Origin of the sequence: Methylobacterium sp. J-088 (genome assembly GCF_022829295.1) — a bacterium.
Taxonomy (GTDB): domain Bacteria; phylum Pseudomonadota; class Alphaproteobacteria; order Rhizobiales; family Beijerinckiaceae; genus Methylobacterium.
The window spans coordinates 1-43,275 of record NZ_JAKSYH010000207.1 but is presented as its reverse complement, the minus strand read 5'-3'; the positions used below and the strand labels follow the sequence as shown (position 1 = coordinate 43,275).

General features: G+C 66.1%; 42 protein-coding genes and 1 tRNA gene. 19 read left to right on the top strand and 24 right to left on the bottom strand.

All coding sequences use genetic code 11. The features are described from left to right. Nucleotides 1–1,551: 1,551 nt before the first annotated feature. Nucleotides 1,552–1,782, top strand: coding sequence for a hypothetical protein (locus MKK63_RS23015; protein ID WP_244005953.1), 231 nt, complete (start codon nucleotides 1,552–1,554; stop codon nucleotides 1,780–1,782). 280 nt (nucleotides 1,783–2,062) lie between these two features. Here MKK63_RS23015 and MKK63_RS23010 read toward each other — a convergent pair whose 3' ends face one another. From MKK63_RS23010 to MKK63_RS23000, 3 genes are all read right to left on the bottom strand, one after another. Next, nucleotides 2,063–3,247, bottom strand: a complete 1,185-nt coding sequence (locus tag MKK63_RS23010; protein WP_244005952.1) for a flagellin — start codon at nucleotides 3,245–3,247, stop codon at nucleotides 2,063–2,065. A gap of 303 nt (nucleotides 3,248–3,550) precedes the next feature. Further along, the gene (locus MKK63_RS23005; RefSeq protein ID WP_244005951.1) at nucleotides 3,551–4,756 is read right to left on the bottom strand and encodes a hypothetical protein; all 1,206 of its coding nucleotides are present in this window, start codon (nucleotides 4,754–4,756) and stop codon (nucleotides 3,551–3,553) included. A gap of 101 nt (nucleotides 4,757–4,857) precedes the next feature. Beyond that, nucleotides 4,858–7,176, bottom strand: a complete 2,319-nt coding sequence (locus MKK63_RS23000; protein WP_244005950.1) for a Tex family protein — start codon at nucleotides 7,174–7,176, stop codon at nucleotides 4,858–4,860. A 392-nt stretch (nucleotides 7,177–7,568) separates the two neighbouring features. On the opposite strand from MKK63_RS23000, the gene MKK63_RS22995 reads away from it, so the two are divergent. Next, nucleotides 7,569–7,769, top strand: coding sequence for a hypothetical protein (locus MKK63_RS22995; RefSeq protein ID WP_244005949.1), 201 nt, complete (start codon nucleotides 7,569–7,571; stop codon nucleotides 7,767–7,769). A gap of 14 nt (nucleotides 7,770–7,783) precedes the next feature. Here MKK63_RS22995 and MKK63_RS22990 read toward each other — a convergent pair whose 3' ends face one another. The 3 genes from MKK63_RS22990 to MKK63_RS22980 all read right to left on the bottom strand — a co-directional run bounded on the left by MKK63_RS22990 (nucleotide 7,784) and on the right by MKK63_RS22980 (nucleotide 11,867). Beyond that, nucleotides 7,784–7,942, bottom strand: coding sequence for a hypothetical protein (locus MKK63_RS22990; RefSeq protein ID WP_244005948.1), 159 nt, complete (start codon nucleotides 7,940–7,942; stop codon nucleotides 7,784–7,786). A 148-nt stretch (nucleotides 7,943–8,090) separates the two neighbouring features. Next, a complete protein-coding gene (mdoH, locus tag MKK63_RS22985) occupies nucleotides 8,091–10,247 on the bottom strand; it encodes a glucans biosynthesis glucosyltransferase MdoH (protein WP_244005947.1) in 2,157 nt (718 codons plus the stop codon). Between the two features lie 51 nt (nucleotides 10,248–10,298). Then, on the bottom strand, nucleotides 10,299–11,867 hold the full coding sequence (locus MKK63_RS22980; RefSeq protein WP_244005946.1) for a glucan biosynthesis protein D: 1,569 nt from the start codon (nucleotides 11,865–11,867) through the stop codon (nucleotides 10,299–10,301). A 255-nt stretch (nucleotides 11,868–12,122) separates the two neighbouring features. Between MKK63_RS22980 and MKK63_RS22975 the strand changes: the two genes are divergently transcribed. The 3 genes from MKK63_RS22975 to MKK63_RS22965 all read left to right on the top strand — a co-directional run bounded on the left by MKK63_RS22975 (nucleotide 12,123) and on the right by MKK63_RS22965 (nucleotide 13,657). Next, nucleotides 12,123–12,716 carry an HPF/RaiA family ribosome-associated protein gene (locus MKK63_RS22975; protein ID WP_244005945.1) on the top strand — a complete coding sequence of 198 codons (594 nt, stop codon included), beginning with the start codon at nucleotides 12,123–12,125 and terminating at the stop codon, nucleotides 12,714–12,716. A gap of 141 nt (nucleotides 12,717–12,857) precedes the next feature. Next, a complete protein-coding gene (gene ptsN, locus MKK63_RS22970) occupies nucleotides 12,858–13,325 on the top strand; it encodes a PTS IIA-like nitrogen regulatory protein PtsN (RefSeq protein WP_244005944.1) in 468 nt (155 codons plus the stop codon). Continuing rightward, nucleotides 13,325–13,657, top strand: a complete 333-nt coding sequence (locus MKK63_RS22965) for a hypothetical protein (protein ID WP_244005943.1) — start codon at nucleotides 13,325–13,327, stop codon at nucleotides 13,655–13,657. Before ptsN ends, MKK63_RS22965 begins: the two co-directional genes overlap by 1 nt. A 30-nt stretch (nucleotides 13,658–13,687) precedes the next feature. Here MKK63_RS22965 and MKK63_RS22960 read toward each other — a convergent pair whose 3' ends face one another. The 3 genes from MKK63_RS22960 to ftsE form a co-directional block, all read right to left on the bottom strand. Then, entirely contained in the window at nucleotides 13,688–14,470 is a 783-nt protein-coding gene (locus tag MKK63_RS22960; RefSeq protein ID WP_244005942.1) for a YdcF family protein, read from the bottom strand. Nucleotides 14,471–14,610: 140 nt separating this feature from the next. Beyond that, nucleotides 14,611–15,579 carry a cell division protein FtsX gene (locus MKK63_RS22955; RefSeq protein ID WP_244005941.1) on the bottom strand — a complete coding sequence of 323 codons (969 nt, stop codon included), beginning with the start codon at nucleotides 15,577–15,579 and terminating at the stop codon, nucleotides 14,611–14,613. Then, nucleotides 15,576–16,268, bottom strand: a complete 693-nt coding sequence (gene ftsE, locus MKK63_RS22950) for a cell division ATP-binding protein FtsE (protein ID WP_244005940.1) — start codon at nucleotides 16,266–16,268, stop codon at nucleotides 15,576–15,578. Before ftsE ends, MKK63_RS22955 begins: the two co-directional genes overlap by 4 nt. A 172-nt stretch (nucleotides 16,269–16,440) precedes the next feature. On the opposite strand from ftsE, the gene MKK63_RS22945 reads away from it, so the two are divergent. The 3 genes from MKK63_RS22945 to MKK63_RS22935 all read left to right on the top strand — a co-directional run bounded on the left by MKK63_RS22945 (nucleotide 16,441) and on the right by MKK63_RS22935 (nucleotide 18,823). Beyond that, nucleotides 16,441–17,202 (top strand): zinc-ribbon domain-containing protein, encoded by a 762-nt coding sequence (locus MKK63_RS22945; protein WP_409564546.1) that lies wholly within the window; start codon nucleotides 16,441–16,443, stop codon nucleotides 17,200–17,202. Nucleotides 17,203–17,722: 520 nt separating this feature from the next. After that, nucleotides 17,723–18,499, top strand: a complete 777-nt coding sequence (locus MKK63_RS22940) for an AraC family transcriptional regulator (RefSeq protein WP_244005939.1) — start codon at nucleotides 17,723–17,725, stop codon at nucleotides 18,497–18,499. After that, nucleotides 18,500–18,823, top strand: coding sequence for a helix-turn-helix domain-containing protein (locus MKK63_RS22935; RefSeq protein ID WP_279574815.1), 324 nt, complete (start codon nucleotides 18,500–18,502; stop codon nucleotides 18,821–18,823). It abuts the gene before it with no gap. On the opposite strand, the gene MKK63_RS22930 is transcribed toward MKK63_RS22935, so the two are convergent. The 3 genes from MKK63_RS22930 to MKK63_RS22920 form a co-directional block, all read right to left on the bottom strand. Continuing rightward, nucleotides 18,790–19,959 carry a glycosyltransferase gene (locus MKK63_RS22930; RefSeq protein WP_244005937.1) on the bottom strand — a complete coding sequence of 390 codons (1,170 nt, stop codon included), beginning with the start codon at nucleotides 19,957–19,959 and terminating at the stop codon, nucleotides 18,790–18,792. The genes MKK63_RS22935 and MKK63_RS22930 overlap by 34 nt on opposite strands. 120 nt (nucleotides 19,960–20,079) lie before the next feature. Further along, nucleotides 20,080–20,487 carry a thioredoxin family protein gene (locus MKK63_RS22925; RefSeq protein ID WP_244005935.1) on the bottom strand — a complete coding sequence of 136 codons (408 nt, stop codon included), beginning with the start codon at nucleotides 20,485–20,487 and terminating at the stop codon, nucleotides 20,080–20,082. 127 nt (nucleotides 20,488–20,614) lie between these two features. Next, a complete protein-coding gene (locus tag MKK63_RS22920) occupies nucleotides 20,615–20,908 on the bottom strand; it encodes a hypothetical protein (protein WP_244005933.1) in 294 nt (97 codons plus the stop codon). A 264-nt stretch (nucleotides 20,909–21,172) separates the two neighbouring features. Between MKK63_RS22920 and MKK63_RS22915 the strand changes: the two genes are divergently transcribed. Continuing rightward, nucleotides 21,173–21,832 (top strand): TetR/AcrR family transcriptional regulator, encoded by a 660-nt coding sequence (locus MKK63_RS22915; RefSeq protein ID WP_244005930.1) that lies wholly within the window; start codon nucleotides 21,173–21,175, stop codon nucleotides 21,830–21,832. A gap of 57 nt (nucleotides 21,833–21,889) precedes the next feature. Next, the gene (locus MKK63_RS22910) at nucleotides 21,890–22,354 is read left to right on the top strand and encodes a DUF2852 domain-containing protein (protein WP_244005928.1); all 465 of its coding nucleotides are present in this window, start codon (nucleotides 21,890–21,892) and stop codon (nucleotides 22,352–22,354) included. Nucleotides 22,355–22,444: 90 nt separating this feature from the next. On the opposite strand, the gene MKK63_RS22905 is transcribed toward MKK63_RS22910, so the two are convergent. Then, on the bottom strand, nucleotides 22,445–24,136 hold the full coding sequence (locus MKK63_RS22905) for a methyl-accepting chemotaxis protein (RefSeq protein WP_244005926.1): 1,692 nt from the start codon (nucleotides 24,134–24,136) through the stop codon (nucleotides 22,445–22,447). 602 nt (nucleotides 24,137–24,738) lie between these two features. On the opposite strand from MKK63_RS22905, the gene upp reads away from it, so the two are divergent. The 5 genes from upp to MKK63_RS22880 all read left to right on the top strand — a co-directional run bounded on the left by upp (nucleotide 24,739) and on the right by MKK63_RS22880 (nucleotide 29,072). Beyond that, on the top strand, nucleotides 24,739–25,368 hold the full coding sequence (upp, locus tag MKK63_RS22900; RefSeq protein ID WP_244005924.1) for a uracil phosphoribosyltransferase: 630 nt from the start codon (nucleotides 24,739–24,741) through the stop codon (nucleotides 25,366–25,368). Between the two features lie 182 nt (nucleotides 25,369–25,550). Then, nucleotides 25,551–26,174, top strand: coding sequence for a DUF938 domain-containing protein (locus MKK63_RS22895; protein ID WP_244005922.1), 624 nt, complete (start codon nucleotides 25,551–25,553; stop codon nucleotides 26,172–26,174). Between the two features lie 119 nt (nucleotides 26,175–26,293). Continuing rightward, nucleotides 26,294–27,535, top strand: a complete 1,242-nt coding sequence (locus MKK63_RS22890; RefSeq protein WP_244005920.1) for an ABC transporter substrate-binding protein — start codon at nucleotides 26,294–26,296, stop codon at nucleotides 27,533–27,535. Nucleotides 27,536–27,642: 107 nt separating this feature from the next. Further along, nucleotides 27,643–28,656 (top strand): NAD(P)H-quinone oxidoreductase, encoded by a 1,014-nt coding sequence (locus tag MKK63_RS22885; RefSeq protein WP_244005918.1) that lies wholly within the window; start codon nucleotides 27,643–27,645, stop codon nucleotides 28,654–28,656. A 113-nt stretch (nucleotides 28,657–28,769) separates the two neighbouring features. Further along, nucleotides 28,770–29,072: a hypothetical protein gene (locus MKK63_RS22880; protein ID WP_244005916.1), complete on the top strand. Its 303-nt coding sequence runs from the start codon at nucleotides 28,770–28,772 to the stop codon at nucleotides 29,070–29,072. Between the two features lie 40 nt (nucleotides 29,073–29,112). On the opposite strand, the gene MKK63_RS22875 is transcribed toward MKK63_RS22880, so the two are convergent. The 10 genes from MKK63_RS22875 to MKK63_RS22830 all read right to left on the bottom strand — a co-directional run bounded on the left by MKK63_RS22875 (nucleotide 29,113) and on the right by MKK63_RS22830 (nucleotide 38,658). Further along, nucleotides 29,113–29,994, bottom strand: coding sequence for a 3-hydroxybutyryl-CoA dehydrogenase (locus MKK63_RS22875; protein ID WP_244005914.1), 882 nt, complete (start codon nucleotides 29,992–29,994; stop codon nucleotides 29,113–29,115). A 186-nt stretch (nucleotides 29,995–30,180) separates the two neighbouring features. Beyond that, nucleotides 30,181–31,134, bottom strand: coding sequence for an electron transfer flavoprotein subunit alpha/FixB family protein (locus MKK63_RS22870; RefSeq protein WP_244005913.1), 954 nt, complete (start codon nucleotides 31,132–31,134; stop codon nucleotides 30,181–30,183). A 67-nt stretch (nucleotides 31,135–31,201) separates the two neighbouring features. Beyond that, the gene (locus MKK63_RS22865; protein WP_244005911.1) at nucleotides 31,202–31,951 is read right to left on the bottom strand and encodes an electron transfer flavoprotein subunit beta/FixA family protein; all 750 of its coding nucleotides are present in this window, start codon (nucleotides 31,949–31,951) and stop codon (nucleotides 31,202–31,204) included. A 168-nt stretch (nucleotides 31,952–32,119) separates the two neighbouring features. Further along, nucleotides 32,120–32,692, bottom strand: a complete 573-nt coding sequence (locus MKK63_RS22860; protein WP_244005909.1) for a cob(I)yrinic acid a,c-diamide adenosyltransferase — start codon at nucleotides 32,690–32,692, stop codon at nucleotides 32,120–32,122. Between the two features lie 13 nt (nucleotides 32,693–32,705). Further along, nucleotides 32,706–33,335 carry an acyloxyacyl hydrolase gene (locus MKK63_RS22855; protein ID WP_244005907.1) on the bottom strand — a complete coding sequence of 210 codons (630 nt, stop codon included), beginning with the start codon at nucleotides 33,333–33,335 and terminating at the stop codon, nucleotides 32,706–32,708. A 139-nt stretch (nucleotides 33,336–33,474) separates the two neighbouring features. Further along, nucleotides 33,475–33,660: a twin transmembrane helix small protein gene (locus tag MKK63_RS22850; RefSeq protein ID WP_244005905.1), complete on the bottom strand. Its 186-nt coding sequence runs from the start codon at nucleotides 33,658–33,660 to the stop codon at nucleotides 33,475–33,477. Nucleotides 33,661–33,831: 171 nt separating this feature from the next. Then, nucleotides 33,832–36,459, bottom strand: coding sequence for a TIGR02302 family protein (locus tag MKK63_RS22845; protein WP_244005903.1), 2,628 nt, complete (start codon nucleotides 36,457–36,459; stop codon nucleotides 33,832–33,834). 114 nt (nucleotides 36,460–36,573) lie between these two features. After that, nucleotides 36,574–37,782: a polyhydroxyalkanoate depolymerase gene (locus MKK63_RS22840; protein ID WP_244005900.1), complete on the bottom strand. Its 1,209-nt coding sequence runs from the start codon at nucleotides 37,780–37,782 to the stop codon at nucleotides 36,574–36,576. A gap of 274 nt (nucleotides 37,783–38,056) precedes the next feature. Next, on the bottom strand, nucleotides 38,057–38,296 hold the full coding sequence (locus MKK63_RS22835; protein ID WP_243920112.1) for a hypothetical protein: 240 nt from the start codon (nucleotides 38,294–38,296) through the stop codon (nucleotides 38,057–38,059). 152 nt (nucleotides 38,297–38,448) lie between these two features. Continuing rightward, entirely contained in the window at nucleotides 38,449–38,658 is a 210-nt protein-coding gene (locus tag MKK63_RS22830; protein WP_244005898.1) for a hypothetical protein, read from the bottom strand. A gap of 300 nt (nucleotides 38,659–38,958) precedes the next feature. On the opposite strand from MKK63_RS22830, the gene MKK63_RS22825 reads away from it, so the two are divergent. From MKK63_RS22825 to MKK63_RS22815, 3 genes are all read left to right on the top strand, one after another. Further along, nucleotides 38,959–39,612 carry a Maf-like protein gene (locus MKK63_RS22825; RefSeq protein WP_244005896.1) on the top strand — a complete coding sequence of 218 codons (654 nt, stop codon included), beginning with the start codon at nucleotides 38,959–38,961 and terminating at the stop codon, nucleotides 39,610–39,612. Next, nucleotides 39,609–39,791 carry a DNA gyrase inhibitor YacG gene (locus tag MKK63_RS22820; protein ID WP_244005894.1) on the top strand — a complete coding sequence of 61 codons (183 nt, stop codon included), beginning with the start codon at nucleotides 39,609–39,611 and terminating at the stop codon, nucleotides 39,789–39,791. The genes MKK63_RS22825 and MKK63_RS22820 overlap by 4 nt, the downstream gene beginning before the upstream one ends. Nucleotides 39,792–39,898: 107 nt before the next feature. Continuing rightward, nucleotides 39,899–39,974 (top strand) — tRNA-Phe (locus MKK63_RS22815). A gap of 395 nt (nucleotides 39,975–40,369) precedes the next feature. Here MKK63_RS22815 and MKK63_RS22810 read toward each other — a convergent pair. Continuing rightward, nucleotides 40,370–41,731 carry a hypothetical protein gene (locus MKK63_RS22810; protein ID WP_244005892.1) on the bottom strand — a complete coding sequence of 454 codons (1,362 nt, stop codon included), beginning with the start codon at nucleotides 41,729–41,731 and terminating at the stop codon, nucleotides 40,370–40,372. A gap of 836 nt (nucleotides 41,732–42,567) precedes the next feature. On the opposite strand from MKK63_RS22810, the gene MKK63_RS22805 reads away from it, so the two are divergent. Continuing rightward, nucleotides 42,568–43,128, top strand: coding sequence for a PAS domain-containing protein (locus MKK63_RS22805; protein ID WP_244005890.1), 561 nt, complete (start codon nucleotides 42,568–42,570; stop codon nucleotides 43,126–43,128). Nucleotides 43,129–43,275: the final 147 nt, after the last annotated feature.

The window sequence follows — 43,275 nt, the reverse complement described above, 5'->3', positions numbered from 1 at the left end:
CGTAGTGAACCCACTAGGCAGTCCATCACAGCACGATCCCACAACCGCTATCCTACAGCTTACCCTCACTTCGTACTGCCCAACGGGCACGCCCACCATGGGCCTCGAAGGCATTCCGCGACATAACAAAGGGCAGCGAGGGAAAACCTAGTCTCGCACCGGCCGCGAGGCATTACCCTGCCATTTCCTCGAATCACCGCAAAGCCCAGCACCCCTCGGGCCCAGTCGATGCCCAACACGCCGCCCAGCCTTGTGAGTCGTGTCCCGTGCCGATCGGTATCGCGCCGGATCGAAGGTCACGCCGTGCAGTTACGGATGTCATCACGCTGGCGGCCGGAAGCGTTGGCTTGTGCCCGGGTTGACGCGCGGCCGCATCTCCACGCCCGTGTCTGCGCCCGCGTTGTGAGTCATCGTGCGGGCAATCGAGGTGATTCCATCGATCCGTGCGCCGAAGCCGTCATACTCGAAAGAGGCGTTAGCTGCCGTTTCAGTCAGGCCATGCTGCAAAAGCTAGCGTCTGTTATTTTATGGTCGTGATCGCGCCCGAGCGATCATCGGTAAATTCAATCAAGCTCCATTATCCATTTCAGCAAGTGATTTTTCGATCATAGATACTTGGCAATGGTGGCATTCCCGTTGAGTAGCTTACTCGCGCCATGCGACAAGCCCTCGAATTCGTGGCGGTTACCCTCGATCAGCTGCCTACTGCAGCTCTCGAGCGCGTCCCTGTCGTTCAGCCCAATGCTCCGGGGAGTCGGACTGTATCCGATGACGATCGGCACGGTCCCGCCCCCATTGCCAGACATGGACAAGGGCCGGGTCCGACCGCCGGGTGGGGCACCCATCAGGCGCCCAGACGCCGTTGTGCGACCCTCGGAGTAGGAGAAATTGGCTCTCCCTGTTCCGACACGTCACGAAGTGCCGCGACCATGATACCGGTCTGTGCGTCGAGTTCACGGCGGTGCCGGTCGTGTCGAAGAGCTCGCCACGCCAGGAAGCATCCGACCAGAACCGTTGCCGAACTCGCGGCCAGGGACGCGCCGATGGCTGCGGCCCACGCCCCGAGAGGAAAAAGGGCAATCGCAGCGAGGAACCCAGTGCCGAGTGCGACAGCCAACAGGACGATCATCACAGCCTCGCCCGACCCAATTGGAACTGCTTCTGCAACAGCCTCCATGTGACTACGCCGGCGCGGTTAATCGAGGGTCAACATTGAGTTTCCATTTCTATAATTCGCCAATCCATTTTTCTCACCGATCACAGCGTCGGGGATTACTGAGCTTGTGGATTTGAACGCGACGCGGCTACGCAGATCGTCGCTGCGGAACTGAGCCGGAAGCTTGCGTCGGCTCCCGCGTCCGGTGGAGCGCGACGGCGTTTGAATCGTTCGTATGACAGGCTACGATCATTGGATAGGAGCGTGCCATTAGGCTGCCGAAAACTGAATTGACTTAGTAAGAATCCGTCATATCTAGTACGCATCGATCACTTGTCGGTATGCGCTACAGGGTATATCGTTCGGCGATGGCCGAAGCGGGTACAGAGGCTGACATGGCCGTCGAGGACTCCTCCGCCAGGCGCTTGGTTGAGATTGCGGCACTCCTGGGTTGCCCCGTTGACAGCTTCTACGCACCTGGCGAAGACGCGTTCGGTGTCGGCATGACCTGCGAGTTGTTGAGCCTCTGGAGTACAATCCGTCACCCGGAGGTGCGTCAACGCATCCTCGAGGTCTTGCGGCACGAGACAGAGCGTGACGTCGTTGCGCCTGAGGCCGCCGAGTAGCCGGCCCTCGACTGGACCGGTGGCCGAAGCCGCAAAATTTCCGAGATGTGACCGGCGAGGTCCATGGATCGGTCTGATTCCGGAATGGCAAATTGCGTCGATGCGGGTTCGGCTTGGTCGCTGCGATCCCTGAGGCCTGACATCGCTCGGCCGAGGCCGCGGCTTGATCCTGCGTGTCCGTTGGTGAGGAACGTCGGTCGAAACGGGGTCGGGCAGGACCCAAACGAAAAGGCCGGCCGGGCATGACCCCGGCCGGCCTCTATCTTGATCGAGAGCTATCTTAGCGCAGGAGCTGCAGGACGCCCTGCTGCGCGGAGTTCGCCAACGAGAGCGCCGAGATACCCATCGACTGACGGGTCGACAGCGCCTGCGAGTTGGCGGCCTCCTCGTTGAGATCGGCGTTGGTGAGGTTCGCCGAGCCTGTGCCGAGGATGTTGATCAGCTGCTTGGTGAAGTCCTGACGGTTCTGCACCACGGTCAGGTTGGAGCCGAAGGTGCCGGACTGAGCGCGCAGCGTCGAAGAGGCGCTGTCGAGCTTGGTCAGGACGGCGGTGATATCCGAGTCCGCCTGGAAGTTGGAGTTGGCGCCTGACGTGGCGACAGCTGTCAGGTTGAGCCCGGACGACGAGAAATCGACACCCTGGACCTGAAGGTTCGACTTTCCGTTCTCATTGAACTGGATCTTGAGCTGGTTCGAGCCGCCGCCGCCGAGCAGGTTGACACCGTTGTAGCTCGCATCCGAGGCCAACTGGTCGATCTGCGTCAGCAGGTTGTTGAACTGCGTGGCGAGGCTGGTACGGGTGGCGTCGCCCGAAGCCGGCGTGCCGGCCGTTCCGGTGATGCCGGACGCGAAGCCGATCTTCGCACCGTTCGTCGCGTCGAACGTGACCGCATTCGTGGACGAAGCCGCCACGATCTTGAGTCCCGAAGCATCCGCGGAGAAGGCGTTCGTGCCGGCGGCGGTGTTGAGGGCGCTGATGGCCGCCGTCACGTCGCTGGCGGTCGTGGCGCCGCTGGTACCGGTGCCGGCTGCGAGCGTCGCGTTCTTGGTGACACCGTCGACGGTGAAGCTCACAGCGGTCGTGCCGCTGGTCGCAGCCGTATAGGTTCCACCCGTGGTGGAGGTCGTTGACCCGGAAACAGCCGCGGTCGCGTAGTTCTTGCTGGCCAGCGCCTGGTTCGCGAGCGACTTCGCGCTGTCGATCAGCTTCTGGATGCTGGTGATGCCCTGGTTGGCGGCCTGGATGACCTGCACGCCGTTGCTGACGCCGTTGAGCAGGTTGTTCAGGTCGTTGGACCGGTTGTCGAGGCTCTGAGCGGTGAAGAAGCTCAGCGGATCGTCGAGGGCCGAGTTGACCTTCTTGCCGGTGGACAGGCGGTTCTGGGTGGTCGCGGTCAGGGCCGCCGTATCCTGCAGCGAGAGCAGGTTCTGACGCGTGGCGGCCGACAGGGTGATGGAGGACATCGATTGATCTTTCTGATTAAGTGCCACCCGTTTCTCGGGTGCCTCAGTAATGCCGCCGCAGAAGTTTCTTTCGCGTTAAAGGGTGGCGGCGTTTGCAAGTAAGCGAGACGATCCTTAATTTTCTCTGCGTATCTCGATTCAGATTCTCTGTAATCGCAATTGGTCACCGATGCCCTTGGTATTCGTAAGCTACTTAATCTTCAAAATTACGAGTAATGTCATTTATATATTTTGATTTAGATGTAATATCGAAAAAAATACATTTCACCGCAATCGGACACGTGAACGTAGCTATCTCTACCCTCACGCCTCGTTCGGGCCGGGTGAACTGCCCGTGCGCCGACTCGAGCCCGCAGCCCTGGTTTCGACGGCGCGCTGGAAGGCGGCGAAGACCCTGTGCATCTGCGGCCGTTTGTAGGGATAGAGTTCCACCGGATCCATGTCGTGAATGACCATGCCGGTGTCGGCTTCGAAGACGAGCAACCGGTTATCGCGGCTCTCGGCGCAATCCAGGATCAGATAGTCGAGCCCGGTCCGACGATGGATCTCTTTGAAAGCCGTCCGGTGACGCGGCACGAACAGATCGTCGAACTCCGACATCGCCGCGGCCTCGGCGCTGCGCTTGGCGGCATCAGCATTCATGCCCGCATTCAGATAATGGATCATCCAATGATCCCGAATCGCCATGTGGCAGAGGAACGGGACACCATCGATGAGGACGATCCTGAGCTTCCGGTACAGCCCATCCGGCCCGCTGTAATCGCAGAATTGCGTGATGTAGTACGTCGCCGCATCGGTGTTGCGGGCATACGCTTCAAGATCCTCGCTGCGATCGATCTTTTGCAGGGCATTGCCGGCATGGGTATCGATCGGCCGGATGAGCATCGGGAAGCTGAGATGTGCCGGCGGCTGGTTGGCCCCTGCAGCGATGTCCGCGCCCGTCGTACGGACGACGCGCGGGATCAGGAGGCCCTCCACCCCATCGAGCGCCTCAGCCAGCCCGTGCCGGGATGTCTTGAGCACGTGGCGCGGATGGTTGACCACCGGGCGGTCCCAGTGCGCTGCCGCCATGGCCAAGGCTTCGAGCACAGGCTCGTTCGCCGTGGAATAGGCGACGCCGACGACGCACACGTCGTGATCGGGTAGCGGTGCTGGAACCGCCTCCCCAGGAAGAACGAACAGGTATTCGAGCCGGAAACTCGGGTGGTCCAACAGGAAATCGACCGGCGTGTTGGCCATGAGGTCGCCCGCCGTGACGATGACCAGAACGCGCGTTTTCGCGTCGGACCCATTCGCTTGAAGCTGGAAATGACGGCAGCTCTGCAGGACCTCGTTCTGGAGCTGCAAGGCAGGCTCAAAGCGATGCATCAGCAACAGGATGGTCGACAGATCGAGGGCGGTACCGGCCTTGAGGGTACTGCTTCCGGCCTGGGTCAGGATCGCGTCGGCCCGGGCGGCCATATCGGCCCCCTCGAAAGCCGCTCGGATGAGGCGCGCGGGCCCGATCATCGGGCTGGGATCGGCTTCGTAGGTCGCTGGCGATGACATCTGATCACTCCCGCCGAGGGCCTGCCGGTCTCGGCCGTTTCACGTGCGTCGTGAATATCCGGTCAGCGCCGTCGCGTGGATGAGGCCGCCCGGCGGAGCGCATCCGCCAGCGGGCCGCTCGGCGTGGCCTCCGGCGACGCGCGCGGGCGCGCCGGCCGCGGTTCGGATCGTGCGTCTGCCATGGGTCGCGCCGGAGCCTGCGTCTCCACGGGATCGTCGAGACGCATCGACAGCGCGATCCGCTTGCGGGGGACATCGACGCCGAGGACAAGGACGCGGATCACCTCGCCGATGCGCACCACCTCGGTGGGCGATGCAATCCGGCGGCGCGCCATCGCCGAGATGTGGACGAGGCCGTCCTGATGGACGCCGATATCCACGAAGGCGCCGAACGCAGCCACATTGGTGACGACGCCTTCCAATTGCATCCCCGGCCGCAGGTCGCCGATCGTCTCGACACCCTCCTCGAAGCGCGCGGTCTTGAATCCGGGGCGCGGATCGCGGCCCGGCTTCTCCAGCTCGGTCATGATATCGCGCACGGTCGGCAGGCCGAAACGTGCGTCGACGAAGCTCTCGGGATCGAGCTTGGCGAGGGCTGCCGTGTTGCCGAGCAGGACGTGGATGTCACTCTTCGTCGCCTGCAGGATCCGCCGCACCACCGGATAGGCCTCCGGGTGGACGCCGGACGCGTCGAGCGGGTCGTCGCCCGCGCGGATCCGCAGGAAGCCCGCGGCCAGCTCGAAGGTCTTCGGACCGAGCCCTGGCACGGTCTTCAGGGCGGCCCGCGAGCGGAACGGGCCATGCGTGTCCCGATGCGTGACAATCCTCTCGGCCAGGGTCGATCCGAGGCCAGACACCTGCGCCAGCAGGGCCGGGGAGGCCGTGTTCACATCGACGCCGACCGCGTTCACGGCATCTTCCACCACCGCCGACAGGGAGCGCGACAGTTTCGCCTCGCTCACATCGTGCTGGTACTGACCGACCCCGATGGATTTCGGATCGATCTTCACCAGCTCGGCAAGGGGGTCTTGCAGGCGCCGGGCGATCGAAGCCGCGCCGCGATGGGACACGTCGAGATCGGGCAATTCACGCGACGCGATCTCGGAGGCCGAGTAGACCGACGCGCCAGCCTCCGAAACCGTGACCTTGACGAGCTTCAGGTCGGCGTTCTCGGCGACGATCTCGGCGGCCAGCCGCTCGGTCTCGCGGGATGCGGTGCCGTTGCCGATGGCGAGCAGTTCGACGCCGTGAAGACGGCAGAGCCGCCCGAGTGCGGCCACAGCCTCGCGCCAGCGGCGTTGCGGCTCGTGCGGGTAGGTGGTCTCGACCGCGACGATCCGGCCGGTCCGGTCCGCGACCGCGACCTTCACGCCGTTGCGATAGCCCGGATCGAGCCCCATCGTGGGCCGACCGCCGGCCGGTGCGGCCAGGATCAAGTCCCTGAGGTTGCCGGCAAAAACCTTGACCGCCTCATTCTCTGCGCGTTCGAACAACCGGGTGCGCATGTCCTGCTTGATCCCGGTGCGGATCTTGGTGCGCCAAGCGGTTCGTACGGTTTCGAGGAGCCATGCGTCGCCCGGACGTCCGGCCGCCGCGACACCGAAACGCCGGCAGATCGCTGTCTCGAACGGGCCGGGAATCCCAGGCGGGGAGTCTTCGCCGTCCGCCGCGTAGACGAGGTCCAGGATTTCCTCGCGCTCGCCGCGGAAGATCGCCAGGATGCGGTGCGACGGCATCCGATCCAGCCGCTCGTTCCACGCGAAATAGTCCGAGAATTTCGCCCCCTCGTTCGCCTTGCCCTTGCGGACTTTGGAGATGAGCTGGCCGCTGCGCCAGTAATCCGTCCGCAGGCGGCCGATCAGGTCGGCATCCTCGGAGAAGTTCTCGATCAGGATCGCCCGGGCGCCCTCCAGCGCCGCCACCACGTCGGCCACGCCGCGCTCGGCGGACACGTAAGCCGCCGCTGCTGCTTCGGGATCGTGATCGGGGTGCTTCAAGATCGCCTGGGCCAGCGGTTCGAGACCGGCCTCGCGGGCAGTCTGAGCCTTGGTGCGGCGCTTCGGGCGGAAGGGCAGGTACAGGTCTTCGAGGCGCGCCTTCGTGTCGGCCGCCGCCAGGGCTGCGGCCAGGGACGGGTTCATCCGGCCCTGCGCCTCGATGCTCGCCACGATCGCCCGGCGGCGGTCGTTCAGGTCGCGCAGATACGACAGGCGTTCCTCCAGCTTGCGCAGCTGCGTATCGTCGAGCCCGCCTGTATTCTCCTTGCGGTAGCGCGCGATGAAGGGAACGGTCGCCCCGCCGTCGAGCAGCGCCACCGTGGCTGCCACCTGCGCTTCGGCGACGCCGAGTTCCTCGGCGATGAGCGCGGTCACGGCTTTCATGCGGTCTCCGATCGGCAGGGTGACGGTTGGGTGAGATGCGCCTGGCCTGCCAAGCCGCCGGAAACGTGGCGTCCGGTCGGCGAAGTGATCGGCCACAGCTGGATCCGCCCCGAAACGGGAATGATCCAGAGGTTCAATCTGTGGACAAGACCCAGATAGCCGGGCCAAGGCAATGAGCGTATCTGCGTCACCGGAAACCCGCAACCATCTCGCGAAAAGCGCCACAAGCCAAGCCTATCAAATCTTGCGAATGCTTTGCCGCCTCAGTCTATCGGCTGCATCGCCTGTCGCACCGCATGCGCGGATCTTGACGGCAGACTGTGCGTGTCATCCCGATGTCATAGCCGAATGCAATCCTTTTCCCGCCGCATGCTCCGAAAGGCAGGCGCCTCGTGCAGTTCGTGATCCGCGAGAACAATCGGTCCCTGTGGTCCTGGGTGCTCGTGAACGAGACAGCCGAGACGGTCACCGAGTCGCGCCGGAGCTTTCCATCGCGGGCGCAGGCGACTGCTGCCGCCCTGGCGTTCTCGCAGCTCGTTGCCCGGGCCGGGCGCACCTTGTCGGGTGGTCCGCGTCAGGTCGGATTTTTTTGATCGAAGCCGGTCTGTCAGGTCCGGTGACGGACCATACCGATCAGGCTGAGGCATGCGATCGCGCAGCCCACGCCCATGGCGCCGAGGCAGCTGATGGTGCGGACAGGTTCACCCCGCGCCAGCACGATGGCGACCGTCAGCGGCAGGAGCAGGAAACCGATCAGCAGAATCATGGCGCGTTCCGGTCGACGGGAGCGATGGACCGGGGTGAATCTACCGGCTGAACGGTTAATTGCGCCGGAACGGCTGGACCGCGCGTGACGATCCTGGGCACCGGATCGCCGCGCGGTCCACGACGCAGGGACTTGCCGGGCCGTCCGGTCAAGCGAGACGGACCAATCGTTCGATCAGGGCTGGATCGTGCAGCAGCGCCATGCGCTCCCGCGGCGTCAGCCAAGCCTGCGCCTCCGCGACCGTCTCGGCTTCGCCGATCTTGGCGGCGGCGAGGGTTCGGTCGGGGTCGATCGCGCCGCGGGGCCGATGCGAACCGCGCGGCAGCATGTCGGCATGCGTCTCGGCCAGGTTCGGGTTGGCGTGGAGCACGGCGAGGGAATCGGCCTCGTCGAACCCGGCTTCCACGTTGCGGGCCGCCAGAACGGCGGCACGGCTTGCGATTGCAGGGGGCGCGACCTCTTCCGGTGTCGCGAGCAGCCGCCGGCGTTTGAGCGCCAGTCCCAGGCCGAGTTGGCCGCTCGCCCAGGAGATCGGGATGGCCAGCACCAGACCCACGATCGTGGGGCTCATCCAGAGGAACAGCGAGGTAGCGATGGCGAAGGCCGAGATGCCCGCCACGACACCGAGCAGCGTGTGCCACGTGTGCCGTCCGACGATGTCGCGCAGCGGAATCGAGCCATCGTCGCGGCGCTGCGGGTTCCAGCCCGTGTCGCGCCCGAGCAGGATGCTCATGACGGAGCCGGATTGGACCACCATCGCCACCGGCGCCACCAGGGCTGAAAGCAGGATCTCGACCAAGCTGGAGAGGACGAGCCGCCCGCCGCCGCCGCAGGCCTGCCGAACCGATCGGTCGAGCAGGGCGAGGATCAGGCCCAGAAATTTCGGCGCCAGCAGCACCGCCATGGTCAGGCCGAACAGCTGGAGCGCGCGGACCGGGTCGAAGCGCGGAAAGACCGGCGAGAACCCGGCACCGCCGAAATAGTCCGGCCGCTCCGTGGCGGTCTGGAGGACCAGCAGGATACCCACCACCAGTTGCAGCAGCCACAGGGGCGAGGCGAGATAGCCGGCGATCCCGGTGGCGAAGTGCTGGCGGGTGGCCGGATGCAGGCCTGCGGCGCGGATCACCCGGGCGTGCTGGAGGTTGCCCTGGGCCCAGCGCCGGTCACGGACAGCCACGTCGATCAGGGACGGCGGGCTCTCTTCGTAGGAGCCCTCCAGGCGGTGCAGCATGTAGACCGCCCAGCCGGCCCGGCGGATCAAAGCGGCCTCCACGAAGTCGTGGGACAGGATATGGCCGCCGAAGGGGGGCTTGCCCGGCAGATCCGGCAAACCGCAGGATTCCGCGAAGGCGCGGGTCCGGATGATGGCGTTGTGGCCCCAATAATTACCGTCCCGACCGGACCATGCGGAGAGGCCCGCGGCGATCACCGGGCCGTAGATCCGCGCCGCGAATTGCTGAAGCCGGGCGAACAGCGTGTTGCGGTTGATGATCAGCGGCAGCGTCTGGATGATGCCGGCATCCGGGTCCGCCTCCATGGCGGCGGCGAGCGCCACGATCGCCGGGCCGCTCATCAGGCTGTCGGCGTCGAGCACGAGCATGTGGTCGTAGCGGCCGCCCCAGCGGGTGACGAAATCGCCGATATTGCCGGCCTTGCGGTGATGGTTCTTGGGCCGGTGGCGGTAGTAGAGGCGGGCGTCCGGGCCGAGGCGGTGGCGCAGGTCGAGGAAGGCGCGCTCCTCGGCGATCCAGGCATCGGCCTGCGTCGAATCGGACAGCACGAACCAGTCGAAATGCCGCCCGAGGCCGGTCGCTTCCACGGCCTCCCGCATCGCCTCGACGCCAGCGAAGGTGCGGGCCGTGGCCTCGTTATAGACCGGCATCAGGATTGCGGTCCGGGTCGTCAGCGCCGCCGGGTTCGTCGGCGACGGTCGTTCGCGGCGCAGCAGCATCGCGAAGCCCAGCAGCCCGCTGGTGAAGGCCAGCGCAATCCACGAGAACGTCAGGCAGAACAGGACGACGAGGGCGAGCTGGAGCGCGGTCGGGCTGCCGGAGACCGACACGGTCTCGACCATCTGCCAGCCGCCGTAAGCCGTGAGCGCCAGTGCGCCGCCGAACACCCAGAGCCGCGCAAGCCAGGGGTTGCGTCGCTGATGCGCGGGTCGGTGGGCGGCTGTAGCATCCCAGCGCGACAGGTTCTGGACCGGCATCGCCAGCGGTGCCTCAGGTGGCAGCACGGGTCCGATCTCCGGCGTCGCCGCACCGGACGCGGATACCGGCTGGAGCGCGGGCTGAGGCAGGGTCATCGTCTCGTCCAATCGCACGGCGGAGGCTGATCCTCGTTCAGTGAGCGGGGTTTAGGGTGTCCAGCGATAGAGCCAGGTCTCGCTGGTCCGGGCTTGTCCGCGCCGAAGGGCGAGGCGCAACTCACTGGCCCTCTCGCTACCCGGATCGAGCTCGAACACGATCCGCAGGGTCTTGCGACCGGCGTAGCGGTACTGGTCCTGCCGGGTGATCGTTCCGGCCGAGGCACTGAGATCGACGTCGATGTCCCCAGGCTCGAACAACGCGTCGCCCTGAAAGTCGACGGCGAACAGGCGTCGGTTGCCGGTGCTGCCGTGTCCGCAGCGGCTGTCGCTGACCCGCGCGATCTCGGGCGGCAACGGATCGGGCCAGCCCTTGGACCAATGCTGGCGGCAGAGGAAGCGCATCTCCCCGCCCTTGGCGAGCTTCGCCTTGGGACGCCAGTAGGCGAAGACGTTTTCGTTGAGTTCGGAATCGCTCGGGATCTCGAGGAGCGTGACGGCGCCCTCGTTCCAGTCGTCCAGCGGTTCCAGCCAGAGGGACGGCCGCTGTTCCCAATGCCGCCGGTCGTCATCGAAATCGGTATACGCGCGGGCGCGCTGCATCAGGCCGAAGCCCTTGGGCCCGCGATCCACGAAGGCCGAGATCTGCAGGGTTTCGGGGTTGTGCACCGGGCGCCAGAGCGGCTCACCGTAGCCGTTATGGATCGCCAGGCCTTCAACCGAGAACGCGGCGGCGCGCAGGTCGTCGACGTGGCGGCGGTCGAGCGGCCCGAACAGGTAGCTGCCCTGCATGCCGCCGAGCCCGATATGGTCTAGATCGGCCCGTGCGAAGACCGTGCCGTCGATCCCCGCCACCGAGGCCTCCCGGCCGGGTGTGAGCGTGAGCTTGAAGGCCGCCGTGGCGGATTCGGACTCGGCGAGCGCGTGGATCACGATCGGCTGCCCCGGGGCGGGTGTCTCGATGAACAGGGCGCGGAACAGCGGGAATTCCTCGCCGCGGGCATCTGCCGGCCGGAGGGCCAGCGCCCGGGCGTTGATCCCGAAATCCTGCCCCTCCGCCACGAGGCGAAAGAACGATCCGCCCTGGAACAGGGCGAAATCCGACAGTGCGCCCCCGTCAGCGAAGCGTGCCCGCAGCCGGAAACCCGAGAATGCGGCGTCGTCCGCGAGGTCCGGCAAGTCGAAGCCCGGAGCCCGGAACGAGGCCTTGTCGTAGGAAACCGGCCGTACGAGGCCGTTCTCGACGAGGAACAGCGCGACCGGCGTGTCGTAGATCGAGCCGCGCAGCAACGGTTCGAGGCTGTATCCGATATCCTGCCCCGCCCAGATCCCGCGCCCCTCGGCTGGCCGGATCACCTCGTAGGCGTCCCGCGACAGGGTCTTGAGCGATGCCGGCAGATCGCCGGATTTGGGGCCGACGTAAGCCACCCTGGAGCGGGCGCGGGCCAGATCGGTCAGCGTATTCGCCTCGAACGCCGCGCCCGCGCGGGGGAGATCCGGCATCGTCTCGGGATCGGCCGCCAGCGTCGGGCCGGGCAGCGAGCCTGCGGCCGCGCCGAGGGCGGTCGCCAGCACGACGCGGCGGCTCAGGGTTACGGGCTGGCGAGCGTATCTCGTCATGCGGTCGTCGGTCTCTCGTGTCTCACGCCGTCCCCGGCTGTGCAGGCTTCGGGGCGGATCCCAGACGAACGGAAGGCGCCGGAGCGATGTCCGCGCCCGGCGCCGTACGGTCGGGACCCGCTTAGCATCGGTCTCTATACGGACATTCCGGCTGAACCCAGGGTTAAGCGCGCGATCGAACCATGAGCCGCTCCGTTGACTTAACCCGAGCCGGCTCTCTAATTCGGTCACCTGCATCGAAACGGGGGAGGCAGCATGGGGTCGTTGCGCGTCACAGGCCACGGCGTGGATCTCGGAGAGAGTCTGCGCGGCCGCGTCGAGGAACGCATGGCTGCGATACAGGCCAAGTACCTCGACTCGCACATGAGCGACGCCTGCACCGGCCACGTCACCCTGAGGCGGGATGGCACCGCCTTCCGGACCGATTGCGTGCTGCATCTCACGTCCGGCCTGACCATCGAGGCGAACGGCTTCGCGCACGAAGCACGATCCAGCTTCGAGCAGACGGCGGAGCGGCTCGAGACCCGGCTGCGCCGCTACAAGCACAAGCTCAAGCAGCACGCCACCGGGCCGAGCGACGATCTGGCCGTCGAGGCGGCCTACGCGGTTCTCGCCGCTCCGGAAGAGGACGACGACGAGCCGGCTGAAGGGGATGCGCATCCCCCGATCGTCGCCGAGAGCACCCGAACGCTGCAGCGCCGCACGATCGGCGAGGCGGTCACGGCCCTCGATCTCACCGGCTCGCCGGTGGTCGTGTTCGTCCACGCTGGCACCGGGCGCATCAACGTCGTATATCGGCGCAGCGACGGCGCGATCGGCTGGGTGGACCCGCCCAACGCCGTCGACTGACGCGGCGGTCGGGAGGAACGGAGCCGGAACCGGCTTGTTTCCCGGTAGATTGGTGAGCGGGAGCACGGCCGAGCTGGCCGTCGATGCTCCCGCGACGAGGCCCGTTCCCCACCGGACGGGCGACGGGGCAACGGTCGTTCGATGCCAGTTCTGGAATTCCTCGACCCTGAGTCGGTCGTGCAGTCGCTGCGCGCGCGGGCCAAGAAGCAGGTGCTTCAAGACCTCGCCGCCCAGGCTGCGCGTCGTCTGCCAGCCCTCGGCGAGCGTCCCATCTTCGACACGCTGTTGCAGCGGGAGCGGTTGGGATCGACCGGCATTGGAGACGGCGTGGCGATCCCCCACGGCAAGCTGCCGGGGCTGGACCGGCTGTTCGGGCTGTTCGCGCGGTTCGACCGACCGGTGGATTTCGACGCGTTGGACGGTCAGCCGGTCGACATCGCGTTTCTGCTGCTGGCGCCGGAGGGGGCCGGGGCCGATCACCTGAAGGCTTTGGCACAGGTTGCGCGCGTCCTTCGAGAGCCCGGGATGCTGGCCCACATTCGGGCCGCCCGGGACGCGGGCGCACTCTACGCCCTGCTGACCCGCTCCACGGCGCCGCAGGCCGCCTGATGTCCGATTCTCGAATCGCAGCTGCGGGCCTGCTGCTGGCTGCGGGAGTGATGGCCGGTCCCGCCCTGGCGCAGGGCGAGTCCACCTGCGCGCGCGATCTCCTGGTGGCGCAGTCGATGCAGCGGCAGGCAGTCGATCAGCTGGAGCAGGCGGACGGCGAGGAGGCCAAGAACTGCCGCATCTGGCGGCGCCACGTCGAAACGATGCGCCGGGTCGCGGGGGTCTACGGACGCTGCCTGTCCGGCTCGGAGCGCGGCGAGCGCCTGGCCCAGGTTCAGGGCTCGGACCGGGAATTCTCGGCGGCCATCAAGGCCCGCTGTCACGGCCCATAGGGCGGCGTCGCATCGCGACCCCGGGATACGTCAGTCCAGGGTGCGGGCGGCAAGCGGCTCGGCCACCATCTTCACGGGCTTGCCGCGTCCGATCAGGATCGCTGCTTGGGAGCGTTCGGGATCGTCCTCGAACCGGGTCCGGACCCAGCTCGCCAGGAACTTCACGTACTCGGAGGCGACCAGCCGCGCGGCCGGCGGGCTCTGCCACCAGCGGTCGGCATCGAACGCTTCCGTGACGACCGGGTGCGGCAGGACGCGATCGCTATCCTGCAGCGCGTGGACCAGTTCGATCAGCGTCCGCGGCATGTGGTAGTTCGAGGTGACCACCGCTACGGTGCTGAACCGGTGCGCCCGCATCCAGCGGCGGGTCTCGATCGCGTTCCCGATGGTGTTGCGGGCGCGGTAATCGAGATCCACGCAGCATGCGATCAGCGCGCGCTGGGTCGGGTTCAGCCGGGCGATCTCGTCACGGCTGGTGCGTTCGTTGACCCCCGTGATGAGCAGGCGCCGCCCGTAACCGCCGGCCAACAGGTCGATGGCGTCGCCGATGCGTTGCGCGCCACCGGTGAGGGCCACGATGCCGTCGGCCCGATCGGACGGGGTTCGCTCCTGGCGGGCGAGGGCGCCGACGAAGATCAGGAAGCCGGCCACCAGGGCCGCCGTCGCGAGGCCCGCTCCGAGACCGAACACCTGCCACAGGATGGAGCCGCGATGGCGCGGCAGCGCGGGGCAGGCCGCCCGGTGCGGGAGGCTCCATTCGTGCCAGGACCAGCCGACGGTGTCGGTCTGGTGCGGATCCGATGCGCGCAGCATACGCGTGGTCATCCTCCGAAGGATCGGCTTCGATTACGGCGGCCCGGAGGCAGTCCGGAAGCCAACAACCACACCGCGACGATTAAGTTTCCGGTTCGTAAACGTCTGGCGCAGACCCCCGGTATCCACGCCGCCGCCGGTCAGGCGAGGAACCGGCGGACCGTGATGCGTGAGACCACGCCCGTGACGAGCGAGGCGATCACACCGATGAGGACGACGCTGGCATAGCCGCGCAGCCCGATCTGGAAGGCCCCGAACAGGGCTTCGACCTCCTGTCCCGCCGGCCCGGACCGCGCGGCCCGGGCAAGCAGTCCCAAGATCACGAAGGCCAGGATGGCGCAGCCCGCGCCGATGGCGCCGCCGCGCAGCCCGAGGCCGAAGAACCGCCGCTGGAACGCCTTGGCGATGTAGTCGTCGTCGGCGCCCACGAAGTGCAGCACCTCGACCACCTCGCGGTTGCTCGCCATGGCGCCCCGCGTGGCGAAGGTGACGGCAAGGCCTGTGGCCACCAGCACGAGAATCACGAGCCCGATCCCGATCCCCACGAACGCGCCGGCCGCGGTCGACAGCCGCTGGAGCCAGAGCGCGTGGTCGTCGAGGCTCGCGACGCCGGGCAGCGCCTCGAGCAGCCGTGCCCGCAGCCGCTTCAGGTCGGAGCCCCGTCCCCGGTCGAGCTTGAGGGCGATCAGCCGCGGCACCGGCAGGTCCGAGAGATCGAGCCCGCTGCCGAGCCAGGGTTCCAGCAGCCGCTCGGCCTCGGCCTTTGAGAAGACCCGCGTCTCGGCAATGCCCGGCTCCGCCTTGGCGATTCCGGCAGCTCGGGCCAGATCGGCATCGACGTCGCGGCCGGGGCTTGGGCGGATCTGGATCGTGACTTCCTGGGCCACGTCCCCTTGCCACTGGGCGGCGTTGGCCGCCACCATCTCGGCGGCGCCGGCGCAGAGCCCCGCCAGGAAGGTCAGGATGGCAATGACCGCCGCCAGGGATCGTCCGGCCGCGGTATCGGTCGGCACCAAAGCTGCGTTGCGGCGCAGTTGCGCCGGCACGGGCGGGGAGGGCGCGCCGGCGGCAGGCTCGGGCCGCGCGCGTGGGATGGCTTGGGTGCTCATTCCTCGATCCGCAGCCGGCCTTCGCCCAGCACCATGCGCCGGGCGTCGACGGCATCCATGATGCCGAAATCGTGGGTGGCGATGACGACCGAGGTCCCGAGCTTGTTCAGTTCCAGGAACAGTCGCAGCAAACGCCGGCCGAGACCCGGATCGACGTTGCCGGTGGGTTCGTCGGCGAGCAGCAGGTCGGGCCGGGCAATCAGCGCCCGGGCGATGGCGGCACGTTGCTTCTCGCCACCCGACAGCAGCGGCGGCAGGGCATGCATTCGCTCGCCGAGTCCGACCCAACGCAGCAATTCGACCACCTCGGCCCGGTAACTCGCCTCCGTCCGTCCCTGGACGCGCAGCGGCAGCGCCACGTTCTCGTAGGTGGTGAGATGGTCGAGCAGGCGGAAATCCTGGAACACCACGCCCATCCGGCGCCGCAGCCCGGTCAGCGCCTTGGCCGAAATGCCGCTTACCTCTTCGCCAAAGATCGAGACCAGCCCCCGCGTCGGCCGCGCGGAGAGCAGGATCAGCCGCAGCAGCGTCGTCTTGCCGGCGCCTGACGGTCCGGTGAGGAACTGGAACGAGCGCGGGGCGATGCGGAAGCTCACATCCGACAGCACCTCCGGCCCGAGGCCGTAGCGCATGCCGACATTCTCGAACTGCACCACCGGCCGCTCCGCGCCGGGCAGCAGGCTTCTCATGCTCGCCTGTGAATTCAACGCCGTCCCGTGTCTCGCCGATCCCGATCCCGGCATCGCCGGACCGGCGGGCGTTTTCAAGGCCTTCCGGATTTCACGGCCGCTTAACCCTGTTCAGCGACACTTTCTCAATCGAATTCACTGTCCGGCCCCGGTTCGGCCGATCGATGCGAGTATGGTGCGTATGCTGATCGTCTGCCCGAGCTGCGCGAGCGCATACGAGATTGAGGCCGGCAAGGTTGGCATGGAGGGCCGTTCGGTCCGCTGCGCAGCCTGCCGTGAGACGTGGTTCATCTCGCCGGCCGATGTTCTGGCCGGGCACGAAGCCGAACTGGCGGCGGAGACGGATCCCGTCGCCGATTCGGCCTGGAAGGAGGCGACCGCCGCGGTCCGGGAGGCCGCCGATCTTCCGATCCCCGTGGCCCGCGCAAGCGCATCGAAGAGTCCGACGGCCCGCGGCCGGGGAATTGGCCTCACCCCGGCCCTCGCTTTCGGGCTGACGCTGCTGGCGGCCCTGCCGCTCGTTTGTCTGGCGCGCGCGAGCGTGGTGCGCGCGGTACCGCAAACCGCAGCCTTGTTCGCCCGAATCGGCCTTCCGGTAAACCTGCGCGGCATCGCGATCCGCGATGTCATGGCCTACAGCAATCCGGGCGAGGACGGCCGGTCGGCCGAGCTCGTCGTCGAGGGCGATCTGATGGGCGTCGCGGCATCGGACGTACCGGTCGCGCCGCTCAGCGCCGAAATCCTCGACGCGGCAGGTCGCGTGCTCCGGACGTTTCCGGTCGCGGCACCGCGGGCGGTACTCGGTCACGCCGAGGCCGCGCGCTTCCGCGGCTCGCTGACGAGTCCCCCCGTCGAAGGGCGCGCCATCGTAGTGCGATTCGCTCAGACAGATTCTTCGCGGGCGGCGGCCCGGATCGCATCCGGCCACGACTAGCCGGCCTCCTGCCGAAAGAAAATCCGATCCCGATTGCGCGAAGGCTTCGCGATTCAGGTGGAGAGCCACGCGCAATGCTGGAGTGCCCGGCCACGGCTCGCGGCGCCGCACTGTTAAGATACGCCGCGACCGGTTCGACCAGACGAACGAACGATCGAGCACGATCGAGCCGCGTTGATGGCCGATCGAATTGAGCGGCTGCGAATCCAACGCCATTCAAAAACGTTCAGGGCGCAACCGATCGTCTGAGGCGATGAAAGATCCGCTCAAACGACATCGGGCTCAAGAGCGCGCAACCAACGTATAGTCGCATCGTTTTTGCGAGAAGCGACTGCGAAAGGTTGCGCAATCTCTCTTTTCTGGATCGCTGATGCTAAATTGTCGCGATTCGGATAGCAGTCTCAGCGAGTGCTTGTGAACGAGAACCGTTGATCAGATAGTTTCACAATTCCATGTTGTGCTCAATAGATACTAAACTCTTCGAATTTGGGATCTTGGCAACTCAAGGTTTTTAGAACCATTGCTGCGCAATTGCGTCCAAGGGCTAGGCCTGAAAAGCTGTCCCCGCCGGCGCTTCGGCAAAAAATCGCGCGTCGTCGGCCGAGGGAAGCGAGGCTGGTCGGCTGTGAGTGGCACAAGTACGGTCGCAGTCTTCTTCGGCACGACGGAGTCGGTCGAAGAGAAACGAGCCTTCGACTACTGGCGCAGCACGGTCATGTCGACCGTCGACCTGCAGCAGCTCGATCTGGACAGACCGTTCTCGGCCAGCCGCATGATCGCGCAGTCGCCGCACGGTGGCATCATTCACACGATCAGTCGGCCCTACAGCCTCGAACGAACGCCCGCTCACATCCGCCGGGATGGCCGCGACGAGGTCGGCGTCATGGTGGTGCGCAAGGGGCGCGGCTATCTCGAGAACGACCGCAACGGAACTCTGCTGGGCGTCGGCGACATCGCGTTTCAGACCTGGAGTAAACCCGGTTCGGGAGGCGGATTGACGGATTTCGACGAGATTCGCCTCCTGATTCCCCGTGAGACGTTTCAATCTCAGATCGGCAATCTCAGGGAGCTTGCCGGGAGCAAGATCCCCGCGGGGCCGCTGAACGAGCTGTTCTCCGCCTATCTTCGCAGCTTCGCGGTTTCGGTCCACACCATGTCGGAGGCAGAGACCGCCATCGCCATCGAAGGTGCGCTCCATCTGCTGCGCGGCATCGTCGATGGGCACAACCCAGACGCGGAACAGGACATCTCGGCGCACGCCCTGCGCTCGCTGGCCTTGGCGCGGATCGAGCGGTGACTGCACGATCCCGCGTTCGGGTCGGCGAACCTCGTCGCCGACCTTCGCGTGTCTCGCAGCCGCCTCTACGCAGCCTTCGCGGGCGGCGAGGGGATCGCGGCCACGATCCGCAACGCGCGGCTCGACCGCGCGCACGAGCGGATCCTTCGGGCGCCCAAGATGGGGTTCAGGATCGGGTCGATCATGGCGAGTTGCGGTCTGACCGATCCGGCCGCGTTCAGCCGTGCCTTCCGGCAGCGCTTCGGTCTCTCGCCCCGGGACCTGCTCGCTCAGGGCGTTGGCCGGTTCGATCAGGAGCGTCCCCGTTCCGCGTCGATAATGTGACGCTCAGGCAGGGCCGCTGTGAACCGGTGCAGCGATTTTGCGAGAGCCGAATACAGGCGGATCGTGGCGACGCCCATGCGGGCGATGCGGATCTCCCGCGGCAACTGGCGCGGGCCTATGGGGCGGTAGGCGAGGCGGGCGCTCGCGCGCTCGGCCTCTGCCACGGCCTGACCGAGGGGAAGGGCCGCGATCCGGCTGGCCTCTGCCGGCCCGATCCCAAGCCGTCGCGCCCAGGCCTGATCCCGCGCAAGCCGCCCACTTCCGTGCTCATGCCGGAATCGCCGCCGCCAGACGTAGCGGCGCACGGCGTGGACAAACGATTCCATCCGGGCGTCGCAAAGGGCGTCCGGCTCCTCGCACCGCGCGCGAATCGTATCGGCTACCCCGCCGGGCGCCCGCCCGGCGAGGCGGGCCGAAATGGTCACGCAGACATCGGTGGCGTGGCGCACCCGCAGGCCGTTCTCGATCAAACGGGCGATGAAGGCGCCGTCTTCACCTAGGGGGATCTCCGGCATGCCCCCCACCGCATGGTAGGCGGCACGGGTCACCGCCAGCGTCGCGCCGATCGCAGTCCGATGGCACGGCCAGGGGTCGTGCGGATCGGGATCGATCCGCGCCTCCGCTTCGGTGATCAGCGCATCATAGCGATCCTCGAGCCGGCCGCGGGCCGGCAGGGACGGCGGCAACAGCGCCGCCTCGGCCTCATCGAGCTCGACGCGGCCTGCGACCGCATCCGCTCCCACCCGGATGGCCGCCCAATTGCGCGCGACCCAGTCCGGCGGCACGCGGCTGTCCGCATCGGTCGACAGGATGATCCCGCCACCGCCGGTGTCTCCGAGCCAGTCCGCTGCGGCATCCATGGCGCGGCGCCGGGCCCAGCCGGCATGCGCGTCCGCGAACGACTCGGTCAGCACGCGGACCGGGATCGACAGGGTCGGCGCCGTCGCGGCGACGATCTGCTCGGTCCGGTCCGTGCAATTGTTGAGGAACAGGACGAGCCCGAGACGTCCGGGCTCGAGGCCGACCTGCGCGTCGATGGCCTGCAGGCAGGCCGCGATGCGCTCCTCCTCGTTACGGACCGGTATCGCGATGATCGCATCCGGGATCGGGGCGGCTGGGGGAGGAACGCGCGACACCGAATCGTCTCCGTCGGGCCCCGACGAAGCAGTCGGGCTCCGTGGCGCTCTACCGGAGGCTGCCTGAACGAATGCAAAAGCGGATCGGTGCCGCGCAAGCGCTGTCCCGGGGCTGCCCGATCAGAGCGTCTTCTCGATCAGCCCTTCGATCCATTCGGGCTGCGTCTCGCCCACGGAGCGACCGACCTCGGTCGCCCCTTTGTAGGCGATCAGCGTGCTCTGCATGCGGACATCCAGCCGCTTCAGCAGCGGCTTCTGGCTATCGAAATCGATATCGAAAATCTGGAGGTCCTTGAAGCGCGGCTCCTGCGCCAGCTTGGCGAGAATCGGCTTCTGGGTTTTGCAGATCGGGCACCAGGGCGCGCTGACCTCGATGAGGATCGGCTTCCCGCTCTTCTGCGCCGCCTCGAAGGCGGTGTCCGAGAACGGCATGGTCTCGCCGGCGGCCGCCGGATTGCAAGCGACGGCAAGGATCGATCCCAGCGCGGCAAGGCACGACAGGGCCATGGCGTGACGGCGGGTCATCATGGTTCGCCCCTCCCGGACGTTCCGATCCCCGTTGTTTCGGGGCATCGGCGTACAGTACGCGACCGGCCTCGAAAGGTTGCTCCGGCCCACGGTGCGAACAACCCGAAAGTGAGTACGGCCGGTCACATCATCGGGATGAGCCGTTGCGGTCCTCGGCGACCAGGGCATCGATGTCGGCGGGGCCGACGGCCTCCATCGGGCACCGGATCCGCAGGGCGCGAGTGGGCGCCCCCGCGCGCATCACCAGAACGACCGTCTCCATGTCGGGGCAGCCGGGGTCGGGGCAGCTGATCTCGTTCACCGCCAGGGCGTCGGCCTCACCGAGGTCGAGGGCGGCGATCAGATCCCGCTTGAGCCGGGCTGCGATCTCGGCGCGTTCCGCGGAGCGCGCACGCCAAGCCTTGAGGCTGACAAAAGCCATATGGGAGGCGTGTCCTCAGTCGCGCGTGGGGCCGGCACCGAGCGCCTGAGCACGCGACGTCGGCCACTCCATCCTCATTGAGCGTGGAGCGCGGATCCGCGCCGGTCAAGCGCGACCGCAAAATCCTGAATCGCAACAAAGCCCGCGTTCAATGGTAATGCTGGACGGCACCCCGCGAAATCCATCCGCCCCAGCGGTCTTCCGACTCGACAGCATCGCGGAAGGTCTGTGAGGTGCACACGAGCGCGCGAAGGATTTGGGATCTTGCGACCCTGGCGGGACGGACCGAACGACCGGCGGAATTACCACCACGGCAACCTGAAAGAGGCGCTCATCGAGGCGGCCCGCCGCTTCATCGCCGAGCGCGGAATCGGTGGCTTCACGCTGGTGGACGCCGCACGCCTCGTCGGCGTCACGCCGGCTGCCCTGTACAGGCACTTCCGTGGTCGCGAAGCCCTGCTGGAGGAACTGGCCGGGCGCGGCTTCGCCGAACTGGCCGCCCGGCTCGCTCGGGCGCTCACGTCGCGCGGCACGCCGCTGGAGCGGTTCACCCGCATGGGCGAGACCTACCTCGCCTTCGCAGAGGAGGAACCGGCCTATTATGCCGCGATCTTCGAGACCCGCGGCCTGCCGACCGTCGAGCAGGACGGCGGGTCCGGCGTCGGCGCCCCCGTCGCCCGGCCGAGCCCATTCGATCTCCTGGTTGAAGCGCTTCAGGCGACGTTCGCCGATGGGTTCGGTGGCGTCGCGCCCCGCTTCATCGCGCTGGAGGTTTGGGCACTCGCCCACGGTCTTGCGACCCTATCGGCCGCCGGACATCTGCCGCGCGGCCCCGGCTTTCCCGACAAGTACGAGTTGCTCCGGGCCGGCGTTCTCGCCCTCGTCCATGGGGCAGCCCACGGACCCGCTTCAGGGCGGCCTTGAAAGCTGCGCGTGGCGCCCGCATGTTAACTCCGTTCACATGAACAGCGGAGCCTTGCCGTGACCTCTCAAACCTCCTCACCCTGGGCGACCGGCAAGCTAAGCCGGTCCGGCCCGTTCCCGCGTCGTTCCCTGGAGATCGGCGCGATCGTCGTCGGCTTCATCTATTGGTGGCCGGTCGGCCTCGCGTTGCTGGCCTGGAAGTTCACCGGCTATCCGGCCTTCGCCGAGATGCGCGATACGGCGCGACGGACCATGTCCGATTTCGAAGGCGCGCGCCCGGTCTCCCGGTTCGCCCGTGCCTTCGAGGCCGCTAACCGGCGCAGCAGCACCGGCAATGCCGCCTTCGACGCTTACCGCCGCGAGGAACTCGACCGGCTGGAAGCGCAGCGGCGTGCCCTCGAAGAGGAGAGCCGCGCCTTCACGGCGTTCGTTGATGAGCTGAAGCGGGCGAAGGACCGCGAGCAGTTCGACGCCTTCATGGCGAAGCGCGGGACCACCGGCGGTGAGGGCCAGACGGCCTGAACCCACGATGCCTCTCCGCGGACGCCAGCTTAGGCGCCCGCAGAGCAAGACCGGAACGCGACCGCTTCCGACCCGCGATGGCCGCCGACGTCAGGCGGCCCTAACGCTGGTGAGGAAGCGGCCGACCTCGGCGGTCAGATGCTCGGACTGATGTGACAGTTCCGAGGCCGCGCCCAACACCTGGTTCGCCGCCCGACCCGTCTCCTCGGCGGCTTCGGCGACACCCACGATGTTGCTGGTCACCTCGCCGGTGCCCTGCGCCGCCTGCCCGACATTGCGCACGATCTCCTGCGTGGCCGCGCCCTGCTGCTCGACCGCCGCCGCGATCGTGGTCGCCACAGCGTTGAGCTCACGGATCCGCGCCGTGATCGTGCCGATCGCGCCGACCGCCTGACCGGTCACGCCCTGAACCCGGCCGATCTGCTGGCCGATCTCCTCGGTCGCCTTGGCGGTCTGCTCGGCCAGCGCCTTGACCTCGGAGGCCACCACCGCGAAGCCACGGCCTGCGGCGCCGGCCCGCGCCGCTTCGATCGTGGCGTTCAGCGCGAGCAGGTTGGTCTGGCCGGCGATCGATGTGATCAGCCCGACCACGTCGCCGATCCGGGCCACGGCGGTGCTCAGCTCCTGCACCAGCGTGCCGGTCTGATCGGCCTCGTCGACGGCCGCCTGGGCGAGCTGGGACGAGCCCTGAACCTGTCGGCCGATCTCCTGCACGGACGAGCCCAGCTCCTCGGCGGCGGCCGCCACGGTGTTGACGTTGGTGCCGGCCTCCTCGGCGGCGGCGGCAACCGCGGTCGACTGGGCCGAGGTCTGGCCGGCCATGGCCGACATCGAGCCGGCGGTCGCTTGCAGTTCCGTAGCGGACGCCGAGACTTGCCCGACGATGCCGCCGATCGCCCGTTCGAAGCTGTCGGCCATCTCGCGCATGCCGGCCTTGCGCTGTTCCTCCGCCGCCGCGCGCGCCTCCGCGGCTTCGGTCTCCAGGGCGCGACTGCGGATCAGGTTGTCCTTGAACACCTGCACGGCTGACGCCATCGCGCCGATCTCGTCGTGGCGGCCGACATGCGGCACCGCCGTGCCGGTTTCGCCGTCCGCGAGCCTCGACATCGCAGCGGTCATGCGCTCGATCGGCCGCGAGATGTACAGGAGGCCGAAAATGGCTGCGCCCAGGGCCGACGCGAGCGCAAGCCCAATCCCGGCGATGGCCGTGACGGATGCCGAGTTCGCGCCCGCCATCGCGTCATTCGCGTCACGCCCGGCCATCTCCTCGTCGTGTGCGACGAGACGTGTGAGGGTCTTTCGGGCGTCGTCGTAGAGGGCGACCACATCGGCTTTGACCAGCAGCGCCATGGCGTCTTGCGCTTGCCCGGCTGCGACGAGGCGGCGCGCATCACCATCCACCCGCTCGAACTTGCTCCAGGCTGCCGCGAAGGCTTCATAGAACGTCCGCTCCTCGGGGGTGGTGATCAGCGCCTCATAGACGTTGCGCGCCTCGCGCAGGCGCGCGTGCGTGGCCGCGAGGTTGGCCTCATTCTCAGTGCGCTTGTCCGGCGTGTTCGACAGCAGGATCAGGCGGTATTGCTTGATCCGAACTTCGGAAACCGCGACTTCGATCGTGCTGATCCTCTCGACGGAGGGAAGCCAGTTGATCGCCAGTGCCGTCGTGGATCGGCGTACAGCGGCCGCGTCCCGGAGCGACAGCCCGCCCTGTCCTGTCGAGATCAGCGCGAGCACACCGAACAGGATCGTCAGAGTCGCTTTGATGGAGAGGTTGAGGTGCATGGCGCGTTCGGTTCTGCCTGCTTCAGGGGTGCTTGTCGGAAGCAAAAAATGCGATGCCCGAATTAAGCCGGAATGCGCGAACAGCAAGCCAAAGAAAACGCCGCTGTGAGACATAGGATTTTTATATTTTTGCAATAACACGCTCGTATAACAAATTTACATCAATAATGTTTTGCAATATATTGGTCTTGTAACGGCCATAGATCAATATCAACGTTCGAATATAGAGGTAGAATTTTTCCTCGAACGATTAAAAATTGGAGCCATTCGGCGCGATCGCTAACGAGAATTTGAATGGCGGCCTCACGCATCGTTTCGTCGCTCAGCGAAAAGTGGCGACGCGGGGCATATAATGTGAACAGTCCAGAGGATATCTCGACGGGAGAGGGAACTGTTCTAACTCTGTCTACGATCGTCCTCGGCCCTGTCGGCAAGTGCGCGTTGCGGGATTGGAGCCACCAAGTCCGGAACGAGGCCCTGCCCTTGGACGGTCAGACGCCCCAGGTCGCTGCGGCGCGCCGAGTCGCCCAGCCTTCAAAGTTGCACCCCCGCCCAGGGTCCTGCATGTCTCGATCGACGAGGCTGAGGGGAGGGCTGTGCCGATGGGTCGGGTCACCGTGGTGGATCACCCACTCGTGCAGCACAAGCTCACATACCTTCGCGACAAGAACCGCTCGACCAAGGGCTTCCGCCAGATCCTGAATGAGATCGGCATGCTCCTGGCCTACGAAGTCACGCGCGACCTGCCGCTGGAAGCCGTGACGATCGAGACACCGTTGCAGCCGATGGAGGGCCGCCAGATCCAGGGCAAGAAGCTGGTCCTGGCCCCGATCCTGCGCGCGGGGGTCGGGTTTCTGGACGGGATGCTGTCGCTGGTTCCCTCGGCCAGGGTCGCGCATGTCGGTCTCTACCGCGACCCGGACACCCTCCAGGCGGTCGAGTATTACTTCAAGGCTCCGTCGGACCTCGCCGACCGGACGGTGCTCGTCCTCGATCCGATGCTGGCCACTGCCAACTCGGCGATCGCAGCGCTCGATCTGCTGAAGGCCCGTGGCGCGTCCGATCTGCGCTTCGTCTGTCTCCTGGCCGCTCCGGAGGGGCTGGCCAAGTTTCAGGAGGCGCATCCCGACGTGCCGGTCTGGACCGCAGCGATCGACAGCCACCTGAACGATCACGGCTACATCGTTCCGGGTCTCGGCGACGCCGGCGATCGGATGTACGGCACCCGGTAAACGGTGAATTCCCCGCGGGCCGGTCCGCATCATCGGTTCGATCACACTCAGATCCGGCCGGGTCGGGTCCCGGTAGAGGTGTGTCGGGGCAAGGCGTGTTTCGAGCCGGTCGAGGCACAGCCATTCGCGGGCATCCCGCGGTTGAAATCCGTGCGTTATCGGCGGTTCAGGAGAGGGTGATCATGCTGAATTGGGAGGTCGACCGGGATGCCCTCACGGCGCCCGCCGTCGCGCGCAATCGTGACGCGATCCTCGCGGTCCTGCGGCGGGTACTTCCGGCGGGAGGGTCCATACTTGAGATCGCCAGCGGATCCGGTGAGCACGCGATCCACATCGCTGCCGCGCTGCCCGGCCTGACTTGGCTACCGAGCGATCCCGAGCCCGAAGCGCGGCGCAGCATCGTCGCCCATACCCGACTGGCCGGGCTCACCAATATCCGGCCGCCACTCGCGCTCGACGCACATGCGAGCGCTTGGCCGACCGGCCGTGTCGACGCAATCGTCTGCATCAACATGATCCACATCGCCCCCTGGTCCGCAACCGAGGGGCTGATGGCCGGGGCGTCCCGCGTCCTGACCGGGACCGGGCTCCTGTTCCTCTACGGACCATTCCGCGAAGGCGGGCAGCACAGCGCAGAAAGCAACGCCGCCTTCGACGCGTCCTTACGCGCCCGGGACCCGGCATGGGGTGTCCGCGATCTTGAGGCCGTGACCGCTTTGGCAGCGCGGCATGGGTTCGTCATGGCCGAGCGCGTGGCGATGCCGGCCAACAACACGAGCCTGATCTTCCGCTGCGCGAAAAGCTGACGCGCTCTTCGTCACGCATTCGCAGAAGTGTACATTGAATTCAGGCCAATGGGTGTTGCACACTCCTGCCCCGAACCCGATGCGGCGACAAAAGCCGCACGGGCCGCAGGAGGAAGCCCATGCCGATGGAACGCAGCGTTTCGAAAAGGGCCCTGGCCCTGCTCGCAGTGGCCGGACTGGTGGGTGCGGGGCCGGCGCGGGCCGCCGACCCGATCAGAATCGGCGTGATCGCCGAGGCGCAGTCGGTGGTTGGGGCCTCGATCCCGCAGGCGGTGCAACTCGCCGCCGATGAGATCAACGCCAAAGGCGGGGTCGACGGACGGCAGATCCAAGTGGTCACCTACGACGACAAGAGCTCCGCCTCCGATGCGGTCCGCGCGTTCCAGCGAGCGGTGTCCGAGGACAAGGTCAATCTGGTCATCGCCAGCTACATCTCCGAAGTCGTGCTGGCGCTCATGCCGTGGGCGGCCCGGCTCAAGACGCCGATGATCACGCCGGGCGCGGCCTCCAACGAGATCAGCCTCGCCGTCCACAAGGATTACGCCCGCAACAAATACACCTTCCACGGCTACCTGACCTCGGCGGCGTTGGCGCAATCGATCTGCGATTCGACCAAGGACATGCTGATCGACCTGATGAAGGTGAAGACCGCCGCGATCATGAGCGAGGACGCGGCCTGGACCCGCCCGCTCGACGTCGCCTACGAGAAGTGCCTGCCTGAGATCGGCGTGAAAGTTGTCGATCACATCCGCTTTTCGCCGGACACGGGCGACTTCACTCCGATTTACAACAAGATCGAGACGTCCAAGCCGGATTTGATCGTTACCGGCATCTCGCATGTCGGTGTGCAGCCGACTGTTCAGTGGCAGAACCAGCAGGTGCCGCTCGCCATGACCGGCATGAACTCGCAGGCGACCTCCTCGACCTTCTGGTCGAACACCAACGGTGCGACGCAAGGGGTGATCTTCCAGAGCATCGCGGTGCCGGGCGCCGCGATCACCGGAAAATCGCTCGCCTTCAGCGAGGCGTTCAAGAAGCGGTTCAACAGCGACCCGTCCTACGCGGGCTACATGGCATACGATCAGGTCTACTACGCCGCCGACGCCGTGAAGCGTGCCGGTTCCACGGAGGCCGACACGCTGGTCGACGCCCTGGAGAAGACCGATTGGGAGGGGACGGTCGGGCGCACGCAGTTCTACGGCAAGGATGATCCTTTCACCCACTCGATCAAGTACGGGCAGGGTTTCGTGACCGGGCTGATGGCGCAGTGGCAGGACGGCAAGCAGGTCGCGGTCTGGCCGAAGAGCCTGGCCCAGGGACAGATCGTGCTCCCGCCCGCCGTGAAAGCCGCGGCCCGATAGGCATCCGCCGCCAAAGGCCGCGCTTGCCAAGCGCTGTGGTTGCCGCAATCAAGACGGACCGCGCTCAGGAGGCGCGGCCCGAAAACGCATGCGTTGAGGACGCCTTGATGGCCAGCACTGCCCTGCCCGAGACCATGCGCCAGATCCGCTTCACGGGTGCGGGTGGCCCGGAGGTGATCGCGGTCGAGACCGTGCCGCTGCCGTCGCCAGGACCGGGTCAGGTTCTGATCGAAGTCGTCGCTGCGGGCGTGAACCGCCCCGACATGATGCAGCGGGCGGGGTTGTATCCGCCGCCGCCCGGAGCGACCGAGGTCCCGGGCCTGGAGATTGCCGGTCGGATCGCTGCGCTCGGCGAAGGCGTCGAGACCGCGTCGGTCGGTGACGAGGTGTGTGCCCTCGTGATCAGCGGCGGCTACGCCGAATTCGCGGTGGCCGAGGCCAGCCACTGCCTGCCGCGTCCGCAGGCCGTCTCGCTCGTGGATTCCGGCGGCCTGCCGGAGACGTTCTTCACCGTCTATTCGAACGTGGTCCAGCGCGGCCGGCTCGCCGCCGGTGAGAGCTTCCTCGTTCACGGAGGGTCGAGCGGCATCGGCGCCACCGCGATCCAGATCGCCAAGCATGTCGGCGCGCGGGTGTTCGCCACCGCCGGCTCGGCCGAGAAGTGCCGGTTCTGCGAGGATCTCGGCGCCGATGCGGCGATCGACTACAAGCAGGCGGATTTCGCCGAGGAGGTGAAGCGCCTCACCGACGGCCGCGGAGCCGACGTCATCCTCGACATGATCGGCGCGAGCTATCTCCCCCGGAACCTGAAATCCCTGGCGCCGGATGGGCGGCTGGTGATGATCGCCCTCATGGGCGGCTACAAGGTCGATGGACTGAACATCACGCCGATCATGCGCAACCGCCTGACCTTCACCGGCTCGACCCTTCGCCCCCGCCCGAAGGCCGATAAGGCTGCGATCGCCGAGGGCCTGCGTCGGGATGTCTGGCCCGAACTCGATGCGGGACGAATCCGCTCCGTCACGCACGCGACCTTCCCGTTGGAGAAGGCCCAGGAGGCACATGCGCTGATGGAATCGAGCGCGCATCTCGGCAAGATCCTGCTGACCACCGGCCGCTGACCGACCCGGCGATAGGAACTTGCTTCCCCGGGCCCGCGTTGGCCGCCGGTAACGGGATCGTGTCGCAGATCACGCTGCCGCGTGTTGCGTCCCGCAGTCGAGGATGTGTGCAGATGGCCGAGAGATTGAACCCGCAGGACAGTCGTCAGGGCGAGCGCGGCAAGCCCGTGCTTTGGGTTCTGGTGGCGAGCCTCGTGCTCCTGGCGATCGCCACGGTCGGGCTGCTGACGTGGAACGGTGCGAATTCACCGAAGGATTACGCCAGCCAGAGCCAGGATGCCTCGCGTCGCGAAGTGACGGGCTCGGTCAACGGCCAGTCCGGAGCGGCGTCGTCCTCGAACAGCACCGCTGTGCCGGGCGGCAACCCATCCTACCCGCAGCCGGCCCAGCCCGGAGCGAATGGCGCGACGAAGTGAGGAATGCCGGGGCGGCCACGCGGTCGCCCCGATCGCTCGATCAGCGGGTCGGAACCGGGGTCGGTCCGCGATAATCGTAGAAGCCGCGCTTCGCCTTGCGGCCGAGCCAGCCGGCTTCGACATACTTCACGAGCAACGGGCAGGGGCGGTACTTCGAATCCGCCAGCCCCTCGTAAAGCACCTGCATCACCGAGAGGCAGGTATCGAGGCCGATGAAATCGGCAAGCTGGAGCGGGCCCATCGGATGGTTCGCGCCGAGCCGCATCGCCGTGTCGATCGACTCGACCGAGCCGACACCCTCATAGAGCGTGTAGATCGCCTCGTTGATCATCGGCAACAGGATGCGGTTGACGATGAACGCGGGAAAATCCTCCGACATCGTCGAAGTCTTGCCCAGCTTGGCGATGAACGCCTTGGAGGTCTCGTAGGTCGCGTCTTCGGTGGCGATGCCGCGGATCAGCTCGACGAGCTGCATCACCGGCACCGGATTCATGAAGTGGATGCCGATGAACCGCTCCGGCCGATCCGTCGCGGCGGCGAGCCGGGTGATCGAGATCGACGACGTGTTGGTGGCAACCAGTGTTTCCGGCTTCAGCGACGGGCACAGGGACGTGAAGATCTCGCGCTTGGTGGCCTCGTTCTCGGTTGCGGCCTCGATTACGAGATCGCAGGGTCCCAGCGCGTCGAAGTCCCGCGCCGGATTGATGCGCGACCGGGCCTCGCGGCTATCCTCATCCGAGATGGTGCCCTTGGAGACGAGGCGCCCGAGGTTGCCCTCGATCAGGCTCAGACCATTCTCCAGGCGGACCGGATCGCGGTCGTTCAGCAGGACGTCGAGACCGGCCGAAGCGCAGACCTGCGCGATGCCGCTGCCCATCTGGCCCGCGCCGATGATGCCGACCCGCTTGATCTCCATGCCCATTGACCGACCTGTGCCCCTGATGCCGTTGCCACTGCACGGCCGCCGCACCCGACGGACTGCGCCAAGACGACGGCCTGAACTCACGCCGTCGCTGCCTTCTAGACCAATCACGGATGCCGAAGGAACCCGTGGGCGCGCGTGGGACTGGAAATACCCGCGCGCGCCGCCGGCGCGTCAATCGGCCCTTTACTGGCCCTTCGCCTTGCCGAGCTCCGATTGCAGCTCCGGAACAACCTGAAACAGGTCTCCGACGAGGCCGTAATCCGCGACCTGGAAGATCGGTGCGTCCTCATCCTTGTTAATGGCAACGATGACCTTCGAGTCCTTCATGCCAGCGAGATGCTGAATCGCGCCGGAGATACCGACCGCCACGTAGAGATCGGGCGCCACCACCTTGCCGGTCTGGCCGACCTGCCAGTCGTTCGGCGCGTAGCCCGCGTCCACCGCGGCGCGAGAGGCACCGACCGCGGCGCCCAGCGTATCGGCGAGCGGCTCGATCAGCTCGTGGAACTTGTCCGAGGAACCGAGCGACCGGCCGCCCGAGACGATGATCCGTGCCGCAGCCAGCTCCGGCCGGTCGGACTTGGCGATCTCCTCGCCCTTGAAGCTTGAACCGGTGGCCTCGGGCGCAGAGGCGGAGACCGACTCGACCGCGGCCGCGGACCCGCCCTCGCCGGCGGCCTTGAAGGCTGCGGTCCGCACGGTGATGACCCGCTTGCCGGCCGGCGTCTGGACGGTCTGGATCGCGTTGCCGGCATAGATCGGCCGCTCGAACGTGTCGGCCGCAACGACCTTGATGATGTCGGAGACCTGCGCCACGTCGAGCAGGGCGGCGACGCGCGGCAGCACGTTCTTCCCCGTGGTCGAGGCCGAGGCGATGATCGTCTCGTAGGGCTCCGCAATCGAGGCGATCAACGCCGAGACCGGCTCGGCCAAATCATGGTCGTAGGCGGCGTCCTCGGCGACCAGCACCTTGTCGACGCCGTCGAGCTTGGCCGCCGCATCGGCGACGGACTTGGATCCGGCGCCGAGCACAAGGGCATGGATCGGCGCGCCGATAGCCTTGGCGGCGGTCAACGCCTTCAGCGTCCCGTCCTTGATCTGGCCGTTGCCGTGCTCGACGAAGAGGAGTGTCGTCATGGTCGTCTCAAATCCCCGAATGTGGTGATGCGCGGCTCGACCCCGGACGGGGAGCCTCGCCCGCAAATCAGATCACGCCGGCTTCGACCTTGAGCTTTTGGACCAGTTCGGCCGCGGAACCCACCTTCACGCCGGCCGAGCGCCCCGGCGGCTCCGCGGTCTTGAGAACCTTGAGCTTCGGGGTAACGTCGACGCCCAGGGCATCGGGTGCCAGCTCTTCGAGCGGCTTCTTCTTGGCCTTCATGATGTTGGGCAAGCTCGCATAGCGCGGCTCATTGAGGCGCAGGTCGGTCGTAACGATCGCCGGCAGCTTCAGCGCCACCGTCTGCAGCCCGCCATCGACCTCGCGGGTGACCTCGAGGCTGCCCTCGCCGACCTCGACCTTGAAGGCGAAGGTCCCCTGCGGCCAGCCGAGCAGCGCGCCGAGCATCTGGCCGGTCTGGTTCGAATCGTCGTCGATCGCTTGCTTGCCCAGGATGACGAGCTGCGGACCTTCCTTGTCGACCACGGCTTTCAGGAGCTTGGCCACCGCCAGCGGCTCGCAATTGACGTCGGTCTTGATCAGGATCGCCCGGTCGGCGCCCATGGCCAGCGCGGTGCGAAGCGTCTCCTGCGCCTGCTGCGGGCCGATCGAGACGGCCACGATCTCCGTGACCTTGCCCTTCTCCTTGAGCCGGATCGCCTCCTCGACGGCAATCTCGTCGAAGGGATTCATCGACATCTTGACGTTGGCGAGTTCGACCCCGGAGCCATCGGCCTTCACGCGGATCTTGACGTTGTAGTCCACAACCCGCTTGACGGGCACCAGCACCTTCATGGCGGTTACGATCCTTCCCAGGAGGATTCTTATCATCGTGCAGGCCGGTCCCGCCGGCGCCACGGAGGCGCCGTCGCGGGGGGCGTGCAGGGCGGCCGGACCGTAGCGGCCACATTTCCGCCTTGTCAACGCGGCGCAGTGGAGGCTGCCGGAAAAGGGTTCGGCGACTCAGCGGTTGGCGCCGGGCACCCAGAGCACGTCGTCGGCGCCGTCGGCATTGGCCGCGCGGCCGGCGACGAACAGAAAATCCGACAGGCGGTTGAGATAACGCAGCGCCTCCGGCGAGACGATTTCGGTCTCGTCCGCGGCGAGCGCGACCGCCAGACGCTCGGCACGGCGGCAGACCGTGCGGGCGAGGTGCAGGGCGGCAGAGGCCGGCGAGCCGCCGGGCAGCACGAAGGATTTGAGCGGCGGGATCGCCGCGTTCACGGCGTCGATGTCGCGCTCGAGCCGCTCGACCTGGCTGGCCACGATCCGCAGCGGTTCGTAGGGGAGAGGCTCCGGGCTCGGCGGTGTCGCGAGATCCGCGCCGAGATCGAACAGATCGTTCTGGATCGCGCCGAGCATCCCATCGAGCGCACCCGACGTGTGCAGGCGAACGAGCCCGAGACAGGCATTGGTCTCGTCGACGGTCCCGTAGGTCTCGACTCGCAGATCCGCCTTGGAGCGCCGCTGCCCGTCCGCCAGAGCGGTCGTGCCATTATCGCCGGTGCGCGTATAAATCTTGTTGAGCTTGACCACGCAGCGGGACGCCTCAGAAGGTGTAGCCGATCTTGCCGCCGAAATTGGTCAGACCGCGGTTGTTCGCACAGAGGCCCGCGTTCGACATATGCTCGACGGTGGCCATGATGCTCCAATGCTCGGTCAGACGGAAGCCCAAGGCGGCGGCTTCGCGGAACATCGGCGAGCACCCGAGGGTGTTGAAGCCGTAGGGCGTCAGCGCCTTCGGGCCAGTATAGCCGTTATGGGCCACGCCGCCGAAGAACCCGTCCAGGAAGACGCGACGGTTGAAGGTTTCCGGGAAGATCTCGAGGGTCCAGGTCGCGCCGAGATAGGCGTAGCTCGTCCGGCCGCCGGTGTTGTAGCTGCCGCCCACCGTGGGCCGCGGCACGAAGGCCTGCCAGAACGGATCGGCGCTGATCATCGGCTTCGCGAACAGGATCTCGCCGTTGACATTCCCCTTGCTGAAACCGGGCAGCTTGCCCTCCGCGCTGCCCGGATCCTGAACCGAGCCGCCGATGCGGACCTCGGAGACGATGCTGAGCGGCTGGGCCGGCGGCGCGTAGTAGGTCGCCGGAGCAGGCGCCAGATCCGCAGCCGAGACGGGCAGGATCGCCGCGACGGAGATCAGGCCCATGAGACAGGTGCGGAAAGGGGCGGTCATGGACACTCGGCCGAAGCGACGTGACGGTTCGATACTATCGAGCGTAGCACGGCCTCCTCGCGCTCAGGCCGCCGATTCATCCCCGCGCGCCGCGAAAGACCATGGGTGCGGCAGGCCGGTCACACTGGCGCTGCCGGGCTCAGGCCGAGCGCCACCAGACCACGCCCATGATGATCACGATGGCAACGAACTGCAGCAGGACGCGCAGACGCATCAATTTCTGCGATAGGTTGGCGCTGCCGCCGCGCATCATGTTGGCGAGGCCGAAGAACAGCACGAAGGCCACGGCCAGGCAGGCGAGAAGGACGAGGGTGTTGGACGACATGGCGGCGACGATCCGGGCCTGACGGGAACCGGCGCCCGGTTCCGCATCGCGGGTTGAGAAGAGAGGGGCTTAAAGCCGTGCCCGATCGCGCTGCAATCGTGCACGGCTCTCAGCTTGTGTCGTGACGCGCTGTCTTGCACCGAACCGGTACCCGTTTCGGCGGAGAACGCGCTAGTTGCGACGGAGCAGGCGCTCGAAGTAGTCGAGTTCCTCGCGGGGCCGTGTCGGATCGCCGAGCTTGCGCCGCAGCTCCTCCATGATGCGCCGGGCGCGCTGGACGGCGGATTCATCGGCCGTGGGTACGCGGACGCGTCCGTCGCTCATGTCGCGACCGCGGGTGGGGCGGCCGAGCGGGTCGTCGTCGCGGGCGCCGGCTTGACCTTGTTTCCCCGGCTGCTGCCCACCCTCCTGCTGGCCTTCACCCTGGCCTTGGCCCTGTCCCTCGGCCATCTCCTGCATCTGCTGCGTCATGCCTTCGGCACCCCGCTTCAGACCGTCGAGGGCGCGGCCCTGTGCATCCACCGCCTCGTCGGAATCGCCCTGCTTCAGGGCGTTCTCGGCCTCGCGCATGGCATTCTCGGCATCCGCCAGGCCCTGCTCGCCGCGCATGCCGTTCTCCTTCATGCGCTGCTCAAGCTGCTCGAGCCTCTGCCGGAGCGCCTGCTGCTGCTCGCCCGCGTCACCCTGCTGCCCCTGGCCCTTCTGACCCTGGCCCTTCTGCCCCTGTTGGCTCTGGCCCTGCTGACCCTGCTGCTTCTGCCCCTGCTGGCCGCGCTGGCCCTGCTGCGGCTGGCCGCTTTTCGGCTGGCGCTGGCCACCCTGCTGGTCCTGCCCATCCTTGAAGGTCTGATCGCGCAGGCCCTGCTGCTCGCGCGCCATCGCGTCGAGATCGCGCATCTGCTTCTGCATCTCGCGCGACGTCTGATCGGACTGGCCACGTTCGGCGGTCTGGAGGTTCTCCAGGATGTTGCGCAACTGCTCCATCAGGCGCTGCGCCTCGGCGGTGTCGCCGCGCTTCATCGCGTCGGCCATGTCCTGGATCATCTTGTCGAGATCCTCGGGCGTGACGGATTTCGATTGCTGGTTGTTCTGCTGCCGCTCGCCGGACTTGTTCGGCTCGCGACCCTGCTTCTGCGCCATCTCGGACAGGAACTTGTCGAGCGCCTGCTTCAGGTCCTGGGTGAGGCGCTTGACCTCGTCGTCGGGCGCGTTGCGCTCGATCGCTTCCTTCAGCCGGTCCTGAGCTTGACGCAGCTGCTTCTCGGCATCCGACAGATCGCCATCTTCGATCTTCAGCGCCATTTCCCAGAGCAGGTCGGCGACGTCGACGAGGTCGGAATCCGCCCGGGCCCGGCGCAGGCGTGTCGTGGCCGTGCGCAGGCCGAGGTAGATCGCCGGCTGCGGCGTGAACATGTCGGGGGCGACCAGCAGCGCGTCGAGCGCGGACTGAACCCAGGGCCTGTCCGTATCGGGCGCGGTCACGAGCCGACGCCGTTCTTCCGCCAGCGCACGCGCCAACGGATCGCGGAACGGGCGGGCCGGCAGCGTGATCTCGGTCTCTGTCGTGCGACCTTCCTGCCCGGCCTCGTCCTTGACGACGATCTGGTAGCGCACGCGGGCACCCGACCAGGGGTTGTCGGTCAGATCGATCAGGGTCTTGGTTTCCGTGTCCCCGGAGGCGTCGCTGGGCAACGCGAGGCTGATGTGAGGGATCGGAACGAGGGAGCGGCCGGGTTTGACCGGTGCGATCACCGCCTCGGCCGAGCTAAGCCCGTAATCGTCCTTCGCGCGATAGGTCAGGTTGAAGGTCCCGCGCCCGTTCACCTCGGGCCCTCCAAGGGCGGTCACCTCCGGTGGACGATCGGGGATCGCGTCCACGGTCAGACGTTGCCGGCCGGCCGGCGTTACGATCGTCAGTTCCGCATTGCCGGCGATGCGGTAACGCTCCTCGCGCAGGTCCGGACGCGGCTCCTGGCCGGGTATGGGCACGAGCCCGGCGTTGGCCGTCAGCGTGGTGTTGGCCGCAGCCTTGCCCTGTCCGGCAATGCGCACGATGAGTTGCGCGTTGACCGGTGCCCGCAGGTGCTGGTCGCTGCCATCCATGGCGATCAGCAGCGGCGGCATCCGCGTATAGAGCGGCGGATCGATCCACCCGTCGACGCGGAAGTTCGGGCCGGGGGCCACCGGCTCATGCCAATCGAAGGCGGCACCGATCCGGTCGCGCCATTCGGGGCCGGCCACGAACAGGCTGGCGGCGGCCGCGACGATCAAACCGGCGCGCAGCGCGAAGGGGTCGCGCCGGACCATGCCCGGCCGCGGCAACGCGACCCGGAGACCGGCTAAATCCCGCGCCGCGCGGCGCTGATGCAGGTCCCAGAGGGCCCGGCTGCCCGCGTCGGCGGCGCCGACAGCGAGGGAATCCTGCGCCGTCGACGCCGGGCCGTGCCGCAGGGACGGATCGCGGAGTGCCGCTTCCCGGTCCAGCCGGGACAGCGCCAAGCGCCGTTCGATCCGCCTGAGATGGATGAGGGGTTGGAGCGCGACGACAAGCAGGACAGCGAGGATACCCAGGCCGATCTGTCGCCAAAGCGGCGAAAGATCGAGCCATAGACCTGACCAGGACACGATCAGGAACAGCAGCGCGACGGCGAGACCGCGCCAGAGGACCGGCCAGACCTGTTCCCACAGGTCGGCAACGCGTGCCCGGGCGACCAGACGGTCGAGCTGCGTGGACGCCGTCGCGGTTTGCGGCGTCGAACCGATCTCGCCGCCGCTGTCGGATCCGTTGTTGCCGATCACGCCGATCGTTCCGCCTTGCGCCCGTGACGCCGGGTGTGAACCCGGCTCCGATCGTCCAGGGGTAGCATGGTGGGCCGCGGCGGTCGGCGGGTCAAATCGGCGCGACGGTCCGCTTTAGTTGTGCGCCTGGATGAAGTTGCGCACCTGCGGGTAGATCTGTGTCTCCCAGCGCCGCCCGGCGAAGACGCCGTAATGGCCGACACCCGCCTGCAGGTGGTGGGTCCGCATGTACGGGGCGAGTCCGGTGCAGAGGTCGTGGGCCGCCATGGTCTGGCCCACGGCACAGATATCGTCCCGCTCGCCCTCGACGGTCATCAGGGCCGTTCGGCGGATGGATCGCAGATCGATCGGCTCGCCGCGATAGGTGACGGCATTGCGGGCCAGGGCATGATCCTGGAACACGGTCTTGACCGTCTCGAGATAGAACTCGGCCGCGAGGTCGAGGACGGCGAAGTACTCGTCGTAGAACGTCTCGATCGCTTCGGCCTTGGCTTGCTCGCCATTGGCCATGTGCCAGAACAGGTCGGAATGGCCCTGGACGTGGCGTTTCGCGTTCATCGACATGAAGGCCGAGACCTGCATGAAGCCCGGATAGACCCGACGGCCGGCGCCCTTGTGCCGGTTCGGAACCGTCGCGATCAGGTTCTGCTCGAACCACGTGATCGGCTTCGAGTTGGCGAGTTCATTGACGCCGGTCGGGTTGATCCGGCAGTCCACCGGGCCGGCCATGAGGGTCATGCTGCGCGGTGCGGCCGCGTCCTTGGTCTGCGCCATCGCGGCGGCGGCCACCAGCGCCTGTACCGCGGGCTGGCAGACCGCCACCATGTGGGCGCCTTCACCGATCGTCTGCAGGAAGTGGACGAGGTGAGCGACGTAGTCGTCGAAGGCGAACGGGCCGTCCGACAGGGGCACGTCGCGGGCGTTGTGCCAGTCGGTGATGTAGACGTCGTGGTCCGGCAGCATGGCGCGCACGGTTGCCCGCAGCAGCGTCGCGAAGTGGCCGGACATTGGCGCCACCATCAGCACTTTGGGCTGCTCGGTGTGTATATCCTTCTTGAAGTGCAGCAGGGTTGCAAACGGCGTCACCACCACCGGCTCCTCGGAAACCGGGACGCTCTTGTTGCCCACGTCCACGGCGGCGATGCCGTAGGGCGGCCGCGTGAAGGTCAGTCCGGCGCGCATCATCATCCGGGCGCCCGCCGACATCCACGTGATCGGCTCGCCGAGGCCGACCCAGGGCGACCAGACATCGTTGAGCAGTTTCCCCCACGACCGCGTCTGGGCGGCGATGTCGGTCTGCAGGTCGAACGCTTCGTACAGCATCGAGCAGGCACTCGCTGAGCCCTGCCCGGCACGCGGGCTAACGGGTCGACAATGGAGGCGGATGCCAGATTAGAATTGCATCGGCTTGGCCGCGCAGAATGGTCGCCTCCCCGAGGGTCGGCAACCGTCCAGAGATCCAGGGTCGCAAAGAAGACTACCGACGTGACTTTGGTGCATCATCGGGATTTCTGACCACACCCTTGACGTCGTCAACGCGCTCCCGCCGGAAATCCGTGCGCCATCGATGCCGGAGCGTCCTCACCGTTTCCCGCAATCAGGATGCACGGCGGATGGCGACGTCGATCGCCGTGCGCCGGTGCTCGCAGGCGATCTTGAGGTAGCGATCGCCGCCCCCGGGCAACCCGGCCTGCGCCGCCATGGTCTGCGCGTGCATCAGGCATTCCATCGGAGTGTGGGCCGGCGCGATGATGACGTCGAGTGCGGTATCGCGGGAGCAGTCCTGGGCCAGCAGCGTGCCGGCGCAAACCAGGGCAACGGAGAGCAGTTCAGACATGACGGACCTCGGTTTCGAGTGATCGAAAGGTCCGCGGGGTGCTCTGGCGTGCGAGCCGCCGCGTTGTCGTTGCCTGGGTGCTTCCTCAATGATGTTGACCTGCGGTTGCAGATCTCATGCCATCTACCCGGCGGCCTACCACCGTCGAGGGGTCAGTCGCGCGCCGGCAACCAGCGCGTCTCCGGCTCATTGGCCGGCAGCAGGGCCGCGACGGCATCGAGGTCGACAACATAGTGATCGGTCAGCATCCGCCAGATTTGGTCGGGCGAGTCACCCTTCGACCTGAAGCCTTCGAGGGCGCGGGCGACCCGCGCCTTGTTCAGCAGCTTCGGGCGCCGCAACAATGGATCGGCATTCAGCATCCGCGATAACTCCCTCCCGGCGAGCCCGATCATCTGAGATCGTGGTTAACGTTCGGTTACCTCTCGATCTGAGATCTTGCTCTCAACTTGCAGGGGAATTGCCACGACAAGGAATCTTTGGTTTGGCGACCCGCGCGGGGGGCGCCGCAACGTGGCGCTTCGTCGGACGCGCGAGGGCTGCGCTCCGGTTCACAAGGCAACACCCATCCCTTATCAGGCAGGGGAATCAGGCCGGGCCGGCGGGGTAGGGCGCCGCAACGGGCCTGCGCCGCGCTCCGCCGGTCGTGCGAACGGAACATCATGGACGCCACACCAGACGCGATCGGCTCGGCGCAGCGACCGACGGCTCGGCTCGTGCTCGCCTCGGCCTCGCCGCGCCGCCTGGCGCTGCTCCAGCAGATCGGGATCGAGCCCGACGCCCTCCTGCCTGCCGAGATCGACGAGACGCCGCGCAAGGCCGAACCGCCGCGCGACCTCGCCCGCCGTCTCGCGCGGACGAAGCTCGCCACCGCGGAGGCTGCCCTGCATCTGGGCGACAAGACCGCACCGACATGGCTTCTATCAGCCGACACGGTCGTGGCTGTGGGACGGCGCGTGCTGCCCAAGGCCGAGGTCCCGGATGAGGCGGCGGATTGCCTGCGGCTCCTGTCGGGTCGCCAGCACCGTGTCTACACGGCCGTGTGCCTGCTTTCGCCGCGGGGCCGGCGCGAGCGGATTGTCGAGACACGGGTTCGATTCAAGCGCCTTTCGAGCCGGGATATCCAGGGCTACGTGGCCTCCGGCGAATGGCGGGGGAAGGCGGGCGGCTACGCGATCCAGGGGTTGGCCGGCGCGTTCGTGGTCAAGCTGATCGGATCCTACAGTTCGGTGGTCGGGCTGCCGCTCTACGAGACGCAGAGCCTGCTCGATGGCGAAGGCTATCCCATCCGCGCCGGCTGGGGTGGCCTCGCATGACCCGGGAACGCCGCCCAGCCTGCCCGATCTGCCGCAAACCCGCCGAGCCGGAGTACCAGCCCTTCTGCTCGCAGCGCTGCGCCGATGTCGATCTCGGCCGATGGCTCAATGAGCGCTACGCCATCCCCGAGGAGATCGACTCGGACCGGCCGCCACCCGAGCCGGACCCGGAGCCGTGAAATTTTTTACGCCGTTTCGATGCCGCCGGAATGACAGCGACACTGGACAGGCCGCGACGCACTGACTATACCCCGCGGCGTCCGAGGCCGGCATGGCCACGGGCGACGCCCAGGTAGCTCAGTTGGTAGAGCATGCGACTGAAAATCGCAGTGTCGGCGGTTCGACTCCGTCCCTGGGCACCAATAATTTCAAGGGCTTAGCCGATAGTTCGTCGGGCGTGTTACCGCGTCTGTTACGATCATACGTTTCCTAACGCTTTTTCCAGCCTGCAGACTCGATCAGACTTTCCGCAGTCGCGGTCTTACGCAAGCGGCGTTGAATCTGCGCTCGGCAAATCAGAACCCTCAATCGACGACTCATTGCACGCTTTCGCAGACGCCGCGAGATAGGCTGCGTTCGAGGCTGTGAGAGGTCAGGCTGAACCGTTTGACTTCGCTCATTTAGGCCATGAAGCGTGATCGACGTCCGAGTCTGGTGGCTTTCAGATAGTCCGATATGGCTCGGCAATGTGAGGTAGCGGACATCGTCACCGAGCCCGCCCACAACCGACGGCGGGCATCGCCCGCCACTCTTATCATTATGACGGCGCAGGGCTGTCGATTGCGTCTTGTGAGTCGGATGCCAATGCGCGCGCCACTTCGTCCAAACGATCTCGGAGATAGTTAACGAAAGCGGGGCCAAGCGGTATAGCTATCCGAAACGCCTGTGCCTCTAGTAATAGAATCCCTGTGCCATCCGGACCGATTGTTGCGGTTCCTTCGGATATATCGAGTACTTCCACGCCGCGTTCATTGGGATCGAGACACTGTAGAAGCAAGGTTTCTTTGGAAGCCGCTTCCCTCAAGCGTTGGATAGCCCAGGTAAATCCATTCATCTCCATTCGAAAAGTGGCAAATCCGCCATCTATCTTCTGAATGCCAAACGTTACTTCCTTTGCATCTTTACTAATTCCGTACACGACATGGCCTGTTGCACCCTCGGCAGACTCAAGTGATGTCCCTGCCTCCGGATCAAGTTCTTCATCAGGTATCGGTGTATCGTCAGCTCGACGTAGCAGACGATATAATTGATCTATACTCGAAATATCCCTTCCGGGCTCATCAACAGGTTGAGCGGGCAGGGGCCATACCGGTCGAATTGTAAATGCCGATTCGCCTAAACCTGCACCAAGTAAGGCAACATCCAGTGTCTGATTGCCCATTGAACTAAATGAATGAAAAATGGCACGCTCAATAACGAAAGCAGTGCTTGTGATTTTTAAAAACTCGCCTTCTCCTAATCCAATAGGCACAGATGCTGTTGTGCAAAAAGAACTTCCTGCGGAGCCGACGTTTGTCATTCGCCCCACTGAAATACGCCAACCATCTGGCATCAATCCGTTCATGAGGGCTGTGCGCTGCCATTGAGGCGCCACGAGCATACGAGCATGGCACTGCAAATTGATGCTAACCATAGTTACCCATCGACAAAGCAGATTATTGTCAGCTTCGCTGAGAATCCAAAACATGCCCTTTGCAAGACTTTCTACCAAAGTTTTAGCTTGCGCCTGAAGCGTACTCATCCATCCGTTGTTGCAATCGCCGCAAACATTGTAGACTACAGTGTCGTAAGGATCACCTTGTGCCACAGAGTCATTTTCAATGACTTTGATTTCTTCCCAAAACGCAATACGCTCGGGCCTGCCAAGTACATGCAATCTTTTTCGATGGCGTTTTGGAAAAATCTTAGCAAGCCAATCCGGGAATATGTGCTCACGAGCAAAATCTCTGGTGTTCTCGCAATAGATACATTTCCCTCGTTTGACCGGTTTCGTTCCGTATCGGAGATCGAAGTTACAGCGCTCGCAGAAAGGAGTTTCAGGATGGGTGGGCAGCGCGCACTGGGGGCACTTCTCTGGCTGTGTAGGTTGCTTCGGTTGGTCGTTTGAGGTGGTCATCATGCTCTCGTGCTAGGGCTTGAGAACCAGTTTGCCCTAAGGCCACCGCACACGGACAGTGCTTTTGCACTACCTCAATCAGACCTCCGCTTCCTGCCCCTAGTCGATGTCGGTGAACCGTGCTCGAATGCCGCTTTCGGAGAGCGCCGATGATTGCTCCTCCGCTGGCATGGGTCGCAAGCGGAGATGGAACTCGGGAGATGGAGCCAGCCGACCTCAGCCAGCAAGGTTCAGAAAGCCCGCCTAGCTCAGCGCCGGGGCTAGTCCTTTCATGCCTGCGGCCTTGCGTGATCCGCCCGGTCGCGTGTACCGATAGCTCCTCGCGGAATCACGAATCGCGGTAACACGCCTCTTATTTTTCAGCGGGAGGGGGCCAACTGAAAATCGCAGTGTCGGCGGTTCGACTCCGTCCCTGGGCACCATCCTCCCGATAGGTTCGGGAGTGACGCTTCCCGAGCTTAATATTCCAGATAGATTTGCCTCCGCGACGAGTGCGTTGGTCCGTGGATCACGTCGGGCGGCGGTCGAATTGTCCTGACGCGTCCGACCTGCCAGCCATCTTCATTTTTTTCGCGTCAGATCGTGTTGTGATCTGTCACCCGGACGCGCGCGATTTGATTACGGCCGCCGCACGACTGCTCCGCTTTGCATGAGATTTGTTCCAGGTGGCTGGGATATCATCGTTTATCGACAATGGCGCTCATTCAGTCTGGTCGGCGACTTGATGTTATCGGAAATCAATCTAACATCGGTTAGGCTGAAGACGAGACGTTGACTGCGCGATGCCAAAACTCAAGCTTCTCGGTGGCCGGAGGCCGCGGGAAAGATCCAAACTGGTTTTGGGTGGACCGGATGCGCTTGGGTTCTGGACGTGGGACGCCGAGCGCGATCGCGTATGGGCTGATACGTTCGTCGCGCTGCTGTTCGAGATCGACCCCGAGGAAGCCGAAGCCGGCGTGCCACTCTCGGTTTTCGCGGCACATATCCACCCCCCGGATCAGTCACGTGTCTTGGCCAGCTTCCGCGCGGAGGCGCGCGAGGACGGGCACATGGCCCTCGAGTACCGCGTTCGAGCGACTGGTGGGGGCCTGCGTCTGGTCCTGTCGCGCGGCCGCTTCGCCTACGATCACCGCGGTCGCCCGCTGTCGGGCCACGGGATCATCGTCGACATCAGCGACCTGCAGGCGCGGGATGAAGACCGGACCCCAGCCCCGCCGTTGGCCGAAGACCCGTCCGGAACATCGCTGGACCGTGCCGCGACTGCGGCGATCGCGGCCTTCCAGGCCATCGAACCCTTGAACGACCCGGGCCTGACGGCGCGCGCCGAAGCGCTTCTGTTCGAGATCGGCCGCAAGCTCGCGACGCAGGAAGCCGATGACGAGCGTAAGCGCCTGAATTAGAGCGCACTCCGCCGAAGTGGACACCGGTTCGGCGCAAGAGAGCGCATCAATACGAAGACTTAGAGCCGTGCTCGATAGCAACGCGCACGGTACACGACTCACAAGGCTGGGAGGCGTTTTGGGCATCGATTGGCCCAGAGGGTCGCT

What these genes read in the sequence shown, in the direction of transcription:
- MKK63_RS23015 (WP_244005953.1), top strand. Translation starts at nt 1,552, where the DNA reads ATGGCCGTCGAGGACTCCTCCGCCAGGCGCTTGGTTGAGATTGCGGCA.
- MKK63_RS23010 (WP_244005952.1), bottom strand. Translation starts at nt 3,247, where the DNA reads ATGTCCTCCATCACCCTGTCGGCCGCCACGCGTCAGAACCTGCTCTCG.
- MKK63_RS23005 (WP_244005951.1), bottom strand. Translation starts at nt 4,756, where the DNA reads ATGATCGGGCCCGCGCGCCTCATCCGAGCGGCTTTCGAGGGGGCCGAT.
- MKK63_RS23000 (WP_244005950.1), bottom strand. Translation starts at nt 7,176, where the DNA reads ATGAAAGCCGTGACCGCGCTCATCGCCGAGGAACTCGGCGTCGCCGAA.
- MKK63_RS22990 (WP_244005948.1), bottom strand. Translation starts at nt 7,942, where the DNA reads ATGATTCTGCTGATCGGTTTCCTGCTCCTGCCGCTGACGGTCGCCATC.
- mdoH (WP_244005947.1), bottom strand. Translation starts at nt 10,247, where the DNA reads ATGACCCTGCCTCAGCCCGCGCTCCAGCCGGTATCCGCGTCCGGTGCG.
- MKK63_RS22980 (WP_244005946.1), bottom strand. Translation starts at nt 11,867, where the DNA reads ATGACGAGATACGCTCGCCAGCCCGTAACCCTGAGCCGCCGCGTCGTG.
- MKK63_RS22975 (WP_244005945.1), top strand. Translation starts at nt 12,123, where the DNA reads ATGGGGTCGTTGCGCGTCACAGGCCACGGCGTGGATCTCGGAGAGAGT.
- ptsN (WP_244005944.1), top strand. Translation starts at nt 12,858, where the DNA reads ATGCCAGTTCTGGAATTCCTCGACCCTGAGTCGGTCGTGCAGTCGCTG.
- MKK63_RS22965 (WP_244005943.1), top strand. Translation starts at nt 13,325, where the DNA reads ATGTCCGATTCTCGAATCGCAGCTGCGGGCCTGCTGCTGGCTGCGGGA.
- MKK63_RS22960 (WP_244005942.1), bottom strand. Translation starts at nt 14,470, where the DNA reads ATGCTGCGCGCATCGGATCCGCACCAGACCGACACCGTCGGCTGGTCC.
- MKK63_RS22955 (WP_244005941.1), bottom strand. Translation starts at nt 15,579, where the DNA reads ATGAGCACCCAAGCCATCCCACGCGCGCGGCCCGAGCCTGCCGCCGGC.
- ftsE (WP_244005940.1), bottom strand. Translation starts at nt 16,268, where the DNA reads ATGAGAAGCCTGCTGCCCGGCGCGGAGCGGCCGGTGGTGCAGTTCGAG.
- MKK63_RS22945 (WP_409564546.1), top strand. Translation starts at nt 16,441, where the DNA reads ATGGTGCGTATGCTGATCGTCTGCCCGAGCTGCGCGAGCGCATACGAG.
- MKK63_RS22925 (WP_244005935.1), bottom strand. Translation starts at nt 20,487, where the DNA reads ATGATGACCCGCCGTCACGCCATGGCCCTGTCGTGCCTTGCCGCGCTG.
- MKK63_RS22920 (WP_244005933.1), bottom strand. Translation starts at nt 20,908, where the DNA reads ATGGCTTTTGTCAGCCTCAAGGCTTGGCGTGCGCGCTCCGCGGAACGC.
- MKK63_RS22905 (WP_244005926.1), bottom strand. Translation starts at nt 24,136, where the DNA reads ATGCACCTCAACCTCTCCATCAAAGCGACTCTGACGATCCTGTTCGGT.
- upp (WP_244005924.1), top strand. Translation starts at nt 24,739, where the DNA reads ATGGGTCGGGTCACCGTGGTGGATCACCCACTCGTGCAGCACAAGCTC.
- MKK63_RS22895 (WP_244005922.1), top strand. Translation starts at nt 25,551, where the DNA reads ATGCTGAATTGGGAGGTCGACCGGGATGCCCTCACGGCGCCCGCCGTC.
- MKK63_RS22890 (WP_244005920.1), top strand. Translation starts at nt 26,294, where the DNA reads ATGCCGATGGAACGCAGCGTTTCGAAAAGGGCCCTGGCCCTGCTCGCA.
- MKK63_RS22885 (WP_244005918.1), top strand. Translation starts at nt 27,643, where the DNA reads ATGGCCAGCACTGCCCTGCCCGAGACCATGCGCCAGATCCGCTTCACG.
- MKK63_RS22880 (WP_244005916.1), top strand. Translation starts at nt 28,770, where the DNA reads ATGGCCGAGAGATTGAACCCGCAGGACAGTCGTCAGGGCGAGCGCGGC.
- MKK63_RS22875 (WP_244005914.1), bottom strand. Translation starts at nt 29,994, where the DNA reads ATGGGCATGGAGATCAAGCGGGTCGGCATCATCGGCGCGGGCCAGATG.
- MKK63_RS22870 (WP_244005913.1), bottom strand. Translation starts at nt 31,134, where the DNA reads ATGACGACACTCCTCTTCGTCGAGCACGGCAACGGCCAGATCAAGGAC.
- MKK63_RS22865 (WP_244005911.1), bottom strand. Translation starts at nt 31,951, where the DNA reads ATGAAGGTGCTGGTGCCCGTCAAGCGGGTTGTGGACTACAACGTCAAG.
- MKK63_RS22855 (WP_244005907.1), bottom strand. Translation starts at nt 33,335, where the DNA reads ATGACCGCCCCTTTCCGCACCTGTCTCATGGGCCTGATCTCCGTCGCG.
- MKK63_RS22850 (WP_244005905.1), bottom strand. Translation starts at nt 33,660, where the DNA reads ATGTCGTCCAACACCCTCGTCCTTCTCGCCTGCCTGGCCGTGGCCTTC.
- MKK63_RS22840 (WP_244005900.1), bottom strand. Translation starts at nt 37,782, where the DNA reads ATGCTGTACGAAGCGTTCGACCTGCAGACCGACATCGCCGCCCAGACG.
- MKK63_RS22835 (WP_243920112.1), bottom strand. Translation starts at nt 38,296, where the DNA reads ATGTCTGAACTGCTCTCCGTTGCCCTGGTTTGCGCCGGCACGCTGCTG.
- MKK63_RS22830 (WP_244005898.1), bottom strand. Translation starts at nt 38,658, where the DNA reads ATGCTGAATGCCGATCCATTGTTGCGGCGCCCGAAGCTGCTGAACAAG.
- MKK63_RS22825 (WP_244005896.1), top strand. Translation starts at nt 38,959, where the DNA reads ATGGACGCCACACCAGACGCGATCGGCTCGGCGCAGCGACCGACGGCT.
- MKK63_RS22820 (WP_244005894.1), top strand. Translation starts at nt 39,609, where the DNA reads ATGACCCGGGAACGCCGCCCAGCCTGCCCGATCTGCCGCAAACCCGCC.
- MKK63_RS22810 (WP_244005892.1), bottom strand. Translation starts at nt 41,731, where the DNA reads ATGATGACCACCTCAAACGACCAACCGAAGCAACCTACACAGCCAGAG.